This window comes from Mucilaginibacter endophyticus, assembly GCF_003351025.1.
Taxonomy (GTDB): domain Bacteria; phylum Bacteroidota; class Bacteroidia; order Sphingobacteriales; family Sphingobacteriaceae; genus Mucilaginibacter; species Mucilaginibacter endophyticus.
Genome location: NZ_QPCG01000003.1, coordinates 690,612 through 748,282, shown reverse-complemented (window position 1 = coordinate 748,282; position 57,671 = coordinate 690,612). Strand labels below are relative to the sequence as shown.

Annotated in this window: 50 protein-coding genes and 1 tRNA gene (1 of these 51 only partly in view); 27 read left to right on the top strand and 24 right to left on the bottom strand. The window is 42.8% G+C overall.

Annotated features, from left to right (window positions below):
• Positions 1-74: 74 nt before the first annotated feature.
• The 4 genes from DUL71_RS16430 to DUL71_RS16415 all read left to right on the top strand — a co-directional run bounded on the left by DUL71_RS16430 (position 75) and on the right by DUL71_RS16415 (position 3,518).
• Positions 75-148, top strand: a tRNA-Asn gene (locus tag DUL71_RS16430).
• A 492-nt stretch (positions 149-640) separates the two neighbouring features.
• Entirely contained in the window at positions 641-2,176 is a 1,536-nt protein-coding gene (locus tag DUL71_RS16425; protein WP_114939109.1) for a tyrosinase family protein, read from the top strand.
• 47 nt (positions 2,177-2,223) lie between these two features.
• Complete coding sequence (locus tag DUL71_RS16420) at positions 2,224-2,919, top strand: copper chaperone (RefSeq protein WP_161964451.1); 696 nt, start codon at positions 2,224-2,226, stop codon at positions 2,917-2,919.
• Positions 2,920-2,990: 71 nt separating this feature from the next.
• Positions 2,991-3,518, top strand: coding sequence for a hypothetical protein (locus tag DUL71_RS16415; RefSeq protein WP_114939107.1), 528 nt, complete (start codon positions 2,991-2,993; stop codon positions 3,516-3,518).
• Positions 3,519-3,580: 62 nt separating this feature from the next.
• On the opposite strand, the gene DUL71_RS16410 is transcribed toward DUL71_RS16415, so the two are convergent.
• The 4 genes from DUL71_RS16410 to DUL71_RS16395 all read right to left on the bottom strand — a co-directional run bounded on the left by DUL71_RS16410 (position 3,581) and on the right by DUL71_RS16395 (position 7,120).
• Positions 3,581-4,786 carry an acyltransferase family protein gene (locus tag DUL71_RS16410; protein ID WP_208645574.1) on the bottom strand — a complete coding sequence of 402 codons (1,206 nt, stop codon included), beginning with the start codon at positions 4,784-4,786 and terminating at the stop codon, positions 3,581-3,583.
• Positions 4,787-4,881: 95 nt separating this feature from the next.
• Complete coding sequence (locus tag DUL71_RS16405; RefSeq protein WP_208645573.1) at positions 4,882-6,129, bottom strand: RNA polymerase sigma factor; 1,248 nt, start codon at positions 6,127-6,129, stop codon at positions 4,882-4,884.
• 3 nt (positions 6,130-6,132) lie between these two features.
• The gene (locus DUL71_RS16400) at positions 6,133-6,480 is read right to left on the bottom strand and encodes a YciI family protein (protein WP_114939106.1); all 348 of its coding nucleotides are present in this window, start codon (positions 6,478-6,480) and stop codon (positions 6,133-6,135) included.
• 22 nt (positions 6,481-6,502) lie between these two features.
• Positions 6,503-7,120 carry an FMN-dependent NADH-azoreductase gene (locus DUL71_RS16395; RefSeq protein WP_114939105.1) on the bottom strand — a complete coding sequence of 206 codons (618 nt, stop codon included), beginning with the start codon at positions 7,118-7,120 and terminating at the stop codon, positions 6,503-6,505.
• A gap of 337 nt (positions 7,121-7,457) precedes the next feature.
• On the opposite strand from DUL71_RS16395, the gene DUL71_RS16390 reads away from it, so the two are divergent.
• Positions 7,458-7,913, top strand: coding sequence for an SRPBCC domain-containing protein (locus DUL71_RS16390; RefSeq protein ID WP_114939104.1), 456 nt, complete (start codon positions 7,458-7,460; stop codon positions 7,911-7,913).
• Positions 7,914-7,965: 52 nt separating this feature from the next.
• On the opposite strand, the gene DUL71_RS16385 is transcribed toward DUL71_RS16390, so the two are convergent.
• A complete protein-coding gene (locus DUL71_RS16385; RefSeq protein WP_114939103.1) occupies positions 7,966-8,370 on the bottom strand; it encodes an ester cyclase in 405 nt (134 codons plus the stop codon).
• 248 nt (positions 8,371-8,618) lie between these two features.
• Between DUL71_RS16385 and DUL71_RS16380 the strand changes: the two genes are divergently transcribed.
• The 5 genes from DUL71_RS16380 to DUL71_RS16360 all read left to right on the top strand — a co-directional run bounded on the left by DUL71_RS16380 (position 8,619) and on the right by DUL71_RS16360 (position 12,828).
• Entirely contained in the window at positions 8,619-9,296 is a 678-nt protein-coding gene (locus DUL71_RS16380; RefSeq protein ID WP_208645572.1) for a MarC family protein, read from the top strand.
• A gap of 99 nt (positions 9,297-9,395) precedes the next feature.
• A complete protein-coding gene (locus tag DUL71_RS16375; RefSeq protein ID WP_114939102.1) occupies positions 9,396-10,598 on the top strand; it encodes a PQQ-dependent sugar dehydrogenase in 1,203 nt (400 codons plus the stop codon).
• A gap of 201 nt (positions 10,599-10,799) precedes the next feature.
• On the top strand, positions 10,800-11,360 hold the full coding sequence (locus tag DUL71_RS16370) for a TetR/AcrR family transcriptional regulator (protein WP_114939101.1): 561 nt from the start codon (positions 10,800-10,802) through the stop codon (positions 11,358-11,360).
• 116 nt (positions 11,361-11,476) lie between these two features.
• Positions 11,477-12,349 carry an alpha/beta fold hydrolase gene (locus DUL71_RS16365; protein ID WP_114939100.1) on the top strand — a complete coding sequence of 291 codons (873 nt, stop codon included), beginning with the start codon at positions 11,477-11,479 and terminating at the stop codon, positions 12,347-12,349.
• Positions 12,350-12,429: 80 nt separating this feature from the next.
• On the top strand, positions 12,430-12,828 hold the full coding sequence (locus DUL71_RS16360; protein WP_114939099.1) for a nucleoside deaminase: 399 nt from the start codon (positions 12,430-12,432) through the stop codon (positions 12,826-12,828).
• A 10-nt stretch (positions 12,829-12,838) separates the two neighbouring features.
• On the opposite strand, the gene DUL71_RS16355 is transcribed toward DUL71_RS16360, so the two are convergent.
• Together DUL71_RS16355 and DUL71_RS16350 are read right to left on the bottom strand one after the other, a co-directional pair.
• Positions 12,839-13,762 (bottom strand): S1C family serine protease, encoded by a 924-nt coding sequence (locus tag DUL71_RS16355; RefSeq protein WP_114939098.1) that lies wholly within the window; start codon positions 13,760-13,762, stop codon positions 12,839-12,841.
• Between the two features lie 229 nt (positions 13,763-13,991).
• A complete protein-coding gene (locus tag DUL71_RS16350) occupies positions 13,992-15,176 on the bottom strand; it encodes an alginate lyase family protein (protein ID WP_161964450.1) in 1,185 nt (394 codons plus the stop codon).
• Between the two features lie 392 nt (positions 15,177-15,568).
• Here DUL71_RS16350 and DUL71_RS16345 point away from each other — a divergent pair, with 392 nt between their 5' ends.
• Entirely contained in the window at positions 15,569-15,757 is a 189-nt protein-coding gene (locus DUL71_RS16345) for a hypothetical protein (protein WP_114939096.1), read from the top strand.
• A 77-nt stretch (positions 15,758-15,834) separates the two neighbouring features.
• On the opposite strand, the gene DUL71_RS16340 is transcribed toward DUL71_RS16345, so the two are convergent.
• From DUL71_RS16340 to DUL71_RS16320, 5 genes are read right to left on the bottom strand one after another with little or no spacing between them, the layout of a single operon-like run.
• Positions 15,835-17,841, bottom strand: coding sequence for a KGGVGR-motif variant AAA ATPase (locus DUL71_RS16340; RefSeq protein ID WP_114939095.1), 2,007 nt, complete (start codon positions 17,839-17,841; stop codon positions 15,835-15,837).
• Positions 17,842-17,850: 9 nt separating this feature from the next.
• Positions 17,851-18,513 carry a toll/interleukin-1 receptor domain-containing protein gene (locus DUL71_RS16335; protein WP_114939094.1) on the bottom strand — a complete coding sequence of 221 codons (663 nt, stop codon included), beginning with the start codon at positions 18,511-18,513 and terminating at the stop codon, positions 17,851-17,853.
• Between the two features lie 31 nt (positions 18,514-18,544).
• Entirely contained in the window at positions 18,545-19,819 is a 1,275-nt protein-coding gene (locus tag DUL71_RS16330) for a toll/interleukin-1 receptor domain-containing protein (RefSeq protein ID WP_114939093.1), read from the bottom strand.
• 52 nt (positions 19,820-19,871) lie between these two features.
• On the bottom strand, positions 19,872-20,420 hold the full coding sequence (locus DUL71_RS16325; RefSeq protein WP_154402411.1) for a hypothetical protein: 549 nt from the start codon (positions 20,418-20,420) through the stop codon (positions 19,872-19,874).
• 10 nt (positions 20,421-20,430) lie between these two features.
• Positions 20,431-21,591, bottom strand: a complete 1,161-nt coding sequence (locus DUL71_RS16320; protein ID WP_114939091.1) for a patatin-like phospholipase family protein — start codon at positions 21,589-21,591, stop codon at positions 20,431-20,433.
• Positions 21,592-21,986: 395 nt separating this feature from the next.
• Between DUL71_RS16320 and DUL71_RS16315 the strand changes: the two genes are divergently transcribed.
• The 5 genes from DUL71_RS16315 to DUL71_RS16295 all read left to right on the top strand — a co-directional run bounded on the left by DUL71_RS16315 (position 21,987) and on the right by DUL71_RS16295 (position 30,152).
• Entirely contained in the window at positions 21,987-22,559 is a 573-nt protein-coding gene (locus tag DUL71_RS16315; RefSeq protein ID WP_114939090.1) for an RNA polymerase sigma-70 factor, read from the top strand.
• 78 nt (positions 22,560-22,637) lie between these two features.
• Positions 22,638-23,792 (top strand): FecR family protein, encoded by a 1,155-nt coding sequence (locus DUL71_RS16310; RefSeq protein ID WP_114939089.1) that lies wholly within the window; start codon positions 22,638-22,640, stop codon positions 23,790-23,792.
• 247 nt (positions 23,793-24,039) lie between these two features.
• Positions 24,040-27,447, top strand: a complete 3,408-nt coding sequence (locus DUL71_RS16305; RefSeq protein ID WP_161964449.1) for a TonB-dependent receptor — start codon at positions 24,040-24,042, stop codon at positions 27,445-27,447.
• A gap of 24 nt (positions 27,448-27,471) precedes the next feature.
• Complete coding sequence (locus tag DUL71_RS16300) at positions 27,472-29,226, top strand: RagB/SusD family nutrient uptake outer membrane protein (RefSeq protein WP_114939209.1); 1,755 nt, start codon at positions 27,472-27,474, stop codon at positions 29,224-29,226.
• 23 nt (positions 29,227-29,249) lie between these two features.
• Entirely contained in the window at positions 29,250-30,152 is a 903-nt protein-coding gene (locus tag DUL71_RS16295) for a metallophosphoesterase family protein (RefSeq protein ID WP_114939087.1), read from the top strand.
• A 314-nt stretch (positions 30,153-30,466) separates the two neighbouring features.
• Here DUL71_RS16295 and DUL71_RS16290 read toward each other — a convergent pair whose 3' ends face one another.
• Positions 30,467-31,132, bottom strand: a complete 666-nt coding sequence (locus DUL71_RS16290; protein WP_114939086.1) for a DNA alkylation repair protein — start codon at positions 31,130-31,132, stop codon at positions 30,467-30,469.
• A 104-nt stretch (positions 31,133-31,236) separates the two neighbouring features.
• Here DUL71_RS16290 and DUL71_RS16285 point away from each other — a divergent pair, with 104 nt between their 5' ends.
• The 6 genes from DUL71_RS16285 (at position 31,237) to DUL71_RS16260 (ending at position 36,797) form a co-directional block, all read left to right on the top strand.
• The gene (locus tag DUL71_RS16285; RefSeq protein ID WP_114939085.1) at positions 31,237-31,614 is read left to right on the top strand and encodes a BlaI/MecI/CopY family transcriptional regulator; all 378 of its coding nucleotides are present in this window, start codon (positions 31,237-31,239) and stop codon (positions 31,612-31,614) included.
• Positions 31,607-33,118: a M56 family metallopeptidase gene (locus DUL71_RS16280; protein ID WP_114939084.1), complete on the top strand. Its 1,512-nt coding sequence runs from the start codon at positions 31,607-31,609 to the stop codon at positions 33,116-33,118. Before DUL71_RS16285 ends, DUL71_RS16280 begins: the two co-directional genes overlap by 8 nt.
• A 214-nt stretch (positions 33,119-33,332) precedes the next feature.
• The gene (locus tag DUL71_RS16275) at positions 33,333-33,728 is read left to right on the top strand and encodes a DoxX family protein (RefSeq protein WP_114939083.1); all 396 of its coding nucleotides are present in this window, start codon (positions 33,333-33,335) and stop codon (positions 33,726-33,728) included.
• Between the two features lie 221 nt (positions 33,729-33,949).
• Complete coding sequence (locus tag DUL71_RS16270) at positions 33,950-35,197, top strand: dipeptidase (RefSeq protein WP_114939082.1); 1,248 nt, start codon at positions 33,950-33,952, stop codon at positions 35,195-35,197.
• A gap of 129 nt (positions 35,198-35,326) precedes the next feature.
• Positions 35,327-36,445 carry a Gfo/Idh/MocA family protein gene (locus DUL71_RS16265; protein ID WP_114939081.1) on the top strand — a complete coding sequence of 373 codons (1,119 nt, stop codon included), beginning with the start codon at positions 35,327-35,329 and terminating at the stop codon, positions 36,443-36,445.
• 82 nt (positions 36,446-36,527) lie between these two features.
• Complete coding sequence (locus DUL71_RS16260) at positions 36,528-36,797, top strand: DUF4342 domain-containing protein (protein WP_114939080.1); 270 nt, start codon at positions 36,528-36,530, stop codon at positions 36,795-36,797.
• Positions 36,798-36,851: 54 nt separating this feature from the next.
• Here the strand turns inward: DUL71_RS16260 and DUL71_RS16255 are convergent, their stop codons facing one another.
• Both DUL71_RS16255 and DUL71_RS16250 read right to left on the bottom strand, forming a co-directional pair.
• Entirely contained in the window at positions 36,852-37,739 is an 888-nt protein-coding gene (locus tag DUL71_RS16255) for a dienelactone hydrolase family protein (protein ID WP_114939079.1), read from the bottom strand.
• A 173-nt stretch (positions 37,740-37,912) separates the two neighbouring features.
• On the bottom strand, positions 37,913-38,593 hold the full coding sequence (locus DUL71_RS16250) for a YoaK family protein (protein ID WP_114939078.1): 681 nt from the start codon (positions 38,591-38,593) through the stop codon (positions 37,913-37,915).
• A 706-nt stretch (positions 38,594-39,299) separates the two neighbouring features.
• On the opposite strand from DUL71_RS16250, the gene DUL71_RS16245 reads away from it, so the two are divergent.
• The 5 genes from DUL71_RS16245 (at position 39,300) to DUL71_RS16225 (ending at position 46,941) form a co-directional block, all read left to right on the top strand.
• Complete coding sequence (locus DUL71_RS16245) at positions 39,300-39,851, top strand: discoidin domain-containing protein (RefSeq protein WP_114939077.1); 552 nt, start codon at positions 39,300-39,302, stop codon at positions 39,849-39,851.
• Positions 39,852-39,902: 51 nt separating this feature from the next.
• Positions 39,903-43,061, top strand: coding sequence for a SusC/RagA family TonB-linked outer membrane protein (locus DUL71_RS16240; RefSeq protein WP_244228776.1), 3,159 nt, complete (start codon positions 39,903-39,905; stop codon positions 43,059-43,061).
• A gap of 20 nt (positions 43,062-43,081) precedes the next feature.
• A complete protein-coding gene (locus tag DUL71_RS16235) occupies positions 43,082-44,899 on the top strand; it encodes a RagB/SusD family nutrient uptake outer membrane protein (RefSeq protein ID WP_114939075.1) in 1,818 nt (605 codons plus the stop codon).
• Between the two features lie 69 nt (positions 44,900-44,968).
• On the top strand, positions 44,969-45,922 hold the full coding sequence (locus DUL71_RS16230) for a hypothetical protein (protein ID WP_114939074.1): 954 nt from the start codon (positions 44,969-44,971) through the stop codon (positions 45,920-45,922).
• Positions 45,923-45,936: 14 nt separating this feature from the next.
• Positions 45,937-46,941 carry a basic secretory protein-like protein gene (locus DUL71_RS16225; RefSeq protein ID WP_114939073.1) on the top strand — a complete coding sequence of 335 codons (1,005 nt, stop codon included), beginning with the start codon at positions 45,937-45,939 and terminating at the stop codon, positions 46,939-46,941.
• Between the two features lie 175 nt (positions 46,942-47,116).
• Here DUL71_RS16225 and DUL71_RS16220 read toward each other — a convergent pair whose 3' ends face one another.
• The 9 genes from DUL71_RS16220 to DUL71_RS16180 all read right to left on the bottom strand — a co-directional run.
• Positions 47,117-48,463 carry an alkaline phosphatase family protein gene (locus DUL71_RS16220; RefSeq protein WP_114939072.1) on the bottom strand — a complete coding sequence of 449 codons (1,347 nt, stop codon included), beginning with the start codon at positions 48,461-48,463 and terminating at the stop codon, positions 47,117-47,119.
• Positions 48,464-48,597: 134 nt separating this feature from the next.
• Complete coding sequence (locus DUL71_RS16215; protein WP_114939071.1) at positions 48,598-50,136, bottom strand: RagB/SusD family nutrient uptake outer membrane protein; 1,539 nt, start codon at positions 50,134-50,136, stop codon at positions 48,598-48,600.
• A gap of 26 nt (positions 50,137-50,162) precedes the next feature.
• Entirely contained in the window at positions 50,163-53,513 is a 3,351-nt protein-coding gene (locus tag DUL71_RS16210; RefSeq protein ID WP_244228775.1) for a SusC/RagA family TonB-linked outer membrane protein, read from the bottom strand.
• 121 nt (positions 53,514-53,634) lie between these two features.
• Positions 53,635-54,576, bottom strand: a complete 942-nt coding sequence (locus DUL71_RS16205) for a FecR family protein (protein WP_114939070.1) — start codon at positions 54,574-54,576, stop codon at positions 53,635-53,637.
• Positions 54,577-54,649: 73 nt separating this feature from the next.
• A complete protein-coding gene (locus DUL71_RS16200; RefSeq protein WP_114939069.1) occupies positions 54,650-55,249 on the bottom strand; it encodes an RNA polymerase sigma factor in 600 nt (199 codons plus the stop codon).
• A 458-nt stretch (positions 55,250-55,707) separates the two neighbouring features.
• Positions 55,708-56,310, bottom strand: coding sequence for a DUF1684 domain-containing protein (locus tag DUL71_RS16195; protein WP_114939068.1), 603 nt, complete (start codon positions 56,308-56,310; stop codon positions 55,708-55,710).
• Between the two features lie 314 nt (positions 56,311-56,624).
• Positions 56,625-57,026: a nuclear transport factor 2 family protein gene (locus DUL71_RS16190; protein WP_208645571.1), complete on the bottom strand. Its 402-nt coding sequence runs from the start codon at positions 57,024-57,026 to the stop codon at positions 56,625-56,627.
• 14 nt (positions 57,027-57,040) lie between these two features.
• Positions 57,041-57,580 (bottom strand): carboxymuconolactone decarboxylase family protein, encoded by a 540-nt coding sequence (locus DUL71_RS16185; protein ID WP_114939067.1) that lies wholly within the window; start codon positions 57,578-57,580, stop codon positions 57,041-57,043.
• 20 nt (positions 57,581-57,600) lie between these two features.
• A protein-coding gene (locus DUL71_RS16180; RefSeq protein ID WP_114939066.1) for a DUF417 family protein crosses the window boundary here: on the bottom strand, positions 57,601-57,671 show its 3' end. Its footprint extends 502 nt past the window's final position; the window shows 71 of its 573 coding nt (coding positions 503-573); its start codon lies off the right edge, out of view; the stop codon is at positions 57,601-57,603.

Below are 57,671 nucleotides of genomic sequence, written 5' to 3'. Positions count from 1 at the left end.
CCGATAACAAATTGAATAAAATTGTGAAATATCAATGAAAATTATACTTTTGCAAACTCCAAACCGGACAACACTCCTGAGTAGCTCAGCCGGTTAGAGCATCTGACTGTTAATCAGAGGGTCGCTGGTTCGAGCCCAGCCTCAGGAGCCGTCAAGCCCCGCATGTCCGCGGGGCTTTTTTTATGCTTTAAATTTTTAGCGTGATGTGTGATATGTGGGCCGAACTTAAAGGAATCGGCATTGTTTCAGCTTTTTAAATAGATCATTATAGGGCAATAATGCGATGAAAAAAACGACGGTTATCGACACGTGAACAGCTATTGAAAAAGATTTGTAAAAAATATTTTATTATTCAATAAATATATACATTTACACCGTAAACCTCATAATGACCTACCTGTGAGTGTTTTATATCTAAACTGTTGGTTTCGCGGCGGCGTTTGGTATACTTTTATTTACCAATTGCTTTATCTCTCTTTTACCGTTAACATCTACCAAACCAATAAAACCTTGAACTCTCTGCCGTCACGCGCTTAAAATTTTCGCATCTCAATGTACAGGGAAATGCCGGTGCGGCAAGTGTCGTTTGTTCTTTTTATGCCGTTAAACAACCCATGCTACCAATAAACCTAAATAAATTATGGCAACCTACACCAGAAAGAATGCCTGGAACCAAAACGGGACATTCAGTAATTCCGACCTTTTATGGTACGCCAAGGGCGTACGCGCGATGCAGGCACGCGCGTTAAATGATCAAGCCAGCTGGTGGTTTTTCGCCGCTATTCACAACGAATATCTGAGCGGACAAACCACTTTTCCCGGATGGGCTTATATTTCGGCTCCGCCAGCGGTACCCACAAGCCCTTTGCCTTCTCAAAGTATTAGGGACAAGTTCTGGAATCAGTGTCAGCACCAAAGCTGGTATTTTGAGCCCTGGCACCGTGGCTATCTGATAGCTATTGAAGCGCAAATCCGCGCCATTGTGATCGGTTTGGGAGGCCCGAACGATTGGTCGTTGCCTTATTGGAATTATTTCGGTCCGGGTAACCAGTATAAGATCCCACCCGCTTTCACTCAGCTAACCTTGCCCGATGGTAGCCCGAACCCCCTCTTTGTAAAAGCCCGGTACGGTCCGCGGAATAATGGCGATATATATATCCCTCTTCCTCCGGTATCCCAGGATTGCCAGCGGAATACCATTTATACTGGTAGCAATGCTGTTACACCCAATCCTGGCTATGGTGGCCCGTCAACAGGTTTCTCAAATGCCGGAAGCGTAAGTGGCAACCTGGAGAACAATCCCCATAATATGGTACATACCTATATCGGCGGTTCTATTACCAGTACAGATTACGGCCTGATGTCGGATCCGGGAACAGCTGCGCTCGATCCTATTTTTTACTTACATCATTGTAATATTGATAGGATGTGGGCTTCATGGAATGCGGCAGGTAATGCTAATCCCACCAGTACCAATTGGCTGAAAGGCCCAGCTGCCACCGGTGGACGGAAGTTTGTTATGCCTATGCCTTCTTCACGTGCTGGCTGGGTTTATACTCCTAATGATATGAAAAGTCTGAGCCAGCTCAACTATGTTTACGACAATCTGTCGACTGGTATTACCAAGCAATTGGTTGGCAGTCTGGCTCAAAGATTGACTAAATTAGGCGTGAATTTAATTCAAACTCAACCTCAACCAGATGAAAATATGGATATGGGAGGCAATTCAGAAATGGTTGGTGCCAACGAAGGGGCGCTGACATTAAAAAATTCAGGTGCACGTACGGCTGTGCGATTCCAGAAGGAAGCCTGGGCTAAGGTACCAAAGAGTTTAATGAACGCGTCGGTAACCAAGGTGCCGGATCACGTTTATCTGCAACTTGAAAACGTGAAGGGAAAGATGGATTCGAACGTACTGGCAGTTTCGGTTAACCATAAACTTGCAGGGCACGTCTCTCTTTTCGGCTTGCGAAAGGCGTCGTCGAACGATGGGCATCATGGGGGCGCGGGGCTTACGTTTATACTTGATATCACTAACCTGGTAGATGAACTGCATCTCAATAATGCGCTCGATGCCGATTCTCTCGACGTAACGATTTCGCCGGATAACGATATCCCTAACGACGAAGAAATTACCGTTGGCCGGGTTAGTCTGCACCGCCAGCCGCAGTCATGACAGCGGCCGAAAGATCTCGAAGGTCAGTAAGTTTACTGATCTTTGTTTTGAGTGCAACGTGCTGGGGGCTATTGTTGGTGAAACCCGCCGCCGTTAAACATTGTTTTGTTACGGGTGGTGAACTATCACGTACATCATTAGAAATATTGCTGTTAACTAACCCCATTTCGCCTATGTTGGCGGGATGGGGCTTAATGGTTTTGGCCATGATGCTGCCAAAGTTGATCATTCCGATACAGTACACTTGTGAAAGAAGTTTTAAGAATCGTCGTTTTAGGGCAGCATCATTGTTTGTTCTTGGTTACATGGGTGTATGGATGGTGGTTGGCGCGCTGATGATTGGCGGAATACTGGGCTTAACCCTGTTCATGCCAGGATCGTATACCCCTGCAATAGTGGTCGGCATTATAGCCGCGATCTGGCAATTTTCGCCGGTGAAACAACAGTGCTTAAACCGTGGGCATAATCATAAGGCGTTGGCCGCGTTTGGCCGTGCAGCTGACTATGATTCGGTTTTATTTGGCTTTGAGCATGCAGTGTGGTGTGTAGGTTCCAATTGGGTATTGATGTTGTTCCCGGTGCTGCTGCCGGGGGGCAATAATTTTGTGATGCTGGCCGTCACCTTGCTTATGCTCAGTGAGCACATGGAGGCTCCCCGAACACCACGCTGGCGGATTAACCTGAGCAGTAAACTCATCCGTATCCTATTTGCGCAAACAAGTATACGATTGGCCCGCTCTTAAATTTGTTTTTTGAAATAGATTCTTATACTCAATGATTCCTTGATTGTACATTTGTAAAAAGGAGGCATTCAATGGAGTTTGATACTATCTATGGATATATAAAAATTGATAGGGATTATAGCAAATCGGTTGACTTCATAAAAAGCTTAGGAAAAGATGAAAGTTACCCTTTCGTTAACACCAATATGTTCAGTTTTGGAGATTATGAAATTCCCTATTTTTATGAGAACCCAATTTTTGGCTTTGCAGCAACATATAAGAATTTCGGGTATGATTTATCGGATTGGAATGATTTTATATTAAAAATTGAAAATATTCTGAGGAACATTGACTTTGATAATGCTCAATTTCATGTATTTAGCTCAATAGGCGATTTTACGCTGTTCTGGAGAAAAAGAGGCTCTTCGCTTCTCGGAGAAGAAAATGACAGGAAATATATAGCAAAATATAGTTTGACTAAAACTCCTGAATGGTATTTTGGCTTTGGAAGAAGGAGTCCGTTTACCGGATATACGAATCCGAACAAAATAGATCCTTATGAGGATTTAAGAAATGATCCGGATTTTGGTTTTGTTTACCCTGTACCTAAGGTATCTTAAAGCTGTTTGGGTTTTTCGTAATGAGATTTGGCAGTATTAAGTAAATCTGATCCCCTTCGAGGTTAAATTTTAATGTATATCCCCCGTTTGTACATTAAGTACAGTATCAGCCATAGTAAAAGCAGTGTTAAAGCCCCGCTGATGAGTGTAGCATAGGCTACTCCGAAAACCTGGTCGTAATGCGCCCCGAGATGTATGTAAAGATTGTCTGTTATGTATTGACGTATGCCTCCGTCTGACATGACGTATGCAGCGATGGAGTTCATGCCGATTACTTTGAGGAAGAATAATGGTTTTTTGTATTCCTTTAAATCAACGGTGAAGTAAAGCAAAGAGAGGAAGCAAAAACAGATCCCTCCGCTGAAAATTGCCCAGGCGGGAGTCCAGATTCTTTTTACTATTGGGTTGAGGTTTGTAAGGTGGAGCAGAATTCCGAAGGCAATGAGACTGACGCCGGTAATGATGAGCGATTTCAGTTTTGTGCCACTTTGAGCATTATTCATTAAAACCCCACCAGCTAAAAGCCCGAGGATCATGGTGCCTAAAGTTGGAATAAAGCTCAGTGTGGAATATCCGCCATCATTATACAGGAAGGGTGAACTGCGCGGAAACAAATTAAGGAACCAACGGTCGAAAGCCCATGCAAGGTTGGTGTTTTTGTTCCAGTGCGCCGCGAACCCATGCAGGTTATGTTCCCATGTTGGACTTACGCCTGCAGACGGATAGTTAAAACCCGGGCCCGGCAATGGGTAAAGTGCAAAAGCAAGCCAGCAGCCCAATAATATAACGATGAGTGCCCCGATTTGTATTCTGCGGGAACAAGAACCTAATATGACAAGAAAAGTATAGCCGAGACCTATCTGGGTTAAGGTATCTTCAAAAGTAAAATAGGTTTGATGTTTACCTAACGATCTTAAAAAGATACCGAGCACAATCAGGATCAGCGACCGTTTAATGGCATGGGTAAGGAGAGCGGTATTGGTAGCTCCTTTATTTTTCCTGGAGGCCAGGGAGAAAGGAAGCACCACGCCCACCAAAAAAGTAAAGGAGGGCTGGATCATATCGTGAAGGCTCAGCCAGGTCCAGGCTACGTGCGACTGGTTGAAAGCGAGGATTGCCCAAAAACGGTTACCCGGTAGCAAACCCGATACATCCTGAAAGGCAAGAACTTCTCCCATCATCAGCAACATCACTAAACCCCGGTAAACATCAACCGAAGCAATTCGGCCTGCTGGAAGGGCAGGAGCAGCCCCTGTACTTTTTTTCATAATTGGCGCTTGAAATATTCCTTTCAAGGTATCAATCTTTTAACAGTTCTGCAAATACCGTTGGGCGGGAACTGGCCAGTAGCTCGTTAAAGCCGCTACTCCGGATGCTTCAATCTCAACTGCTGTATCTCTTTTTGAAGAGTTTTCTTTTCGGCTGATGACTTTGTTAAAAGGATAGCTTTGTCATAGTGGGTGATGGCCTGAGCAGGATCGGTAGCTGCATACAGATATCCCAGTAATTCATGATAGTAGCTATTTTCAGTCAGCTTTAGCTTTTCAGCTTCGGTAATTGCCGATGCGTGCCCGTTTACTTTGGCCAAAGCAAAAATTCTGTTAAGTAGTGCTACGGGCGAGCGCTCTATCATAATAAGCTGATTGTACAATTGCAAAATATGTTGCCACTTGTTGGTATCGGAAAGTGTGGTATGCCAATAAGCTATAGCTGCTTCCAGGTGATATTTTGATGTCTCGTTGCCATTGCAGGCTTCAACCAGGTAATAATTACCTTTTTCAGTTAGTGCTTTGTCCCAAAGTTTTCTGTCCTGTTGCTCGTAAACAATGGTCTCACCTTTGCTATTTACACGGGCATCAAGCCGCGAACTTTGAAAACAAAACAAGGCAAGCAAGGCATTTGCCTGTGGGGTGTTGGTGAGGGCGTTTTCTGTTAATAGCAATGTTAATCGGATGGCTTCAAGGCAAAGCTCTTTTTGTACCTGCTTATAGCTTGTTTTAGAAAAATACCCTTCGTTAAATAACAGGTACAGTGTTTTTAACACAGTATCCATACGCCCCATTATTTCATGTTGGGTGAGTACGCTAATCTGAAAATTATCCCGCCTGAGATCGTCACGGGAGCGTTGTAGTCGTTTTTTTATGGTTTCTGCTTTAGCTAAAAAGGCATTGGCTATTGTTTCCACACTGAAACCGCAAAGCACCTGAAGCGCAAGGCAGATCTGCGCTTCAGGTGAAATACCCGGGTTACATACAGCAAATATCATAGCGAGCTGACTGTCTGAAATATGCTGATGCGAAAACTCAAAATCATGCACTCCATCATCATGATCATCGGGGTTGGTCCCTTTCTGATGATTTTCAACCACATTTAGATGTTTGAGGCAATCCCTTGCCTTGTTTTTAGCTACCGTATAGAGCCAGGCCACCGGGTTTTCGGGTATACCGTTAACTGCCCAGTTTGCTGAGGCTATAGCAAAAGTATCGCTCACAATGTCTTCAGCTATTTCAATGTGCTTTAGGCCAAAACGGCGATATAAAACCGCTGTCATTTTGGAATACTCTAACCTGAACAGGTTAGGCAAAAGCTCATGTTTAGCGCCGGCACTCATTTGTTAACGCTCATGGTTATATAGCTTAACAACTTCGCGCACTTCAATGCTGCCACCAATTTTATATATCGGGTTGGCTTTGGCCAGCTCCACGGCCTCATCAAGGGTTTCTGTTTTGATGATCACGTAGCCGCTGATGAATTCCTTGATCTCGGTGTAAGGGCCGTCGGTTATGGCAGTGCGATTATTTACTACCGTGGCGTTTGTGGCCGATAGCGAATTTCCTTTATCTACCAGTTTATTTTGCGCGGCTATGCTGGCCAGCCAGTTTGTTCTTTCCTGAATTTGTTCGGGTGTAGGCTGCGCGTCAGCGTGTTTACTCATCCGGAATATCAATGCAAACTCTTTCATGGTATCATTTTATAAATAAGGTTTAACTCACAGTAGCTGCATTTTGAATATCATTACAAACCAGGTCATAATCAACCGTAAAATCGGGTGCCGCGGTTCCCTCAATAATGAGCGGAATAATGGTCTCTATGCCCATGTAGTTCAAAATGGTTTGAAGATAATTAACGATGTAATCTTTTACCGGGTCAAATCCGCTATTGGTATAATTGCCTCCTGCTGTAATGGCAAGGTAAACAACTTTGTCTTTCAATAACCCAATCCTGCTGCCATCTTGCTGATAGGCTATAGTATGGCCAAATCGCACAATCTGATCAATATAGGCCTTTAAAGCGGCGTGTATGCCAAAATTATACATCGGCGCTCCTAAAACGATGATATCAGCTGCTTTTATTTCGTGGAGCACCGTGTCCGAATAACTTAATTTTTGATTCTCATCATCGCTTCTCTCTGCTTCATTTTTAAATAATGCTGAAATATGCAGGCCATCCAGATAAGGGAGTTCGGCGGCCAATAAATCACGTTCGGCAATCTTACATTCTTTATGCTGATTACAAAGTTGTTTGATAATGGCGCGTGCAAGCTTAACGCTGTGACCATGTTCGCCCTTGGGGCTGGAAATAATGTGCAGTATATTTTTCATCGACAAGTTTTTAGCCACATGACGACTAACAACCTTTAATGGGGACAATGTGATGGAGATACGAGTGAGAAAATTTTTAGGTGATAGGTTTGGGCTAATAATTAATAGTAGTTTGCTATTTAGGGCTGATTTTAAAGAAGAAGAAAAAAAATTAAGGAAAAATTGCGTAACTCGTAAGTTACCTATATCTTTATGTAACTTATGAGTTACCTATTATTGAAAGGTTATTTGATACGCGCCTGTTTTATATCCGGAATAACAACAGGGGAGTCGACGGGCTCTGAATATGAGATCGAAAGCCAATAAATAATCAATTATTCAACTAAAAGATCAAAAAATGACAACAACAGATTTTAGCACAACCTTATTGGTAAATCAAACACCTGAAGAAGTTTTTGATGCCATAAAAAACGTTCGCGGATGGTGGTCGGGATTGTATGCCGAAAGCTTTGAAGGCGAATCAGACAAACTTGGCGATGAGTTTTCTTTTTTTGCCGGAGATGGCGCGCACTATACTAGACATAAACTTGTTGAACTGGTTCCCTCCAAAAAAATAACATGGTTGGTAACAGATAGTAAATTAACCTTTGTACCCAACCAAACGGAATGGACCGGCACAAAACTATCTTTTGACATTTCGGCCGAAGGAGATGCCACAAAAATTGTATTTACGCATATGGGCCTGGTTCCGGAATTTGAATGTTATAACGATTGTGCACCAGCCTGGACACAATATGTTCAGCAGCAATTACCAAATTGGATAGCTACAGCCACTGCGACTAAAGCGGTATAGGCAGGCAACAATGTCTGATGCTTTTGGTAGCCGGGGCTGCGAAAATATAATGTTATTTGCGCAATTGCTCCGGCTCCAAATTGCCTACCTGTTTAGATAAACCTAAAAAATCAAAATAGTTCCAGCCTGAAGTGAGAACGCCGTCCTCAATTTTCGCGATTGTAACGCCGCTGAAATGTACATCTTTACCCGTTGCTGTATGTATCCCGGATACATTAACCAAGGCGGCAATTTCATCGCCCTCGGATATCATTTTTTCAATATCAAACCTAAGGTTTGAATATACTTTCCTGAAATCGTTATAAAAATCTTTGAAGATATTTGCCCCTGTAAATGTCTCGCCTACTCCGTGTACTTTAACATCGGGGTGCAGCATTTCGTCCATAACTGCCGGGTTGCTGTTATTCCATACTTCGGTAAACCAGCGGGTGATAAAATCTTTGTTTGTGTTGTTCATGGCTGTTGGTTTAAGTATTAATGAGAACGGATTTTTATAGGTATACTAATGTAAGTATTTAATTATCAAACTTTAATAATAAAAATTGTGAGTTTTAAATGCTAAACTTAAACGAGTAAATACTTGTTTGTTTCGGCTATTCTCAGCAGGTAATTCGCGTCTTTTAACACGGTATTGTCAATAATGAAGCATAAGGCGGGTAATGTGCTATTCTTGTTATATTTATATCGTTATCATATTGATTTTTCATGATGCCTGAGTTTTTCCATTCCTTTATACACCTGCTTTTTATAGGTATTATCGCGTTGTTTCCCGTTGTAAACCCTATAGGTTCGGCGTTGATAATCCTACCTTACTTTGCCCATCTTGATACTGCCGAAAAGCGAAAGGCCGTGAATAAAATTACGGTGTATGCTTTTTCTATTTGCACGGTTTCATTGTTTGCCGGACATTGGATCCTGGAATTGTTTGGGATTTCCATTCCGGTTATTCAGCTGGCAGGCGGGATCATGATCTGTAAAATGGGTTGGGAGTTTTTATCGTCGGATAAACAGGATAGCGATCCACAGGAAAGTCCGATTGATGGTGCAAAGCCGTCCGGGTATCATAATATAGAAGACAAGCTATTTTACCCCATCACATTCCCCATCACAACAGGGGCCGGTACAATTTCTGTATTGTTTACGCTTAGCGCGCACAGCGCCTCGCCCGACATGAAAGACTATTTCGTTAATACGGGCGCAATCCTGCTTTCCATCATTTTTATGTGCGTGCTCATCTATATATTTTACCTGAACACTAAAACGCTTGTCGCTTTTCTGGGTTCAAACGGCGAAAAAATATTTAACAGGATCACTTCATTTTTGATATTCTGCGTGGGGCTTCAGATTGCTTTTACCGGTATAAAGAGCTTATTCAAATTATAATTTGAATAGATTGTAAAAAAGCGCTTACCTGGCTTATATAACTCAGCAGAACTTTAACTTCGGAAATCTGTTTTAACTTGAAAACTATCACCAACCAATATGTCTATAACCAATAAATCGATTTTGCTAGCCGCCATGGGGCTTGGCACATTAATAGGCCGGGTAAACGCGCAGTCGTTGCCGCCTGTTGAAACACAAAAGGCTAACAGCGAATACAAACCTGCTTTTACCGGGCAAACCCGCATTGGCGGTATCCAAACCAAAACCAAGCTAAACGTTACTATAATTAATCATCAACTTAAATCACCATGGGCTTTACGTTGCTTGCCCGATGGCCGTTTCCTGATCACCGAAAAAGGTGGCACCATGCGGATCCTTAAAGCCGATGGCAGTTTTGATAAAAATATTGAAGGTTTGCCGGCCATAGCTGTTGGTGGCCAGGGCGGTTTACTGGATGTAAACTTTGATTCATCGTTTGCTAAAGACAGGACCTTATTTTGGACTTATTCCGAGCAGGTGGAAGGCGGCTTCCAGTTGGCTGTGGCTAAGGGAAAATTATCTGCCGACGACAGCAAACTTGAAAATGTACAGGTTATCTATCATGCCAAACCGGCTTATAACGGGCATTTGCAATTTGGCTCACGCGTGGTATTTGATAAACAAGGAAACCTGTTTGTGAGCACCGGCGAGCATGGTGCCGAAGATATCAGGATGAAAGCTCAGGATCTGGGTGCGGCAGTAGGAAAGGTAGTTCATATCACCCGCGATGGTAAAGCCGTTCCCGGCGGACCATTTGCAGGCAAAAGTGGTATACTGCCCGAGATTTATGCTTATGGTTTAAGAAACCCAGAAGGTATGACCACCAACCCGGTAACAGGCGAACTATGGGAGGCCGAATTTGGTCCGCGTGGTGGCGACGAGATTAATATCATCCGTGCCGGTAAAAACTATGGCTGGCCTGTGGTTACTTATGGTATTGAATATAGCGGTCAAAAGGTAGGGGATGGTATACAACAAAAAGAGGGTGTAACCCAACCGATTTACTATTGGGACCCAAGTATATCGCCATGCGGTATCACTTTTTATACGGGCAACCTGATCCCCGAATGGAAAAACAACCTGTTTGTAGGTGCGCTTGGTGGCTCACATATTGCCAGGCTGGTCATCAAAAATAATAAGGTAGTTGCTGAAGAGCGCCTGCTGAAAGACAAGAACGAACGCTGGCGTTCGCTGGTTACCGGTAAGGATGGTGCTTTATACGGCGTTACCGATAATGGCAATTTGTACAGGATAGGTAAGTAACTTGCTTCAAAATATCAATTGATAAAACGCCGGACGCCAATGCCCGGAGTTTTTATTGAAACAGCGTCGGTTTATGGTACTATTTACCGAATCTGTGGCATAAATCAGAGATGTTTTAATATTTATTTTTATTTTACCAAACGTTCGGTATATTTGAATCGTAATTAGAAACAAGGCACTGATACATCCAAATTTAAAAGCATGCGCACTCAAAAAGTTAACACCGAAAATGTAGACCTGAAGTTATTTGAAACATTCAGCGAGTTGGGGTACGATGGTGCATCAATGGAAGCCCTGGCAAAGGCTACCGGTTTAAAAAAGGCCAGCTTGTATCACCGTTTTCCTAATGGTAAAAAAGAAATGGCCAAACACGCCCTGGAAATTGTTGAGCAGTGGATTCTGCAACATATTGTAGCAGAATCAGCGAATAAAAATATACCGGCATCAGCAAGACTAAAAAAGATGATTGCTTCCGTTGATGAATTATATAACGGTGGCGCTAACAATTGCCTGCTCCGTACATTATCGATAGGTACAGATGCAGATGCCTTTAAGGAAAGCGTGACCAATTGCTTTAACCTGCTTGCTGATGGCTTTGCGGATGTGGCCGTTGAGTTAGGCGTGTTGCCGGATAAGGCTAGGCAAAATGCCAGGCTCATTAACCAAACTATTCAAGGCTCACTTGTGCTTACCGGGGCAACCGGCGATAAAAGCTACTTTAAAAACAGCCTTGAAAGAATCCCCGAATTATTAACAGCATAATTAAATAAACATAGCGCCGATACGCGTAAGGAATAGGAAATATTTTTTTATCTATATAAATTACCGAACGTTCGGTAAAATGAATCAAAATCAAACGAATACTAAAATTAAACATCATGAAAAATCAAACACAACATCACTTCATTAAGATCAATGGCGTGAACATTTTCTATCGCGAAGCCGGCCCAAAAGACGCACCTGTATTGGTATTACTGCACGGCTATCCAAGCTCATCGCACATGTACCGGAACCTGATCAATGATCTGTCTGACAAATACCACTTGATCGCGCCCGATTATCCCGGTTATGGCAGAAGCGAGCAGCCCCCAATTGCAGAGTTTGCTTATACTTTTGAAAACTTTGCCGCAATTGTTACCGAACTGCTGAGCCAGCTCCAGATCAGTAAATACAGCTTATACCTTATGGATTACGGTGCACCGGTTGGCTGGCGTATCGCCTCGGCTAATCCCGAACGTGTGGATACCCTCATTGTTCAAAATGGTTGTGCTTATGACGAAGGCCTGGAAACATTCTGGGACCCGATCAAAGCTTACTGGAAAGACCATAACGATAAAACAGCAGAAGCCACACTAAGGACTTTTCATGACGCTAACGGCCTGAAATGGCAATACACCCACGGCGAACCTGATACCAGTCTGATTAGCCCTGATAACTGGGAGATAGACCTACGTCACTTGGAAAGGCCCGAAAATGACCAGATCCAACTCGACTTGTTCTATGATTACCGCACCAATGTTGATTTATACCCTAAATGGCAGGAGTACCTGCGCACACAAAACCCCGAAATGTTGATCGTATACGGCAAAAACGATTATATATTCCCGGTAGCCGGCGCGGAGGCTTTCAAAAAAGATGTTAAAAATCTGGAATACCATTTATATGATGCAGGCCACTTCGCCCTGGAAAGTCATGGCAAAGAAATAGCCGAAATCATCAGGCAGTTCCTGGATAAAAAGACAGGCAAGTAAAAACTAATCCTGAAAAAAATAAAGCCTGCCATAAAAAATTGCTATGGCAGGCTTTATTTTTGACCACATATTTTATACTTATGAATGATCATGAACCATACATGCAACGCTGCCTTCAATTAGCAGAACAAGCCGCTGCCGAAGGCGAAAGCCCTGTAGGCTGCGTTATTGTTAAAGACGGCGTAATCATCGGCGAAGCTTTTGAACAGAGCCGTAAGCTAAAAGATATTACCCGCCATGCCGAAACATTAGCCGTTTTAAACGCTGTTAAAGATCACGGCAGTTGCGAAGGGGCCATTCTTTATTCGAACGTTGAGCCCTGTATCCTTTGTTCATACGTGATCAGGCATCACAAAATTAAGCAGGTAGTTTTCACCAATGCCTGCGGCGAATTAGGCGGAACCGGTCCCCGTTTTCCAATTTTAACTGCCGATGTAAAATCATGGGCAATGGCCCCTGAGGTTATTCAATATCCCTGATAATTTCCCATCAATTCTTTTGCACCGGTGTTATCCTGAACTCGGTTTTATAGTTGCTCCGAAGGATGCCGATGTATTGAAATTGCCCTATCTTATCTTCAGTAAGCATTTTAAACAGATTGTCCGACGTTTCGACGGGTTGGCTGTTGAATGAATAGATAATATCTCCACTCAGGATACCTGCTTTATCAGCAGGGCTTCCCGCGGCAACTTCTGAAACAAACAACGCCTGTTTATTTGATACCTCATGAATTGCACGGAGTTTGGGTACAAGATCAATCTGCTGCATAACCACGCCCAGGTAAGCCCTTTTCACCTTGCCAAACCTGATAAGCTGATTGGCGATATCCTTGGCCGTGTTAATGCTGATAGCAAAACAGATCCCCTGAGCGCCTCTGATCACCGCTGTATTTACACCTACTACCTCACCATCTCCGTTTACTAATGGTCCGCCGGAATTTCCGGGGTTTAACGCGGCATCCGTCTGGATCATGCTGTCCATCAACCTACCACCCTGACCTTCCAGCGTTCTCCCCAGGGCGCTAACCACACCTGCCGTTACCGTATGCTGAAATCCTAATGGATTGCCGATAGCAATCACCAGCTGGCCGATCTGCAATTGATCGGCATCGCCAAATTTTACCGGGGTAAACTCGGCTCCATTAATCTTGAGAATGGCTAAATCCGTGTCCTGGTCTTCGCCAATAAGTTCTGCCGGGTGAGTTGTACCGTCATGCATTTTTACGGTAATCTTTTTGGCGCTATGTATCACATGGCTGTTGGTAAAAAGATACCCGTCCGAAGAAAATAAGAAGCCCGATCCCGTTCCGGTAGCCTGCTCCTTTCCGTTTACATTACTGAAAATTTCAATTTTTACAACCGCTGTCTTTACCTTGTCGACAGCGTTAATAATTGTAGCTGAATAGCTATCCATAATAATCCTTTCAAAAAGCCCGCCTCAAATTGCATTCCCTCTTTAAAAAGGTTATCAATAGTCGTTCGTTTTACGTCCTTTTGTCTGTTTACTGCTCAGCATCTGGTTATTATGGCAGTTTACCATTTAATAGAATGGAGCTATTGGCGAAAAACAAAACCGCCCGGTTATGGCTGATGCCATTAACCGGGGCGGCTTGTAAAATATAATTAATTAGGATAGTGCTTTGTTAAAAAGTAGTTGGCACGTTGTTATGGGTGTAGTTTGTCCAGCAAAGGAAACCGATATCGCCGTTAGGCAAACCATTGCTGTCGCATACGTAATTGCTGGCAATATAACTGGTTTCGGTAGTACCATAATGACGGTTAGCTACCTCTATACCCGGCCAGATTGGATTGTTAACATTACCATTAGGTGAGCATGGTGGTGATACGGTGCCGTGCATCAGCTTATACTGGTAATTAAACCCGGTTAACAAACGGCTGCTGCTGGCCGAATAGATAGACAAATCGCCCTGGATCCCCGCAATATTGGCTGCATAGCTTAAACCGGTAAGAGAGTACTGGTAATGCACATAATCGTTATGGGAGCCGCAGATCTCACCATTCATGGAGCCGTCAGAAGCAATTACATTTGGCAAAACGGTTTTTACCGCGGTAATACCGTTCTGATATACAGTCTGGCTGTCTTCAAAGATACCGATAGCCATTTTAGCATAACCTGCAGATACATTCCAGTTGTTGTTGAAGTTAGGCACGTTATTGATGTAATTATCTTTCATGTTGTTCAGAAAGTTTACAAACTGGGTGTTTTCGGCAGTGGTCCAGCCGCCGCCAACGCCGCTGGCCGGGATGTAATATTTGATGATTTCGGCAGCTGCAGCAAAAGTAGGTGCGGCCCATGAAGCCTCAAGTGAAGCCTGGTTAGGCTGCGAGCCGGTTACGCTAAAGTTTTGGAAGCTATTGGCCCACCCATCAAGAATTTGTTTTACCGTTGTGGCGTAAGCTGCGGTGCCGGTTTTAGCCCAACGCAGGGCAAGGGCATAGCTTAGCAAGGCATCACCTTTAAAGGCAATTTCGTCAGGAGTGGTAACGCCGCCCGCTACCTGTACCGTGGCTTTATAGGCACCACTTGGGCTGTGGTTATTGCAATAGTTAAGCACAAACTGATAAGCGGCCAACCGGTTAGCATCATTTGAATTGGCCTGTTGGGCAACATAATCAAGGGTTTGCTGTGTGTTCAGGATACCCGGATGGATAAAGCCGGTGGCCTGGGTTTTTAACATAGGTTTAACAGCGGCATCATCTTGCGTTGCAGGCGAAACCTGTTTTTTGGTGCAATAGGTAAAAAATAAGGCCACGAAAAGTGCCAGGCCCAATAGGGTTGCAAAGGTAGTTTTTGGTTTGTTGTTCATAAATTGGCTTTTTAGTTTACAATTGTTTACCCGGTACGGAGCCATAAAACAAGCCGTTTACGGGCTGTCGGGTCCGGCTTTTTTCTGCTTAGCATTCGGTCTTATTGTTGTATCTGGCGATACCGGATAATTGGTTTGATAAAAGCAAATCTATTGTAAACTATTGATTAAAAGCAAGATATAAAACTTTCGATACGCTTTGTCCACAAAGGTACTTTTTGTTGATGGTGCCGTTTTAACAGAAAAAAAACTTATTTTTTTTTTGCATGATACGGTTTATGCACGTAATAAACAGGCAGTTGAGGCTGATAGACGGTCGTAATAGCCGACGAAAAGCTATTGTATTTTCCTTTGAGAGATCGTAGCCGGTTGCTTCGATTTTAAAAAAGGTAATGCCATTACTGAAAAAGGTACCGCCGACCGGGTTGCCTCTGGACGCCATTTTATTGCCAATCCTTGATTTGGTTTACCGTTTTCAGAACCGCTACGAATTAAAGGCCTATGACCGCGATAATTTATACGGAGGTGACGCCCGTTGTTATATCGACTATCCTGTTTACGAGGAGAGGCTTAGCGCATAACTCCTTATTAAATAACAAAGGCCGCTGGTTGAAGCGGCCAAGAGATTTAATGCAATCAAGACGAGTATGATTGGGCTTTATTTAGGCGTTCTTGTAAAAGTAATGTATGCGGCTAAAGTAAAAGGGTTACCGCCGGCATGACCAATTCTGTCTAATGTTATCTTGTAATTATATTTACTATCGGAAAACACACAAGGCGAGCCGGAAGAGATATTATATGGTTTGGAAGCGGTGCAAACTGCCGAACCAATCATGTCGCAAACCTCAATTTTTACAATCTTTCCGTTTTTGTCGATATCTCTAACTATTACTTTATAGTTTTCAAATTGAAGATAAAATCCTTCTTTTGCCCATCCCCAAGAAGAATAGGCATCCTTCACCACGTCCTTATTACTCGCTATTGATTGATTTACTTCTACAGCCTTTTGAAGTTCTTGCGTTGGACTTTCCGCTGTTTTAAGTATTGGATCTTGATCGATGATTTCTTGCTTTTTTATTTCATAATTAACCGAATCCCTTTTTAAATTTAATTGTATGGTTTTATCTTTAGTCCTACTGATAGAATCCTTTAGATTGTTGATTTTCTTATCGAAAGTATCTATTTGAGCTGCTCTATTTTGCGTGGCTTTTGATATATTTTTATCAATGTTTTTCAAGATGTTGGTAGATGAGCTTATAATTTGTTGATTTTTTTTGATCTGAATGCAAAGGTTGTTTAAGGAATCTTTTAAACGCGCTATGTTTGAGTCATCGTATTTGTTTTCGTAGTTTGCCAGTTTACATATTGCAGAATATTTTGAATTGCCGTTATAACTATTTATAAGTGTCAAAGAGTCTAAAAATAATCTGTTGTATTGTTTTGCCTGTCTTTTATCGACATAAAACATCCAAAAGGAAAAAGTTGCTGCTATGAGCGTTGCAACCAGTAGTACAGTTAGGACACGTTTTGTGATTTTTTCCTTTTTTTGTTCCGCTTCTTTAGTTAATAATGTTTCACTGGTTTCATTTAAAGCTATCTTTAACTTTTCTTTTTCTTTTTCAATTATGCTTAATTTCGCCCGCAAATCATTTGGCGGAAAAGCTTGTTCTCCTTTAGCGACCTTAATATAATTATCCCTGCTGCCGTTTAGGCTTTCTATCATTGTAAAGTTATTCGCAAGAATTGCGGTTACAGTTTCAATGACAAATCCGATGCTTCCAGGTTCCGTCGTTCCCTCTTCCAATACAGCTATTTTTTCACCATAGGCATATTTTGCTTTATAGGGAATTTTTATTTGTTCAATCAGCTGGCTTATTGAAAATAGATAGTTTTTCGTTTCCTGGGAATATGGTAGCCAAGGTATTACTGGTGTTAATTCATCATCAATAATCTGAAGCCATTCTTGTTTGCTAACAGGATCTAAATCGTCAAAGCGTGTCGGAATAAAAAGCTGTGTTAATCCTTGCCGCGTATAAGGAATATCGAAATGCTTTTTCAAGGATCTTTTGGCAACATTAGTCACTCCTTTTAAGCTCTGTTCGTTTGGAGTGAATAATAATATCAAGATGTCCGGCATCTGTATTGTACATACTCCTCCACTTTCGGTAAGCCCGGTTCTGCTGTCAATTAAGATATAGTCATAGTGATCAAAAACCCAATAGGTTCTGATTTGTTCAAGAAAAAAACCACCATCTTTGGTGTCATAAAAATCAGAATAACTAAATCTTCTAACTTTATCAATATAGTCATCGCTTTTTTGCCCTGAAGTGATAAGCTTTAGTTCGCCGGAAGCGTCAATTCTGTGGGTGAGATCGATCTGATACTCTTCCCAATTGATGTCTTTATATGTGAATTTTTCGTCCTCAGCCCGGCTGAGTAAAATATCTATTACGCCTTTTTTTTTCTTTATTCTTTCTAATTCTATCTCCTCCTTTTTCCTGTCGTAAAAAAAATGTTCGAGGCCCGGCGCTTCAAGGTCCCAATCCACAATTAATACCTTTTTTCCCCATTTTGCTAATAATACAGCAATATTAGCCATGGACATAGACCTTCCAACTCCGCCCTTGTAGGAGTAAAAGGTAATCACTTTACCTATATTTGGCATATGAGTATTTTAGAGTTGAATTCCTCGGCTCAATAGGGTTCTGTCGAGCGTTAATTTATTGTAAATGTTAACGTTATCTTTTACTTCAGTCCACCATTTCTCAGATAGCCATTTATCTTCCCAGGCAGGAGGTTCATTAATGACTTCTCCTATTGTGGCAGCAACGGATTGAATTTTTTCTTGAAATTCAAGATATTCTGGGCTCCTGATAAACAAATCTGGATTTCTGTCATATTTGATATAATTAGGTATTTCCAAATCGCTAATCAAAGGATGTTGAAGATTAGTTTTTTGATAAAGAATTGGAAAGATAAATGTGTTTTGAAGCTTCCCGGCCGATGTTTCACGCCTAAGTTTCATAAAACAAAATTCTCTTAAACACCATTCGGAATCATATAAATATGGGTTCGATAGAATAACCACCATACATTTTGACTTTGCCAAATTTTCCCTGAGCTCGCGTTCATATTGATCTCCAATTTTTATTTCATTTACATCAAGAAAATATGTTGGCGCCTTCCCAATTTCAGCAGTTAAATTGTGGAGGAGTGGAATCAAAAACACCTTTGTTATCCAGTCCTGTCTTATTAAAAGTGAATATTTCTCCATATCACTATAACCGAACTTGTAATCTCTTTTGTAAGAAATAAAAATATCGTATTTGTATTCCATAGTATTTGAATCAATCCAATTACAGAAAATGTTAGTAGTTTTTGAATGCTTTTAAAACCAGTTGCTTATCCCCTTCACTTGCTTCCATTTTATCTAAAACCAACTTTGCTTGTTTATAGGTCGATTCATGTGATTTGATTTCAGTCGGAGCCATATCTACCGCTTGCTGATACATCTCACCAGCTTCTTTGAATTGTTTTTTTATTAAAAAAGCCTCGGCAACAGTAGCTGTCTGCCAGTAATCTCCCGGTACAACCTTGCTGCCTACTATTTCTTGAATCTTATCTGCAATTTCAGTTGCCTTATCAAATTCACCCAGAAATATACTTTTTGAAGCTGCGTTAATGCCGGTATAGTAATCGTCTGGCGATCTTTCAAAAGCTTGTAAATAATAATTACGAGACTGCTGTAAATCAGTTATATCTTTTGATAAATTATACTTATCCATCCAGGTTCGGCCATATATACCTAATGTTTCCGGATCAAGGTTATTCAAAGCGTAAAGCAAGCCCAATATGTCCATAGCGTCATCAAGGTCATCGCCTTTTCCTCTGCGCGCTAACGCCAGTGCTTTTAGTTGCTTGGGTCTTATAGCTTTTGAAAAGTCTTTTTCAATCTTTTCGAGCATATCGATTGCTTCATCCTCTTTACCTAATTTTATCAACCCTTCGGCTGCTTTGCACGAGAGCGAGGCTGTAGTTTTCCACGGTAGACCGCTCTCATTAAATAGTTGGATTAATTTTTCGGGTCTTTTGTTTCTTATGGCGGCAGTGATTTTTGCAGAAGCTATTCCCGATTCTTCATCTTGCTCCCAGGCAAAATGCACCGCTTCATCACTTAAAGGTTTTTTTAACAGCGCATGAACAAGTCGCAGAAGATCTCCTCCGTTAGGGCCATCCGGATACTCGGTGAAATCTAAAAATAGTTTGGTATTGGCAAAAACAGGAAGTGATGCTCTATCTATTTTTATGGGCACAAAGCAAAAACTTTTGTCATTCGTTGCCATGGATATCATCACGTCATATTCGTTTCTTACCCATTCAGAATCCTTAGCCGAATTAGACCAGATTAAAATACCTGCTTGACTTTGCTGCAACCCGTCTTCCAAAGTCCTGGCCAAAGAATCCCCTGGTTTTAAAACATATTGATCAAGAAAAACCTTAAAGCCAAGTTCAGTTAATATATCATACAAATTCAGTACCCAGCCACGATTAACAGACCGGTACGAAAGAAATACGTGCCATGATTTTTTTCCATCCAAAACTGGTGGGACGGGGGCGTGTTTTAACCACTCTTGAGGAATCATTTTTTTTAATTTAATAGTTAACAGTAATCTCTAATTTCAATTTTGTCAGCCTTCATATCTCATCAATCCTAATCACTTCCACATCCGCATTCATTTCCCGGGCCTTTTCAACCATGTGTTGGGTACCTCCTTTATCGTCACCTCCCTGTCCGTCCCATAAAGCAATAAGGTTCATATTTTCACCACTATTTTTTAAGGCATCATTCAGCATCCATAAGTTGGCCTGCTCCCATATGGTTAAATTATTATCTTCATTTGCTGCCAATACCAGGGATGGCAAGGCTTGTAGCAAATGATCAAACCGTTCATCCCAGGCTTGCCCTGCAAATGATACTGATGCCTTTTTAAATTCGGCAGGGGGGAGTGCCAGGTATACTGTTGAGGGTATACCAAGTTCAATACATAATTCATGAAAAATGATATCGCCCCCGCAGGCACCACCAGCTATGCCCATAAAATTTGCATTGGCATTATTGATGGCTTCCGATATTTTGTTTTTTATTTTTATCCGGACATTGTGCTCTTTATATGCCGGGAACCTTTCTTTTGGGCGACCGGCTTTGTCAATCATATGTCCCGTAAATAGAATGTAATGCGTCATTTAAATCGGTTTACTCTTCTAAAAAGGGGCCGAAGTGTGTCTTGACAGATACTTGCTTTTGCCCCACCGTTTTTCCTATTGCTTTTAATGTACCAATATTTTTTACCGAATCCATTTGCCGGATATTGTCTGAATCAATGTCGCCAAATCCCAAATCAGTCAACCCCTGTGTACTCAAATCGGCATTGTAACGCATATATCTGAAATGGCAGTTTGTATCGGTAGTATCATCAATAATGTTTCCGGCGCTATCCATTGGTATCATATCATGTAATTCTCTGTCTACAGGAGCACCAAAAACACAGCGGCCAACCGTGCGGCAATTGATATCCTGATCAACCTGCATGGCATACATTAAGTTGCCCGGCAATTCTTTTAAGGTATCTAACAGGTTACTATAAATCCCTTCTGTTGGCGCCGAGCCTGTACCAACTGATACGATCATCAGTTTATCTTCGCCGGTTTCCCAGTTTAATCTATAGGCGGGCTGAGTTGCCATTCTGTATAACAAAAATGCAGGGTTATTGTAAGGTGTTACGCCACCGTCTACAAATACAAATGTTTTATCAGGATTTTTAGGGTCCCATTGGAGAGTTTCCGGCCTGAAGTAAGCCGGGGCCGCGGTGCTTGCCCGCACCAATTGATAAAGAGGTATTTTTAAATTACAGTCAGGTCTGGACCGGTCATTGTATTTTGCAAAAGGATTGTTACTGATAGGCCATGGCGAATCGGTAGATCTGTTCATGGTTACTACAAGTAATAACGTTTTAAACGCTTCATTTTCCAGGCCTATATCATGCGAACCAAAAGTTTGCTTAAGTTGATCAAGCAGAGGGCCATCGTTGTAAAAATATTTTACTTTATTTAAAAGAAAGGCTTTATCAAACATGGCCTCGCCTTTGTCTTCATAAAACTTCATCAATTGATTTACAGACATACCAAGAGATAAGCCTGCTGCAATTATTGCACCAGTACTTGTCCCGCCTATGTAGTCAAAATAATCCGACAAACGGAAGGTGTCATCCTTTTTTAATTCTGTTTTTAATTGCTGTTCCATTTCGGCCAAAATGCCCAACGTAAGTACACCGCGGATGCCGCCGCCATCTAAGGCAAGTATCTTGCGCTTTTTATTTGTTCCGTACCTGTTTTGAAGATGTCCCCAGTTTGCCATAACAAGTTGTTTAGGTTAATTTTTTTAATAAAATCAATGATATATTAATCTAATATGTAATATATTTAAGAGCAGTGTGTGTTAATTAGGTTTGTTTATAATTATCTAATTTATAAATACTTATGTTTTATTTTGTTCTAAGTTACTTAGGCGGATTGGAAAATTCAATAGGTGTTTTCACGGTATTTAATATTTCTTGATTTGGGTAAAATGAGAATAGTATCTTAAGAATAGTATTAAAAAAAGAGGCTTCAATTATCCTTTGAATACGTAATGGGTAATAGCAGTAGAAGTGCTCGCCGGGAGCCTTCTTTAATCCCCATTAACATAAATGTTTTTAATTGCTTACCGCATTTAACAGTAAGGTAATATCGCTATATTTACTTTGCACTGAAATGGCGGCGTTACAATCCCTTACCGATCCCGAACTGATTTCCTTACTAAAAGAAGGCCGGGAAGACGCTTTTACCGAAATTTATCTGAGATATTGGAAGCTTTTGTACAATAATGCTAATAGTGTACTCGGTAATGAGGAACTGGCCAAAGATATTGTTCAAAACGTTTTTATCAGCATCTGGCAGCGACGTACCGACGTGGAGATCCAGAATTTAAAGGCTTACCTTCAACAGGCCGTACGTTTCGCGGTGTTTAAATCAATCAGAGAGCAAAAAGTAAATGATGCCTTTTACGAACGACTTGCCCAGGTTACCGTAGAGATCATTCATGATAATCCCCTATTGTATAAAGAGCAGCAAGCGCTATTAAACAGGCTGATCAATACCCTGCCATTGGATTGCAGGGAGGCTTACCATTTGAGCCGGGAAGAAAATTTAACCTACAAACAGATTGCCTTTCAGCTAGGCATCTCCGAAAAAACAGTAGAAAAACGGTTATCTAAATCTTTAAACCACATCCGCAATGGTTTAACTGTGAGCACCTGCGTAGCTGTTATCATGCACTGCGTTTAGCAGATTCAATCTTTTTTCAAAAAAAACATTTTTACCGTAGGGTGTCCACCTGTTTTTGGTACTTAAGATCAAAGCAGCATGGAAAAGCCCATTTTTTTTGAACTCATAGATAAATATATAGCAGGGAAAGCAACAGCCCAGGAGCAGTCCTTGTTAGAAGAATATTATGAAAGGTTATCGGAGGGTGCCTCATCATCTCTCACTTCCGAACAAGAACAGGCCTTGCAACAATTGATGCTGCAGAATATCAGGTTGAAGATGAATGAGGAGATTTCTGGAACCCCGGTTAGGCATATTTCCTATTTTACACGATACATCGCAGCGGCCGCGGTAATCCTGGTAGTATTAAGCATCGGGACCTACTTTTATTTAAAGCCCTCCAGACCGACTGCTGCACAGTTAAGTGCAGTTAAAAGCGATGTTGCTCCCGGCGATAGTAAGGCTATACTTACTCTTTCAAACGGCAGCCAAATCACGCTTAACAATGCACAAAACGGCAACCTGGCACAACAAGGAGCTACAACAGTGCATAAGGCGGGTAACGGGCTCATTTCTTACCTGATGGGTGATAACATCAATCAGCAAACCGAAACCGGTGATAAAACTCCTGAATATAATACCATTACAACGCCACGCGGCGGCGAATACAAAGTCATCCTGCCGGACGGAACCCAGGTATGGCTTAACGCTGCTTCATCTATCCGTTTCCCTGTCGTTTTTTCGGGTAACCAACGAAATGTGGAAACTACCGGCGAGGTTTATTTTGAAGTTACCAAGGATAAACATAAACCGTTTACAGTTACTACTGGCAAGCAAACCATTACTGTTTTGGGTACCCATTTTAACGTGATGGCCTATCCCGAAGAAGCCCATATTGTAACCACGTTGCTTGAAGGATCGGTGGAAATTACCGATGGAACCAACACTAAATTTTTAAGGCCACATCAGCAGGCTATATCCGGTGAGGATATTATTGTTACAGATGCTAATGAAGATGAAGCTGTAAACTGGAAAAATGGGATAACCTCTTTTTCAGATGCCGATATCAAAACCATTATGCGCATGGTATCCAGATGGTACGATGTGGATGTAGAATACCAGGGGCAGCCCTCAGGTCGGTTGTTTACCGGGTCTATCTCCAGGAAATCAAACCTGTCCGAACTGTTAAGAATATTAACCCTTACCCATATCCGCTTTACGTTGGAAGGTAAGCGGCTTATCGTAAAACAATAGCTAAACTAATCTTTAACCACTAATGAATTGATATGGAGAAATAAAAAACCTTCAGGGAACTCATAAAAAAGCCGGAAGTGCTGGAACACTGCCGGCGGATGCTGGGTTCACCTCTCGCCGAAGCGAAAAAAAATCTTGTGACAGACATTTATGTATTAAACCCAAACAAAACAAAAGTATGAATTTTTATACGCACCCATGTCTTCTGCGTGATAATCGAAGACAATTAGTCAAAATTTTCATGATCATGAAAATCACGATATTTTTAATATTTCTATTTTGTCTTAATGCATCGGCCAGTACCTATGCGCAAAATATAAATCTATCGGAAAAGAATACCTCGGTTCAAAAAGTTATCGCCAAAATCAAAAGACAAAGCGGTTTTGCATTCTGGTATGAGAGTAAGCTGCTTAAACATGCGGGTACGGTAAGTGTAAACCTCCAAAACGGGACAATTCAGCAGGCGTTGGATATTGTTTTAAAAGATCTGGGCCTGGTTTATACCATCACCGATAATACTATTGTGATAGATGAGAAACCGGCATCGGCAACCACTTTACCCTGGGCTCAAACCATCACCGGTAAAGTAACGGATGATAAAGGACAGCCATTGCCGGGTGTTAATGTCAGCATTAAAGGCACTTCAAAACATACCGCAACAGATGCTAATGGCTTATACCGGGTTATTGCAGAAAGCAACGAGGTAATAGTTTTTACTTTTGTGGGCTTCAAGAAAAAGGAAGTAGTTGTTAATGGGCAGCAGGAAGTTAATGTTGCACTGGAAATGGATCAATCCAAGCTGAATGACGTAGTTGTTGTAGGTTACGGTAGCCAGAAAAAAGTAAACCTTACCGGGGCCGTAAGTACAGTGAGCGGAAGTGTTTTGGAAGACAGGCCAATACCAAATGTTGGGCGCGGTTTACAAGGCCAGTTAGCAGGATTGAATGTTATTTCATCTGATGGGCAACCGGGAAGGAGCACTACTTTCAACATCCGCGGGTTTACATCAATTAACGGAGGGACTCCTTTGGTATTGGTGGATGGTGTTACTACTGATATCAGTAATATCAATCCCGATGATGTGGCCAGTGCTACGGTGCTGAAAGACGCGTCTGCATCTGCCGTTTATGGTTCAAGGGCATCATTTGGCGTTATCCTGATCACTACTAAAAGCGGTTCAAAACAAAGTAATGGTAAAGCAAAGGTAAGCTACAGTAATAACGTAGCCGTTCATAAAATCACCAACTTGCCCGATATTGTTACCGATCCGGCAACTGTGATCGATTTTAAAAACCAGGCGTACTCAGCCTACTATGGCGTCAATTTGTATAATACCGCCGCGGTTGATTACGCGCAGCAGCGTTCAAAAAATCCAAGTTTGCCTGCAGTTATAGTTGACCCTACTAACCCTAATGTTTACGATTATTTTGGTGCTACCAACTGGTTTAATGAACTCTATAAACCTAATAACGTAAGTCAAACCCATAATTTAAGTGTGAGCGGTGGCAGCGACAGGATCACCTATTATGTTTCGGCAGATTATAACAGACAAAATGGTGTGTTCCGTTACAACCCCGATCACTATGACCGGATCAATATGCGGGCTAAACTTGATTTTAAGGTTACCGAATGGATGCATATTTATACCAATACAGCCTATAACCGTACGGTTTATAATTACCCGTCATTATGGACATCAGACTGGACTTCAGGCGATCTGTATCACCAGATCGGTCGCTCCAATTCATTGTCTGTTCCGAGGAATCCTGATGGCTCTTACACTTCTGATGGTACATATCTTGGCTTTTTGCAAGGCGGCGGCAGGGGAAATACCGTTACCAATCAGCCACAAAATACCATTGGTTTTACCACATCATGGTTTAATAATACCTGGCGGGTTAAGGGCGATTATACTTTCCGGTCGACTAATAATTACAACCAGGCGTACCATGTGGCTTTGCCTTACGAAACCGGCCCAAATCAACCAATATCTTATGCCGGCCATAGCGATGCTTCCGCTTATTCGGACGATAATTCATACCAGGCTGTTAACATATACACCGAGTATGAAAAGAATTTTGGCAAGCATTACTTTAAGGGAATGGTTGGTTATAACCAGGAGCTGAATAAATACAACTACTTCTCGGCGCAGAACAATGACTTGATCAGCGATCAGGTTGGTTATCTTGACGTAACTACCGGTGCAACACCTTCTGTTCACGGTAATGGCTATCAGTGGGCGGTGAGGGGTATCTTTTCGCGCCTGAATTATTCATATGATAACAAATATCTTTTGGAGTTAGATGGCCGCTACGATGGTTCATCACGTTTCCCGGTTAATGATCATTATGCTTTCTTCCCATCTGCATCTGCAGGCTGGCGGGTATCTGAAGAGCCGTTTTTTAAAGGGCTGCGAGGAGTAGTTAACAACCTGAAATTGCGCGCTTCTTATGGTTCATTGGGTAATGATCAAAGCTTGGGCAATTATGATTTTATCTCAACACTAAGTTCAGGTAAGATCGGCAATATATTAGGAGGCTCGCAGCCAACAGCTGTTTACCCTGCTACCCTTGTTTCACCGGCTTTGACATGGGAAAAGGTTTACAGTAAAAATGCCGGAATTGATATTACCCTTTTCGGTAAACTGAATGCAACGTTTGACTGGTATCAGCGCGATACCAAGAACATGATCACCAAAGGTTTTCAGCTTCCGGCGGTATTAGGGGCCACGCAACCTCAGGAAAACGCAGCCGATCTGCGTACACAAGGCTGGGAGTTAAACCTGACTTATAATGACCAGTTTTTGTTAGCCGGCAAACCTTTTGTCTTCGGTTTACGTGCAAATGTATGGGATTCGCAAACGGAAATTACCCGCTATAATAACCCTAATAAATTCTGGTTTGGCGGCGATTACTACGTAGGGCAGCATGTTGGCGATATTATGGGTTTAACCACCCTGGGGATCTTCCAGACAGATGCCGCGGCTAAAGCAGCACCAGACCAATCAAAATTACAAGGCTATTATGCCTGGAACAAAGCAGGGGAGCTTCAATATGCCGACCTGAACCATGACGGTAAAATTGATTATGGCGATGGCACCATAGGGAATCCGGGCGACGCGCATGTGATCGGTAACACCACACCACGTTACAACTTTGGTTTTGGCGGCAATTTTTCGTGGAATAATTTCGACTTCAGTATTTATTTCCAGGGTGTAGGCAAGCAGTCGTTCTGGCCTGGTACCAGCGGTTATTACTGGAGCAGCTTTTTCTCGCCATGGGATAATGTTTACAAAAACATTGTGGGCAATACCTGGACACCTCAAAACCCTAATGCCTTTTACCCAAGCCTGAAAGGCTGGCGTGCGGGCGATGCAGGGCAATGGATCGATCTTGCTGTACCACAAACCAGGTATACTTATAGCGCGGCTTATATCCGTCTTAAAAACCTCACGGTAGGCTATTCATTTAATCTGCCTGTATTTAAAAAGATAGGGGTTGACCGTTTAAGGCTGTATTTCAGCGGCGAAGACCTTTGGGAAACAGACAAACTACCGCAAGGGTTCGACCCCGAAGGATTAAGCGGCAATTGGGGGGCCGGTAAAGTATATCCTTTCCAACGCGGCTATTCGTTCGGTATTAACGCTAAATTTTAATGCATCATGTTTTTCCTCATTAAAATGAAAAATATTCAAATCATCATATTGTTTGTAATGATAAGCTGCTTATCATTAACATCCTGTCAAAAAGATAATTTTTTAAGCAGGTACCCGGTATCCAGCTTAACACAACAAAACTTTTTTGCCAATGCCAATGACCTTAATACCTACTGTAATGGTTTGTACTCTTACCTGCCGGGTATCGGTACCATTGCATTAGGCGATCAGCAAAGCGATAATTACGAAAATAACCCTTTTAATAAAGTTGTAGCTGGTCAGCTTCCTTTGCCTACCAGCGCAAGCCAGGCCGGCTGGACCTGGACTTACCTTCGCCAGGTAAATTACTTTTTGCAGAATTATCAGAAAGCCAATGCTTCTGAAGCAGTAAAAAGCCATTATGTTGGGGTAGCCCGTTTTTTCAGGGCCTGGTTTTATTTTGATATGGTAAAGCGCTTTGGCGACGTGCCATGGTACGGCGCAACCATTTTACCAAATGACAATGGCGAATTATACAAAGGCAGGGACCCACGTAAACTGGTAATGGATTCGGTAATGGCCGATCTGAGCTTTGCCGCCGCACATATTAACCCAACTGGCCCTTCAGGCACCATTACCAAATGGGCTGCCCTGGCATTGCAGGCCCGCGTAGGCTTGCATGAAGGTACTTTCAGAAAATATCACGGTATAGACGGCGGGCAGTCATTTTTACAAACTGCTAATGATGCGGCGCTTGCCGTTATGAAAAGTGGTACTTTTAAATTGTACAGTACCGGTAGCCCTGATAAGGATTACCTGAACCTGTTTTTGTTTTATGCGCCTACCGATCCGCAGAATACCGAGGTGATGCTTGGCTACTATTACAGCAATACCCTGCACGTTACTACACCGCTTGACGGTAATATGAGGGCTTATGGTTTAAGCCTTACCAAAAGCTTGTTAAATACTTACCTCACTAAAAACGGAACGCCTTATACGTCTACCGCAGGTTATGCCACACAGATGATCAAAGACGAGTTCACCAATCGTGATCCACGGATGGCGCAAACCGTTTTACCGCCTACGGTAACTTATGGCGATTTGAAAGGCGCAAGGATCCTGGGCCCGGCGCCAACCGGATACCAGCAAATCAAATATTATGACCCGGCTACACCTACGTATAATACTAATTATAACGCGGGTATTGTGTTCCGTTATGCGGAAATGCTGCTGATCTACGCCGAATCAAAAGCAGAACTTGCAGCTGCAGGAACAGGCAGCTTTAGCCAAAGCGATCTGGATATGTCTGTAAACCTGCTGCGCGATAGGGTAGGCATGCCGCATTTAACTATGGCTGCAACTGTTGATCCTGTGCTGGCGGCCACTTACCCTAATGTATCGGGCTCATTGCAAAGCGTATTGCTGGAGATCCGCAGGGAGCGCCGTGTGGAACTGGCTTGTGAAAATTTCCGCTACGATGATTTGATGCGCTGGAAAAGCGGGGCATTACTGGCGCAAACCTTTACCGGTATGTACTTCCCTGGCCTGGGCAGCTATGATATTGATGGCGACGGACAGCCAGACGTAAGCCTGGTAACAGCCAAGCCCGCTACTACGCTGCCTAACGTATCATACTTTGTGGTGGGTAAGGATATTTATTTGAGTAATGGTAACAGCGGTAACGTGGTAGTTAACCCTACGTTGGTTAAAACTTTTACCGATCCTAAAAACTATTATTTCCCGCTTCCAACTACGGAGTTATTGCTCAATAAAAACTTAACCCAAAACCCGGGCTGGTAAAACCACCCTCAGCATAATTTGATATGAAAAGAAGAGAGATTTTAAAAGGCGCGGGGATCCTGGCAGCAGCGGGATTGGTTACACGCGGTAACAGCGTTGCAAACGCCGCCGAAAATATAAAGGCAAAACCGGTATTAAAAGTCGCCCACATTACCGATGTGCATATCAGGCCCGACCTTGATGCCCCTCAGAAATTTAAAAAATGCCTGGAAACCATTAAGGCTGAAAAGGTAGACTTCTTCCTGAATGGCGGCGATTCCATTTTTGATGCATCTTATGATAACGTAAAACGTGAACGTGTTACCGAATTATGGAGCATATGGGATGATTGCATGACAAGCCTGAAAGGATACGAAGTGCATAGCTGCATTGGAAACCATGATAACTGGTGGGCAGCACCGGATCATGCTGATGCCATGTACGGAAAAGATTACGTTGTGAAACGGTTGGGAATTCCTAACAGGTATTACAGTTTCAGCAAATCGGGCTGGCATTTCATTATTTTGGATGGTAACAATCCATCCATTACAGTGGATGATGAGCAGTTTAATTGGTTAAAAAAGGAGCTGGAACAATTACCCGCAAATACACCGGTGTTGCTGATGTCGCATTACCCGATATTGGGCGTAACCCCATACTGGGAAGGTGGCATGCACTCTGATTATAAAAAGCTAAAAGCCTTGTTCTATCAGCATCGCGATAAGGTAAAGGTATGTTTAAGCGGCCACAACCACCTGCTGGATACGGCTTCCTATAACGGCACTCAATATTTTTGCAATGGCGCCATGAGCGGTTTCTGGTGGGGTAAAGGCGATGAAAAATCTGCCGGAGAAGGTTATTATGAAGAAACTCCGCCGGGTTATGCGATTTTGGAGCTATACCAGGATGGTAGTGTTAAAAATGTTTATAAGCCGCATCCGTTTTAAAGATAGGTTATAAGCATGTTTATTTTTAAGGTGTGTATATCCGAAAGGGTCTACACACTTTTTTTAATGTTCTTTTTAAGAAATCGTTTAAAAACAAGTGAATGTTATTTCCAGATAGATGTTAGACTTCATTGCCGTTGGTTTTAACCAACGGAACAAAAAGTGCTTAAGAGGGCTTCAGCCCAAATCCGCTTGTTAATTTAGGCTAAAGCCATGACTTTGAAGTTTTTTACCGTCGGTTAAAACCGACGGCAATGAATATCTTGAATTTAAGCGAGTTTTATGTGAAAGCTTCGGTATTGTAGAATGCCGGTTTAGCCCTGACGTTTAACCATCTCGTTGATCCAGATTGGGGCAAAGGGCGATGTACAGCCTTTTGACACAGGATAATCACGATAGATTCCAAGGCGCTCTCCGATATTGATAGCGCGCTCGCGATAAACAGGATGGTTGATCCCAATTTGTGCCAGGGCCGAATTCATAGTCCATAGCACCTCGGGTGCGGCTTTGGGCATTTCTTTTTCGAGCCTGTCAAGGACAGCCGGGATATCAAGGCCTTCGGGGCTTCTCGCTATTCGTCCGCTGGTAAGGCTCCAGCCCAGTCGTAAAGTCATCGGGTCAACAGAAAGCAGCCATGTTTCACGCAATTTTTCGCGTTCAGGATATTCTTTAATAACATAGGCATACAGCCAGTCGATAACCTGTGTAAACCGCTCCGACCTTACCATACTGTCCAACTCCTCGGTTGACAGCAGTTTGGGTATAATAATCAGGGTTGACAATAAACGGGCTTCAACATTGCCGGTTTCCCATAATGCTTTAGCCAGTTGATGATCGCTTTTGATCGTGTCCGCTACTTTCCTGATATCGCCAAGCTTTACACCAAACTGATTATCATGAGCCCCGTTCTTTTTATTGTGAAGCCGCATTTTTTCGTTTCCGAGTGATTCAAGTTTAATGAGGATTTCGGCAGTAGTCATATCGCAGGGTTTTGATTATCCGAAAATAAGTATTTCAACAAGATATTTTGAATTGTGATTTTTTTATTCTACAATTGTAGAGTATATTCTAATCATGTAGAGTTATGGTAAAATTGACAACTGCTGAAGAGCAATTAATGGATATTATTTGGGAGAGAAACGAAGTATTTATGAAAGATATCATTGATACTTATCCGGATCCTAAACCCGCGACAACTACCATTGCCACTTTATTAAAGAGAATGCAGAATAAAGAATTTGTTGGCTACCGCCTGATGGGAAATTCGAGACAGTATTTCCCGTTGGTGAAAAAAGCCGATTATTTTTCTACCCACGTAAAAGGGCTGATCAGGAATTTTTTTGGAAATTCTTCTATGCAGTTTGCATCCTTTTTTACCAAAGAAGCCAATCTTACCGACACCGAGCTTGAGGATCTGAAAAGAATAATTGACGAACAACTTAAACGAAAAAAAAATGATTAACAGCTTAATCAGTTTCAGCCTGTGTTCGGGCTTGTTGCTGGTCATTTACCAGTTGCTGCTAAAAAATAAAACGCTGTACACGTTTAACAGGTATTATCTGCTGTTTAGCGTATTGTTTTCATTAGCTGTACCTTTTATCGGAATAAAAAGTAGTAGCCCTGTGATCGATATGCTAAAACCAGTTAAAGCTACCGTTGTAACCAAACCTGTAAATGTCTTTTTAATATTTGAGAACCAACAGGCTACAACATCTAATCATGAGGTTGCTCCTGCTAAGCAGCGCGTTAGTTATTGGCAATATAGTTTGTTGGGCTTGTATATCGTGGGTGTATTGGTATTGCTATTCCGGTTTGGCTATAACCTGTACGCCATTAATGTAGCCATCAGAAACGGTGATCATTTACCTTATAAGGGAGGAAAATTGATACTCGTGCAGAATGGCAAGTCGCCATTTACTTTTCTGAATAACATTTTCCTGAACAAGCACGATTATTATAATCAGCAAATTGATGGAGCAATTCTTGAGCACGAGTTAACTCACGCGAGGGAACTGCACTCTGTTGATATCATATTGATTGAGTTATTGCAGGTGTTTTGCTGGTTTAATCCTTTTATTCCTTTTTATAGGAAAAGTATCGAATTAAACCATGAGTTTATTGCCGATGCCGCCGCAATCAGCAACACTACAGATATAAGTGACTATCAGTATTTATTGCTTAATACAGCAAATGTTTCCACGGGATTAAGTATCACGAGCCAATTCAATTATCTAACCATAAAAAAACGTTTAATTATGATGACCAGATCCACATCTGCAATTAATGCTATTTGGGCAAAAATTGCTACCGTTCCCCTATTTATTGCGGCGTTTTTGTTGTTTTGCTCTAAAACAGATGCGTTTACTCATTCGGTTTTAAAGAAGAATATTAAACCAAAAACAGAAAAGATATCAGTAGATACTCCTATATCAAGACACTATTCAAAATCATTTATTGCGAGTGATTATCCGTATACAACCACGGGTGCTTCGGATAATATGATAAAGGAATATCAACAGATCGTCAATAAACACATTGACGCTCCGGATAATTATGTAAAGCATCCGTCGAGAATTACGGCGGCGGAAAGGTCACAGCTGGAAACAATATTTAAAAGCATGAGCCGTACACAACAAGAACAGCAAATAGTAGGTTTTACCTATCCCGGCGAGCCGTTAAAAGCCAAAAGTCCGAGTCAGGCCGATCTGGATCTTTGGAAAAACTCGCGCACGTCTGGCATATGGATAGACGGCAAAAAGGTTGACAACTCCAAATTGAATAATTATAAACCGTCTGACTTTGGCTTAGCTATACCTTCCCGTTTATTAAAAAATGCGGTTAATTATAAAAAGTACAGGTACGAGATAGGTTTATTCACAGTAGGCTATTATGAAAAGCTTTATAAGGAACAAATGGATAATTTATATACCAGCCAAATGTTTATCAAAATTAATAAGGTGAAGTAAGCGAGGTTATTTCAGTTATAATCATACAATTTCTAAAGTCTTATCGGGAAACCTGTGAGGCTTTTTTTTGCTGCCAGGTATTATCAATTAATATACTCAGGTTCAGGATTGTCCGGCCTGCGGTTTAGTTTGTCCGCCTCGTACCGAAAGCACTTAGGTTTTGGCTGTTTTTGACGCAATTTTGAGTCATCAAACAAATCAAACACTAAATATCATGACAACTAAAAAAGTAAAAACAATCTATTGGATAGGAGCAGCATTAACTTCATTATGGTTTGCAGCAAGCGGTTTTGGCGAACTTACCAAAAATCAATTTGTATGGGACATTACCTTAAAATTGGGTTACCCTCCACACTTTATTTATATCCTTGGTGTTGCTAAACTTACAGGCGTAGCAGTACTTTTAACACCAAACAAGTTCCTTAGGTTAAAAGAATGGGTATTTGCAGGCATCTTTTTCGATATCATCTTTGCCTTTTTATCTAAACTTGCTGTTCTTAATTTCGCTGCTACTGCGGATGCCATCGTAGCATTCATAATGGTATCAGTAACATACATTATGTTCCGTAAACTGTATCACGCAACATATGTAAAACCAGCCATTGCATAAGCGGGTATTAAGCTATTTGTAACATCAGGCTATCAATATTTATCAGGAGGCTATCCAAAAAGGGTAGCCTCTTTTTTTGTAATAACGCGCTGGGTTTCTGTTTTACATCAGGCAATCTACAGGCTTGGTCGGTGAAAAGCAGCCGAACGCCGATTGTTCCGGCGGGCATATGATTGGTAGGTTATATTTGAATAATTCAACTTATAGTAAACATTAATATCATGATAAAACCTCAGTCTTCATGGTCACGCCGAAGCTTCATTACCGCTCTCGCCGGAACAGGCGCCGCAATAATGTTAAACCCGTTAGCAATCTGGGCCATTGATGAGATAGATCCAAGGGTGGCGGCAATTGTAGCCGCTACAATAGGCATCGATACGCATAATCATATCGATATTCCCCTTGTTACTGCCGAAGTGCCCGGCCCTGATATTGATCTCGCCGGCGAGATGAAGAAGTCGGGACTATCTGCAATCTGTATGACCTTCGCGCTTGATTATCAAAAGCTGACTAACGCGGGTGAAGCCTATGAGCGGTTTTTGAATGGGCTTGCTGCCATGGATCAGCAGCTGAAAAATAACGGGATAAAACGGGCATTAAATCTGGCCGATCTTCGTAAAGCCCACGAGCAGCATCAGCCTACAGTTATTCAATCGATAGAGGGCGGTCACTTCCTGGAAGGAAAGTTAGACAGGCTTGGTATAGCCTATGACAGAGGATTGAGGCATCTCGGCTTACTTCATGATAATGACGCATCGGTGCCATTGGGCGATGTTTACACCAATGCCCCACGCTGGGGTGGGCTAACTCAATTTGGTGCGGATATTATAAGGGAATGTAATCGGTTGGGTATTTTGATTGATCTGGCGCATGCTAATGGCGAAACCATCGCTGCCGCGCTTAAGCTGGCCGCAAGTCCGGTTATTGTTTCGCATACCGGTTTGGATACACAGCTTGGCGGCAATCCCAATATGGCTCAGATGATGCGCCCGAGACTGATCAGTAAGGAGCAGGCTAAAATTATTGCAGATGCCGGGGGCGTAATTGGCGTATGGACACATTTAGCTGATAGCCCCCTGGAGTATGCTCAAAATATTCGTGCTTTGGTTGATGTTATCGGCGTTGACCACGTTTGCATTGGTACCGATACTAAGTTAACCCCATCTTACAGAAGTGCGGGCGGATTTGGCCCGCGGCCAAATAATCCTGGTCCGCCGCCCGGTGGCGCTCCGGATGATCGTCATGATAAACGGCCCGGCGATGATGGTCGCAAAGGCCCGGGAGGCGGTCAAAATAAAGGGAGGGTAGGCGAGCGTACCAACGAAGCCTGGCCGGATCAAAAAGCAGGCTTTTATTATACTGTGGTTGACGCTATGTTAAAAACAGGTTTTACGGCAGATGAGATCGGTAAAATAGGGGGCGGCAATTTTTGCCGTGTGTTTGATGCTGCTACATCTGGCCGTCATTGATGTTTGTAAATACGCTTACAGATTATAATTCAGTATGATAGGATTATAGCACATCTTAGTAAAAATCAGATTACTTGTAGGTTTGTTTTTTGGAATTATGTAATTTGTCGTAAACCAAAAAACATACCTATGAATTCTCGTCGTGATTTTTTACAGAAATTGGGTTTGTCGGCCCTGGCCCTTCAGCTTGCACCCTTATCAAATTGGGCTGCTGAAACAAAAACTATTGAACCGGCTTATGATGGCCCAATGTTACGTGTAGCTATTTTAGGGCTTGGAGGATACGGTGGTATGGTTGCCGAAGCCATGCGGTCATGTACCAAAGCTAAATTCGTAGGCCTGATTAGCGGCACGCCCTCAAAAATAAAAACATGGCAGGCTAAGTACGGTATTCCCGAAAAAAACTGCTACAACTATCAGAATTTCGATAATATCAAAAATAACCCTGATATCGATGCCGTGTATGTAATTACGCCTAATGGCCTGCACCGTGATTTTGTATTACGGGTAGCTGCTGCCGGCAAACATGCAATATGTGAAAAGCCGATGGCTGTTAATGCAAAAGAAGGACAGGAAATGGTTGATGCCTGCAAAAAAGCCAACGTAAAACTGCTGGTTGGTTACCGCATGCATTTTGAACCTAAAACGCTGGAGGTGATCAGGATGAGGCAAAGTGGCGAGTTTGGAAAGATAAGGTTTTTTCAGGGGCAATGCGGTTTCACCATCGGCGATCCTACCCAGTGGCGGTTAAATAAACAATTGGCCGGAGGAGGATCCATGATGGATATTGGTATTTATGCCATCAATGGCTCGCGTTATATGATAGGCGAAGAACCTATATGGGTTACCGCGCAGGAAACCAAGACAGATCCTGTGAAATTTAAGGAAGGGGTTGACGAAACCATCCAGTTCCAGTTTGGTTTCCCGAGCGGAGCGGTGGCTTCCTGTCTATCTACCTATAACATGAACAACCTCGACCGCTTTTTCCTGGATGGCGATAAAGGCTTCGCCGAGATGCAGCCATCTACAGGTTATGGGCCTATCAGAGGGCGTACTCATTTAGGCGAGCTTAATCAGCCGGTAACAACCCATCAAACGGTTCAAATGGATGAGATGGCCGAGATCATATTTAACAATAAAAAGCCTGTAGTGCCTGTGGATGGAGAAGAAGCTGTAAAAGACCTTAAACTTATTGATGCTATTTACCAGGCAGTTAAAACCGGAAAAAAGGTTGAAGTAAGCATCTAAAGGCTTGCCTGTATTGTCATATTTGGCAAAACCTGTAACAACGTAATAATATGCTCATCTAAATTATAAACTTATCAAAAACATGAGCACAAAAGAAACATTCTCAATTAACGGCGAGGCGTTATTGGGAAAGATAAAAGAAATAATTGCCGAAGGTAAAGCCAGCAGGATTACCATTTCGAATAAAGAAGGTAAAGAGTTAATGACCTTTCCGCTTAGTGTAGGCCTTTTTGGGATGATACTGGCACCTGTATTTGCCGCCGTGGGTACCCTGGCCGCATTGGTTACAGAATGTACTATAACCGTTGAACGGGAAGAGGAAGACAAAGAAGAAGAAGCCCCAAAAGAATAGGGAATCTTTCATTTTATCGAACAATAAAAATGGCCGGATATCCGGCCATTTTTATTAGCTTAAATTTTCTTTAAAAAAATCGATGGTACGTTTCCAGGCTAACTCTGCCGCAGCTTTGTCATAGCGGGGAGTAGTGTTATTATGAAAACCGTGATTGGCATTTTCATAAATAAAAGCCTGGTATTTTTTGCCGTTTTCTTTTAACGCTTTTTCATATGCAGGCCAGCCTTCGGTGATGCGGGTATCCAGCGCCGCGTAATGCAATAACAACGGCGCTTTAATTTTAGGAACATCTTCAGCGGCGGGCTGGCTTCCGTAAAACGGAACAGCTGCTGCCAGATCGGGGATGCGAACGGCCATCATATTGGCAATGCCTCCGCCATAGCAAAAGCCTACAACGCCTACCTTGCCGTTACAGTCCTTATGGTTTTTAAGATATTCGTACGCGGCTATAAAATCTTCTTCCATTTGGCCTTTATCCCGTTTGGCCTGCATGGTACGGCCTTCGTCGTCATTACCGGGGTAGCCACCAAGGGGCGAAAGCGCGTCGGGCGCAAGGGTGATAAACCCTGCAAGGGCAGCTATTCGCGCTGTATCTTCAATATAAGGGTTAAGCCCCCGGTTTTCGTGAACTACTATAATACCCCCAAGTTTTTGCTTTGCATCGGCAGGCTCGGATAATAATCCTTTAATGGTTCCGCCTCCTTTAGGCGAAGGATAATTGATATAGCCTGACTTTAAGCGGGGATCGTCCGGTTTAACCTGCGCAGTTGTTTGATAATCGGGCATCAGGAAACTCATGAGCGAGGGCACTGTTAAGCCACCTACCGCATAAATAGATAGTTTTTGCATAAAGGCACGCCTGTCAAGGCGGTTATGCGCGTAATCATCATACAGGTCAAACACTTCCTGTTTGATGTCTTCTTTATTGATTTGGGTCATAATTGATGAAGGCTGTACTCAAATTTAACTGTTAGGGCTTGCTTTAGTTGTAACAGTGTCGTTACCAGTAATGTTTTGCGTTTTGATTGCCGGAGTACACGCACTGTACATATTTCATTTCTTTCACAGATGACGCCAATGGGGTTCATTAATGAAAGATCAAACGAAGTAATTTATTGCAAATTACTTCCTGCTTGCCGTGCTGTACTTAAATAACATATAACCAATAATAATCCCGGGGCGATAAGCACGTAAAGTCCAAAATTCTTTGCCAGAAGCGCGCCAATCAAACAACCGGTTAAGAACCCCGTTATGGTGATACCTTGTTTTTTTATACTTTCAGCACTGGCTATATTTTTAAATGAAGAGAATAACAGGCTTCCAAGATCAAGCGAGGCCTGGGTAACATTTCCGGTCATCATAGTTGTAGGGCCATAGGTTTCTTTGGCATAAAGTTTACCAAATGCATTTTGAAGCCCCATGGCAAATACTGTCATCATTGCTGTAAGGTGTATGCCCCATTCGGCGAAGGAATAGAATTTTACAAATAAGGCGAAAATTCCGCTTACCAGGAGCAGGACCCCTTCAATAAATAACAGCCTATACCTTTTGCCCGGTTCAGACCCTATTTGTCCGCCTGTTATTACCGCGGCGACAAAAAAAGGGAAAGACAGTAATTTGATCCATGCCCGTGGATTGGTACCATTTATGATCTGGTAAGCGAACACAATAAAATTGCCTGTAACATGTGCTGAAAATATAGAACCGGCGGCAACAAACGTAACGGTATCGCAAAAGCCTGCTACTGCGCTTAGTATGATAGTTACGTACCAAATGCTATTTGAATTTTCCATGATATTATTTCGACGGTGATTATAACGACTAAAACCGTATAGCGGCCGTTAGGCAAAATACTCAATATTCCTCTCCGAAATGAATAATCAGGACTTAGAATTGAATTTGATACCACAGAACCCTTTACTTATTATTCAAAGTTGTTGGCTATGAGCTTTGTTGCCGGGACGTTCGCGCTGATTATGGTTGTTAATGTCGTTTTATTTAAATGATTTATTAAAAAAAATTTGATAAAACGTTTTATTAGTGTTATTATTTTATTAGTTTTACTGTTGATGAAGAATGTGTTGCATATCACTCATTTTTTATAGTTGATAAATCGTTTTATCAATCGCATATTAAAATAGCAACTGTTTTCATCACTAAACTTAACCATCGTCACCCAATGAAAGCAATTTTGAAATACAGGTATCTGTTTTAATTTTCACGCAAATTTCTATTGTAATATTATGCCCTTTATCATCAGGAAAAATTACTGATAAGGCATCGCCATGGCATATTTTTACAATAGCTTAGGTCGCAACCGACCTTCTTTTCTTTCCTCTGGAGTATTTATTCTTTAACCATAAAGAATAACCAAAAAATACTTTGCCAAAAGCGAATAGGGATTTTTATTGTCTTTATTTTATGATAAGTATTTTTTATAACAGCTTATTAATTAATAATATATATGTTTCAAATTTCTAACCTACAATCAATCAATCTATGAATGTTTTAAAACTAACCAGGCGGGCATTGGCAATGCTTTGCTTAGCCCTTGTTTTTTGTTCGGGTTGCAAAAAGGAAAAGCAGCGTACTTACGCCTTATTACCTCCCGATCCGGAAGATGTAACTGCCCAGGGCGCACTTTCTGTAAATATTGAAAATACAGGAGGGCCTTCGGCAACCGAAGGGTCAATAAGGGTAACCGACGGCCTGCTCGATACTAAATTCCTGATCTTTACTTACAAGCCTACTTTTTTTATCCAGCTTAAATTCAAACAGCCGCAGCACATCACCAGCTATACCCTTACCTCGGCTAATGATGCTCCGGAACGTGACCCCAAAAGCTGGACACTTTCAGGCTCCAATGATGGCGCTGCCTGGACGGATCTGGATACGCAAACCAATCAAACCTTCGCTTCCCGCGGTCTAACCAAAAACTATGCGTTTGACAACACCAAAACATACACTTACTACAAGCTTGGCATAACAGCTAACGGTGGGAGTGCATTGTTCCAGTTAGCCGAGTGGCGGGTAACCAATGTGCCTTTGTAGGTACCGGCCCATAATCAATCAAAATACTTTTCAATCATCAAATAAGAAACTATGTCAAAAAATCGACTCTTAAAAGTATTTCTTGCAAGCTTAAAGAATAACAAACTTATGTATATCGCTTTGGTGTGCATGGCCTTTGTTATGAACGTACGGGCGCAGGAAACCCACCAGGCAATACCTGTAACCGGTACGGTTAAGGATGAATTTAACATAACACTGCCCGGTGTAACTGTACGTAACCTTAAAACTAAAACAGGCTCAGTTACTAATGATAAAGGCCGCTTCAGTATCCAGGCCAGCCGCGGCGATTCAATAGCCGTTAGCTTTATCGGTTTCAGGACTTTTACCTTTGCCGTTAAGGATGAGATCAATTTTAATATCACTCTGCAGGCAGCAGCTAACAGCTTAAATGAGGTTGCTATTGTAGGCTACGGTCAGCAGAAAAAGATCAGTGTAGTAGGCGCGCAATCAACGGTTAACCTGGAAGATATCAAGCAGCCGGTTGCTAACCTGAGCGCCACACTGGCCGGCCGTATCAGCGGTCTGGTTGGCGTACAGCGTTCTGGTCTTCCGGGTCAAAACGGCGCCGATCTCTGGATTCGTGGTATCTCCACCTTTAACTCACAAAACAGCGCGGCACCGCTTATCGTTATTGATGGTGTTCAGGGCAGGGACATTGATAACCTGGATGCCGAGGATATTTCATCATTCACCGTTTTGAAAGATGCTTCGGCCACAGCGGTTTACGGTGTTGCCGGTGCAAACGGTGTAATTATCGTAAATACTAAAAAAGGTGGTGCAGGTAAACCTAACCTGATGTTCAATTACAATGAAGGTATCACCTCATTTACCAAGCGTCCAGAGCTAACAGACGGTGTAACTTACATGATGCTCCGGAACGAGGCGCGTTTAGCCAGCGGCCAAAGCAAGGAGTATAGCAATAACTATATCAACTCAACTATTAAAAACGAGGATCCTTACCTGTATCCTAATGTGGATTGGATGAAAGAGTTATATGGTAAAACCGCGTATAACAGGAGAGCCAATTTCAGCGCGCGTGGTGGCACCGATAACTCAACATATTATATTTCGGGTGCTTATTATGATGAGCAAAGTTTGCTGAAAACAGATCCGTCACAGAGCTATGATGCAAGCACCAGCTTTAAACGTTACAACTTTACATCAAACGTAACTACCAACTGGACAAGCACTACCAAATTTGACCTTGGTGTACAAGGTAATATCTCCAACACCAATTATCCGGCGGTTAACCTTGATCACCCTTATCAAAGCGTTCAGGATATTTTTAGCGCGGTAATGCAAACCAACCCGGTACTGTACCCTAAAATTTACCCGGGTAATCTTGTGCCAGGTGTAAGTAACCAGGGCGCGCAGGAAAACCCATGGGACCTTGCTACTCAAAGAGGTTATACCAACCTGTTCAGTAACCAGATCTATACCAACGCGAGGCTTACCCAGGATTTGAAGTTTTTAACTCCCGGCCTTTCAATTTCGGCTTTATACTCTTTCGACGTTAACAACTCGCATGGCATCAGCAGGTACCGCAACCGTAACCTGTATTTAATTAACCGTGCCGACCCTTACGATGATAATGGTGATATCAATTTGAACATCATCAGGAGCGATGGATCTGATAACTTATCATATCGCCGTTATAACGATGGTAACCGCCAGTTTTACACCGAGGCATCAATCAACTACGATCATACCTTCAGTAAAGATCACCACATTACAGCATTAGCGCTTTTTAACCAGCGTGAAATTACCCAGCAGTTTGCTGATGATGTTACCTCGTCATTACCATACCGCAACCAGGGTTTGGTAGGCCGTACAACGTACTCATACCGCGACAAATATTTTGGCGAGGTTAACTTTGGTTACAACGGTTCTGAAAACTTCGCGCCAAGCAAAAAATTCGGTTTCTTCCCGTCATTTGGTGTGGGCTGGGTTTTATCAAACGAAAAGTTTTATGAACCAATTAAGCAGGTATTTGACTATTTCAAAATTCGTTACTCGGATGGTGTTGTGGGTGATGGTGGTAATGGCGGTCGTCGTTTTGGTTACCTTACCCTTGTTAAAACAGGCGATAACGACAACGGGTACACCTTTGGCGATGGCGGTGCAAGTCATCAAATAGGGGGTACCTATATTACCAGCTACGGTACCGATGTACAATGGGCACGTTCGCACAAACAAGATCTTGGTATCGAGTTCTACGCGCTTAAATCGGCTTTATCAGTAACTGTAGATTTATTCCACGAGCGCAGGAGCGGCGTATTCCTGCAAAGGGGATCGTTACCTGCAATTGTAGGCCTTAACAGCAACCCGCTGGGTAACTTTGGTATCATAACCAACAAAGGTATTGATGCTACCGTTCAGCTTAACCCAACTAAAATAGGTGCCTTTACCCTTGATGTGCGAGGTACCTTTACTTACAACCGCGATAAGGTGATTGAGGATGATAGTCCAATCCAGCCTTATGCATATATGAATACCAGGGGAGTAAACTATCTTTCAACGTTTGGTTACGTGGCTACAGGCCTTTTCCAAAATCAGCAGGAAATTGATAGCGCTCCTAACCAGTCAAACTACTTTGGTACTGTTCGTCCCGGCGATATCAAGTACAAAGACCTCAACGGCGACGGCAAAATTGATGAAAACGACCGTACCCGCATTGGCAACGGCGATGTCCCTACAACTACCTATGGTTTGGGCTTTAACCTTCAATACAAACACTTCTACTTTGGTTTATTCTTCCAGGGTGTTGCCGGTGCTGACAGGCTGCTGAATGGCGATGGTATTATTCCGTTTAACAATAGTACAGGCCCCGAGCGTAGTAACTTATTCGCGGTAGCAGAAGACCGCTGGACACCTGAAAACCCAAATCCTAACGCGTTTTATCCTCGTTTGGCTTACGGTAACAGCACCAACAAAAATAACTCGGCAGCATCAACCTGGTGGGTTAAGGATATCAGCTTTATACGTTTAAAAACTGCCGATTTTGGCTATAATCTGCCTAAAGGCACATTGAAGAGCATCGGCCTTAAAAACGCAAGGATTTATCTGCAAGGCTTTAACCTGTTGTACTGGAGCCCTTTCAAATTATGGGATCCGGAACTTAACACCACCAATGGTACGGCTTATCCAAACGTAAGAACTGCAACACTTGGCGTACAAGCTAATTTTTAATTAAAAACGGAATTACAGAGATGAAAAAAATTAAATATATAGGTTTGGGTTTGCTTATGTTAAGCATGGGCTCATGTAAAAAGTATCTTAACCAGGTGCCGGATGACGTGATAACGGTTGATAAGATCTTTGCTTCAAGAACCAATACCGAAAGCTTTTTGGCTAATGTTTACCACTCATTACCCAATGAGTTATCGCAACGTTATAACGGTACTGATAATTCTGGCCCGTGGACTGCTTCTTCTGACGAGGCAAAATACAACTGGGATTTTAACTATAGTAACAACATGAACAGCAGCACCTGGAAAAAGACGGATGCTGATGTTGGTTTTTATTGGAATAACTATTACAAAGCCATAAGGAATGCAACGTTCTTTATGCAGAATATTGATAACGCCAATTCGAAGGAAATCCAGGCTTCTGATAAAAAAGTATATAAAGCCGAAGCACGTGGTTTACGCGCTTTATATTATTTCTTTTTATTGCGTACCTACGGGCCGGTGCCCCTTATTGGCGATAAAATACTGGACATTAACGCCCCGGTATCAGATTTGCGCCTGCCGAGAGCTACTTTTGACCAGGGCATTGATTTTGTAGTATCGGAACTTGACGCCGCATACCAGGATGTGCCCGTTACAACTGCCGAGCAGGAACTTGGACGTATTACCAAAGGTATTTGCAAAGCTTACAAGGTGGAGGCATTGTTGTTAAAAGCAAGTGCGTTGTATAATGGTAATACCGATTTCGCTTCGTTAAAAAATGCCGATGGTACCCAGCTGATAAGCCAAACCTATGATGTGGCTAAATGGGCTGCCGTAGCTACCGCAGCTAAGGATTTTATCAGCGAGTTTGTGCCTGGTACCTATGATCTTTATACCGAAACTGATGCTGATCCGTTTATGGCGGCGTATAAATCATGTCGTAATGTAATGACCACCGATTGGAATAAAGAATGGATCTTTGCCCGGTCAAGAAGTGGTAACTACTCGCAGTATGACCGTACGCCTAAACATGTGGGAGCCCCTTATACTGATTCAGGTTACCAGGGCGCAGGCGCGTTAGGCGCAACACAAACCATGGTTGATGCTTATTTAATGGCCAACGGCCTGCCGATAAACGATCCTCAATCAGGTTATGTAGCAACAGGCTTTTCTGATTTTAAAGCTCCTTTTGATACTAAATTAAGAAGCACTTACAACGCTTGGGTAAATCGCGAGCCACGCTTTTATGTAGGTATTACTTACAATAACAGCCTTTGGTTGAACCAGCAAAACGGCAGCGAGATTGTGACTAATTTTTTCTATAATGGTAACTCAGGCAGATCACAAAGTACTTCCGACGTATCGCCAACTGGTTACGTAGTACGTAAAAACGTTGCCAATAATGGCAATGGTCGTGGTGCGTTATTATTACGTTTAGCCCATATTTACCTTGATTACGTTGAGGCGCTGAATGAATCGGATCCGTCAAATGCTGATATCGTAAAATACCTGAACCTGATCCGTAAACGTGCAGGTGTGCCTCAGTACGGTAGTGGTACAGGTGCAATTGCCGTACCATCAGGACAAGCGGCCATGAAAGATGCTATCCGCAGCGAACGCCGCATCGAGTTGGCCTTTGAGAATACCCGTTACTTTGATACCCGCAGGTGGAAAATTGCCGAAAATACCGATGCCGGTAATTTCTACGGTATGGATATGAGCAAAAGCGATAATGGCTTTTATAATAAAACGCTGTTAGAGACCCGTGTTTTCAGGAAAGAAAGAGATTATCTGTTCCCGATTCCTTATAACGAGGTATTGAAAAATAATAACATGGTTCAAAACCCAGGCTGGTAATCCGGTTTTTTATTGATATTATTGAATCAGGCCCCGCGTTAAGCGGGGCTTTTTTAGAAATCTGCCAAAATGAAAAAAACAGTTTATTTAATGTGCCTGCTGGGTGTAGCGGTAACCGGTTGCAGTCAGAAAACAACCACGCATACCAAGCAGCCTGTTGTTAATGCCGATGTTCCGGCGCCTGCTGCCACCTGGAAAGAGCACTGGTTTGAACATGCGCAAACACTTAACCGGGTATATTATGATACCAGTGTTGTAGTATATTATGATGCCGATGTGAAATCATCTGTTATCTGGCCTAAAACTTATATGGCGCAGGCCTGGAACTATACAAAAAAAACTTACGGAAACTTTGGCGCGGACTCTCGCCTATATGCGGTGTTTCATGCCGGTAAATATTCCGGTGGTCACCCCTCAACCTATATGGACGACAGTCATGATTATCACAACGTAACCGATTGTGGTTCATCCGATCCCAATGCCTGGACATCGGGGGTGGGTAACGATATCGACCTTTCAACCCACGAAATCGGTCACATTGTTGAAGGTGCCGCAAAAGGAGTACACGGTTCGCCTGCTTTTGGTATCTGGCATGACAGCAAGTGGATGGAAATTTACCAGTACGATGTTTACCTTGGCCTTGGTCGTGATGATGATGCCGCACGCTGGAAAAATATGAAGCTGACTACTACCGATGATTTTCCACGGGCGGGTACCCACTGGTTCAAAGATTGGTTTTATCCCATTTATACCCAACACGGGCAAACCAAAGCCTTAAACAATTTCTTTGTGCTGCTTGCCAAATATTTCCCTAAGCAAAATTTTAACAACGGAAAACAAAGCTACCCCGAATACTCACGGGATTTAAATATGGGCGAGTTTATCCATTTCTGGAGCGGCGCTGCTGGTGCGGATCTGAAGCAGCTTGCATTGAGTGCCTTCGGTGATAAAGATGAGCACGGAAACGATTGGGTTAAACAGCTTGAAAAGGCCCGTACAGATTTTCCGGGTGTTACTTACTAATACAAAACTTAAAAATGATCAGGAAAAAACTATTATTCCTTGCTCTTTTATGCGCTGCAGGCACCTGCTTCGCGCAGGACAAGGAGAAAGAAAAAGACTTGCAAGAATATCATTTAAACCTGCCCGCTGATAGCAGTGTTTTAGATGCAAAATCGAAAGAAAAGCTTACAAAAGCTTTCTACAAAATTTACCCCGACTTTGCCCGGGCCAATAGCTATCACACCAAAAAGCATCTATCAGTTACTTTTTCCGATAGTCCTGCAATTACTGCCGGAGACGGAAAAATGGAGATCAGTACGGCTGTAGTTAAAGATCTATCTGAAAAGAAATTGGAGAAAGCTATGGAAGCAGCGCTGGCAAAAAACTGGGTGTCGGCAGATACCATTAAAAAGAAAGGTTTTCAGTTGGTTTTCATCAACAAAAATCAACACATTGATCCGGCTGTACAGCAAAGTCTCATCGATACTTATTTTGAGATTTTTCCGGTATTGATCAAAACCTTCAATAAAAAAACAACCAAAAGCGTGGTGTTTGTAACCGATACTGCTTATGGTGGCGTAGCAGAGGCCAGTGGCAACCGCATCCTTTTCAGCACCAAATACCTTAAAGCCCATCCAACCGATATTGACGTGGTAACACATGAAACCATGCACCTTGTACAGGGCTACGGTTACAGCGCCGGGCCGGTTTGGTTAACGGAAGGTATTGCCGATTACGTAAGGTATAAGTATGGCGTTGATAACGTGGGGTCAAAATGGTATTTACCTGCTTTTAACAGCAAGCAAAGTTATACCAACAGTTACCGCATCACCGCCCGCTTTTTTGTTTGGCTCGAAAAAAATGTTAAACCGGGCTTAATTGCGGATCTGGATGTACTGTTGCGTGCCCATCAATACAATGATCAATCATGGGTAACCTTAACCGGGAAAAACCTTGACACGCTTTGGGAAGCTTACAGCCAAAACCCTGCTGTGGAGTTAACTTACAGCGATAAAGCGAAACTTAAAAAGGGAGCGTAGTAAAAGCGGAAATCAAATCCCTCCACCACACCATCATTGCGAGGCACGAAGCAATCCCCGATTGGCAGAGCGGTTATGCAAATCCCCTGTACAGTTCGCGATTGCTTCGTGCCTCGCAATGACGGGGTGGTGAGGATTGCTTCGTACCTTACAGCAATGACGTTGTAATTGGTATCTATTTTTTCACCTGTTTCAATATCCCCGGGTAAAGTACCCCATCAATATCTGTAAGCTGCAGATCAAGCAAAGAAGCAACCATTGGGGCTATATCTTCCAGTCCCATCTGGTGAATGATCTTTTGATTATTGATGCCTGCGCCAAAAGCTAAAAATCCGGTTTCTATTTCTTTAAAATCGGGGAAGTGGCCGTGAGTACCACCGCTGCCGCTGCGTAATGAGTTCCCATCCGTAGCATTGTTAAATGATACCCCCGGAATAGCTGCTAATGCAAGCGATACTTGCGGATCGGCACCTAATTCATCCAATTGTTTGCGTTCAATTATTCTGAAAAGTTTTCTTTGAGGTGCAGGAGCTTGCTCAAGAAGCGTTCGCACCTGTTTCAGCACTTTTTGGTCGTTGTTTTTTACGTACAGAAAAGTTGTTCCGCCCTGTTGAAAAAACTGGGCTTTCCAGTCGCCGTTTTGCAGGTTTTTGCCAACCAGCCCGGCGCCTGCCAGCCACACGTTAGGGGCAAGCTGTGTGTGGATGTTCACGAAACCATGATCGCCCACGATAAGGAAAGCGGTACTATCTTTAATGCCCGCGCGTTCGGTAGCTTCAATAATGCTGCCTATGTTACGGTCGATATTAGCAACGGCTTTGCGAACGGTTGGCCCCATACGTCCTTCTGCATGGGCATAATGGTCAACGCAAACCAGGTGAACGGTTATTAAATTAGGTTTATGTTTTTCGATAAGATACGAGGCCATGCGCGCCAGGTTATCATCGGTACTTAAGTGGCCATCCAGATCACGGTTGTACAATTTGCCGGTGGCGTTTTGTTCCAGTTCTTCAAACAAGCCCGCCGGTGTAGCATACTTACGAAACGGGCTTAGCGGATCGGGGAGTTTAGTATCACGCGCCGCATCGGGCATGTTATAATCAACAGGAGCATGTACAGATACCGGCCAAAGTACCGAAGCTGTTGTCAACCCTTTTTTATGAGCGGCTTCCCAGAGTGTTTCGGTTTTTATACGGCGGGCATCGGTATAGCCTAATTCACCTATCTGATCGGCGGTTTCAAAAGGCGTATTGTAAAACACGCCGTGTTTTGCCGGATATTTGCCGGTAATAATGGTGGTATGCGATGGGTAAGTAACGGTTGGCATATCGCCGCGTACACCATCGGCATAAACACCATTGGCAGCAATTTCCATTAGGTTAATAGCGCCCCAGCTTGGGTCTTTATAAAACTCGGGCCTGAAGCCGTCAATGCTGATCATGACCACGTATTTAGGCTTTTGCGCCCACACGGTGCACGTACCTGCCAAAATAAAAAGCAGGGTTTTAAAAAATATCTTCATAAATGATTTTCTAAGAGAATAATAATTGTAGATACGCATAATTGCGTCTCCCGCTTTGTCAGGTTTTTAGCTGCTTGATTTGCATACGGGAGACGCAATTATGCATCTCTACATGGAATTGAAATGATTATTGATTAATAACCAGGGTTTTGCACCATCTTTCCCGGGTTAAGATCAACCTCGGGTTGCGGTATCGGGAACAGTAATTTATTGGCGGTTACGGTATAAGCATCTGGCGAAAGGTATGAAACCTGTTGCTTTAATTTAGCGCCAAACGCGTTCATCACCTCAATAGCTTTACCTGAGCGGGTAAGGTCATGCCAGCGGTGGTTTTCAAAGGCTAACTCAACCCGGCGTTCGTGTAAAATTACATCACAAAGAGAAGCCTGATCGGTAGCGGTTGTAGCGGCTAAACCTGCGCGAGCGCGTACAGTGTTTAATTCGGTTAAAGGTGATTTGCCTTGTTCGTTTTTAGCTTCGGCCAACAACAGCAAAGCATCGGCATAACGGTATATCGGGAAATTATCATTTGAGCCGGTGTTGAAATTTAGGCCATGTTCATACTTTTTAATGTATGGTACTCCAATTTTACCGGCGGCAGGCACATAACCAATCACACTTTTTTTAGCCGAGTAAACAAACAGGTCGCTGGCGTTATAAGCGCCCTCAACAATGCCGATAGAGGCGTCAAGGCGTTTATCGCCCGGTTCGTAGGCGTTAATCAAATCCTGGGTTGGGGTGTTCCAACCGCCGGTGCTGCTGTTATTCACAGCCGTAACTGTGATAATGGATGTATTGGTGCTGCGCGGCAAAAAGTAAAACGAAATCACGTTAGGTGTTGAAGTTGCATCGAGACCTTCTAAGTACTGGATCTCAAACAACGATTCCTTGCTGTTTTTGTTGGTAGGTACAAACGCGTTTGCATAGTCGGCGTTAAGACCGTAACCCATACCGGCAAGTGTGGTAAGCAGGGTTTCGGCATCGGCCCATTTCTTTTGGGTTGTGTAAACATCTGCCAGCAACATCGTAGCAGAGCCTTTTGTGGCCTCACCCGTTTGCGGGAATTTGGCAGGCGCAGCAAGTTCGCTGATAGCATCTTTGGCATCAGCTATGATCTGGTTATAAACCTCGTCGGCAGTTGAACGGCCTAAAAACGCGTCGTCGGCTTTTTTAACTTCCTTCAAAAATAACGGCACACCTCCATAAAGCCTTACCAGTTTAAAGTAATACCAGGCACGTAAAAACTTAGCTTGACCATCGATAGGAGCTTTTGTAGCTGCATCAATAGTAGTTGAAGCCGCTAACCTTTCAATAACGATGTTAGTGCGCGATATGCCGGTATAGCAGTGCTGCCAAACGGCATTCGCGTAATCGTTGGTTGAAGTATTGGTAAAGTCGGATATATTTTCGCGATAGATATACGCGGTGCCCCGGTTACTTGGGTAGGGCTGATAGATGGTATTGTCCGACCGCATTTCGGAGGTGAAATAGTCATTCACCAAAACATCGCGCAGCGGAGCGTAAGCAGCTATTACGGCTTGTTTAAACTGATCGGCGGTGATGTAAAAGTTGGCCCCGGTATAGGAATCCTCGGGATTAAGATCGATATAATTTTTTTTACAGGCAGTTGCTGTAACGGCAAGCAAGGCAATCAGGATATATATCTTTTTCATGTTGATTTTAATTTATGGGGATCAAACTATTTGAATGTTGCCGAAAGGCCTAACGAGAATGTTCTTGGTATAGGGTAAGCGTTTTCGTCAACACCTATGCCCAGTGTAGGGTCAAGACCGGCAAAGTTTATCTCTGGGTTCATACCGCTGTAACCTGTAATAACAAAGGCCTGCTGTACCGAACCGTAAACCCTGATATTCCTGATCATCGACTTCTCTGGCATGTTGATACGATAGCCAAGGGAAATGTTTTTGGCAGTTAGGTATGATCCGTTTTCTACCCATTGCGAGTTAACCTGGCGGCCCATAGCGGTAGTGCCGGTTTTTGTACGCGGATAAATGCCTGAGCCCGGATCTTCAGGAGAGCGCCAGCGATCTGCAGCGGCAGCCAGCATCACCCTCGAACCATCAAGATTGGTTTGATAAGCCCATTTGGCAGCATTCAGGATCTGTCCGCCAACCGAAAAGGCCATACTGATATTCAGATCAAAGTTTTTGTAGCTGAAGTTGTTGGTGATGCCACCTGTAAACGTAGGGGTAGGATCGCCAATGAAGGTACGGTCGTTAACATCGTCAATAACACCATCGCCATTAATGTCTTTAACTTTGATAGTGCCCACATCAGATGCTTTACCATATTGGGCAGAATTTGCCAGGTCGTTAGCATCTTTATACAATCCCAGGAAAACAAAACCATAGAATTCGCCCAAATGATGACCTTCCTGCTGACGGAAATAATCGGACGAAACGGTATTGTTGCGACGAATATATCCTGGACTAACCAGATCTTTAATTATATTCCTGTCGAACGAAATATTAAAGCTGGTGTTCCATTTAAATTTGCCGGTAAGGTTAGTTAAGTTTACCGAAAACTCGTGCCCCCATAGCTCGAGCACGCCAACGTTATCTAATATGCTGGTAAAACCGGATGCCTTAGGGATAGGGCGTTGCATGATCAAACCATCGGAGATCTTGTGGTAATAATCGTAGGTAATGTTAAGCCTGTTATTAAATAGGGACAGGTCAAAACCAATATCAAATTGTTTGTTGCGCTCCCATCTTAACTCATCGTTTTGCAGGCGGTTGATGGTTTGCCCGGCAGCTAAGGCTCCGGCAAAAGCGTAATAGTATTTAGCGGTTGTTGCAAGCGCGTCGTAATTGCCAAAAAAGTTGTTACCGGTAACACCATAGCTGGCGCGTAGTTTTAAAAGATCAATGAACGTAAACCTGTTCATGAACTTTTCGTCGCTGATAACCCAGCCGGCTGATACCGATGGGAATGAACCATATTTTTGATTTTCACCAAAGCGGGAAGAGCCATCGCGGCGTACTGCGCCCTGCAACAGGTATTTGCCCTTGTAGTTATAGTTTACACGTGCAATGCCCGATAGCAAGGAGTATGCACTGTAACCGCCGCCAAAAGCCGAAATGCTTGTTGCCGCCGAAATATAAGGGATATCATCACTTGGGAAGCCTAAACCGGTAATTGAGTTATTGGTGCCGCTATATTTTTGTGCCGAATAACCTGCTAATACCTCCAGATTATGATCGCCAAAACTTTTGTGGTAATCTAAATTGGTTTCGGCGGTGTATGAACCGTTATCTGCATAGCTGCTTAAGCCTGTGGCCTGGCCAATGTTTGAAGCCACTACACCCGACTGGAAATACTGGCGCGACTCGCTGCCTTTATCAACAGCCACATTGGTTTTCAGGCTCAGGCCTTTTAAAAACTCATAGTTTAAATAGGCGTTGGCCAGTATGCGGGTAGTTTTATAATCATCGTTAGTAAGCTTAAACTGGGCCAGCGGATTAATGTATGCCACCATGCCCGGCGAGTAGGTATCGCGGTTATAGGTGCCATCGGCATTATAAGGTGATTTCAGCGGGCTGGCTTCAAAGATCCTTTCAAAAAGACCACCAACACCGTCGGTTGTTAAACGGTTGTTATGATCCAGACGATAGCTGGGCGCTACGCTGAAGCCTATTTTTAGCTTGTTGTTTGATAAAGTAAGGTCCTGGTTAATACGTAACGAAAACAGTTTGGTGCCTGTATTGATCAAAACACCCTGCTGTTCCTGGTAACCGGCGATAACCGTAGATGTTGATTTTTCGCGCGCGGTTTGGATAGTCAGGTCATAGTTTTGAATAGGCGCCGTGCGGGTTAACAGTTTAAACCAATCGGTACCTTTGCCGTACTGATTGGGATCCAGGTAATCGGCTGGGGTAGCAGTAGTGAAGCCCGGTTCATATTTGCGCGAATCGGCAAATTTTTCGTTCATGTATTGGGCAAAGCCATGAGCATCCATCATTTTAGGTACCCTGTTGCCGGGGATTTTCTGGATGCCATAGCTTGAGTTAAACTCAATTTTTGATTCGCCGGGTTTGGCGTGTTTGGTGGTAATAAGCACTACGCCGTTTGCCGCGCGCGAACCATATAGCGCCGTAGCCGATGCATCCTTTAAAATACTGTAGCTCTCAATTTCGGACGGGTTGATGTTATTGATACTGCCTGTAACCGGGATCCCGTCGATAACAAATAACGGCTGGTTGCTGGCATAAAACGATGCCGCGCCACGGATACGGAATTCGACACCCCGACCCGGTTGCCCACTGCTTTGCGCTATTTGTACACCGGCAGCTTTGCCCTGCAATTGCTGTGCGAATTGCATCACCGGCATATCCTGCAACTGGCTTGCATCAACCTGGCTAATGGAGCCTGAAATTTCGCGGGCGCGCTGCTTACCGTAACTCACCACTACTTCTTTAAGCATACTGCCGCCGGTCATGCTCAGGTTTAAAACCGAGGTTTGGTTGCCGGTTATGGTCACATTTTTTGATTCGAGCTTGTTATAGCCTATAAAAGTTACTTCAATGGTATAAGTGCCCTCTGGAATAGCGATGTTGTACATACCCAGTGAGTTACTGATATCTCCAAGGTTAGTGCCTGCTACCCTTACTGTCGCGCCGGGCAGGGCTTCGCCATGATCATCAGTTATTTTACCGGTTAATTTTCCCGAGGCTTGTTTAAACAGGGTGATGTTGCCTGCCTGTTCTTTAAACCCGATACCCTGGTTTTTAAAAATTACGGTTAAAATATCCTGCAACGGCTGATTGGTAAATTTTACCGGACTGGTATATTTATCATTAAGCTTAAGGTAGTCCTCGTCATAGGCAAAGGATACATTGGTTTTTTTCTCCAGTTTTTTGATTGCCGATGACAGGTCTTCCTTTCCGAAAGAGATATCAACGGGCGTACCCAGGGCCTGTGCCTTAAGCTCCCCGGCCTGCACGGATACCAGGCCTATAGTAACTGATATTGAAATTAGTAAAAATGTAATGCGCATAAACTGCCTCCATAACTGTGTATAGAAATTCATATTTTTGATGGCTTTGTAATGAGTGAAAATGTTGCTTAGCATTAGCAGGTAAGGGAGGGAAACCCTGTGCCCGCTTAAATTAATTAAGGCCGGCGCCGCTGTAACGGAGCCGGTTTTTTTGTTAATAGAGGGTTACCTCATGGCCCTCCTTTCTGAAATGCGTATTATGTAACTGGCTGATGGCTTTCAGCGTTTCATCAGGCGGTATATTTTGCTTTATGCGGATGGTAAAGCGATAACCTTTTGCCCGCGTGTTACCTGCATGAAGATTAATATTAAACAGGTTTTTATAAACAAGCGCCAACTCGTCAAAACCTGCCTGGTTAAGGCTGGTGTTGCCGTCTTTCCAGCTCTGGCTGTTTTCAATGTTAACCTGCTCATTACTGTAGGTATCTTTAGCAGGTAAATAAGTTAATTGCTGTCCCGGCGTTAATACTGATAGGGTTTTATCTCCACGGCTTACCGAAACCTTGCCCGTGGCTACTGCCACCTTGATAAACGGCATTTGTTTGTAGGCACTGATGTTAAAGGATGTACCCAACACTTGCACTTTTAAAACAGTGGCATTTACGCGGAAGGGTTTGGTTTCGTCATGCTTCACTTTAAAAAAAGCTTCACCCTCGTCAAGATATACCTGACGTAGTGTATCGTTGAAAGAAGCTGGTACCCGGATGCGGCTTGCTGCATTTACCCAGATCACCGAGCTATCGGGCAGCGTAATCTGCCTTACTTCGCCCGCATGGGTTTGAATGGTGGTAAATGTTTGGTTTTGCGGCTGTTTATTACGGATAACAAAATATGCAGCTAACGATAAACCGGATACAAGCAATACACTTGCTGCTATGCGGTAGACATACCACGAACGGTTGCGTTGCTGAGCTATGGCCGCTTTAATGCCCGCATGGATATTGTTTTTTATCCGTTCGCTTTCTTCCTGAGGTAATTGCTGGTTGCTTTCGTTTTGGTATGATTTATACCAGGCCTCAACAATAGCGTTTTCGGTTTCGTTGGCAGTACCTTTAAGGTAACGGCGTAACTGTTTTCTGAATTTATATATATCCATTCGCAGGTGTTTTCAGCTTATAGTCGCTAAAAAGGCCCGGAGGTACTTTTAATTCCAGTTAAGTTTATATTAATTATTTGTGAAGTAGTGCCGCTAAAACAGCTATATAGGTAACATGCTTTTCGGGATGTTTTTCGATGATGGTCTGCCTTAATCGCCTTAAAACTTCTGAAATATAGTTTTTTACGGTTTGCTCGGCGAGACCGAGCTGACCTGCTATTGCTTTTACAGATAGGTTTTCACTGCGCAACTGATAAACTTTTTGCAGCATTTCGGGCATGCTGTTAACGGCGTGTTCCAGGGTTCTTTCAAGTTCGAGGTAGTCGGTATGGCTTTCTATCGAATCTTCCAGATAGGTGACGCGTCTCAGGGCATCCTGCATCCGGATATCATTTGTTTTTTGGGAACGGAAATGTCCCATTACACTTAATCGTACGGCACTCAGTAAATAGTATTCAAGCGATAGCTGTACTTCCAGTACTTTACGCCGCTGCCATAATTTGATGAAAATCTCCTGTACTATATCCTGCGCAATGGCATCATCATTAAGCCGGGCATTTGCCGCCTGGTACAATTTTTCCCAATAGCGTTCAAACAACAAGTCGAAGGCAAGGCTATTGTCTTCTTTAATTTGCAGTAATAACGTTTTATCGGGCGAACTTTCCGTGAGCATTTCCGGCCAAAGTTATGCCGCCAATGTTAACTTAATTTTAAATCGGTTATCAGAAAACGATTTAGGAATGTTTTAGGCCTGTTATTAATAGAATAGTTTTTGAAAAAATAAACTGAATTGATCTATTCCTTTTTATTGTAGCATAGGCATCACGCTAATATGCGCCGTAGGCGCTACCTGTTTGTAGAAAAACATAACCGCCGTTTTTGCGCCGTAAGCGATGCTTATAATCAATGCGGAGCGGGTAGCCTCTACGAGGCAAAAAAATTATTATTATGGGGTACTACAAACTGGTATCCCCTACGGGGAATTAGCATAGGATAAAGTTGTATAAACGCATTATCTGATAAGAGCGGCCGCTTTAAAACCGGCCTAAAGACTTTACGAAGGAGAAGATGTTTCTATTTAATTCCGATATGATTGACTATCATGTCAATAGCAAAAAAGAAAAATTGCCATTAATGCCCCTTCCCAAAACTCTTCTCTCCAGCCTCGATTGCGAGGTCAATCTTATTTTCGTCGGGTGGTTTAGGGCATGAATAGCCGCTTGCAAACGCGCAATAAGGATTATAGGCCTTGTTGAAGTCGATGACTATTGAGCCGTTTTTAATGTCGCGTGTAGTGAGATCAATGTAGCGGCCACCGCCATAGGTTGTTGTACCATTGGTAGCATCGGTGAAGGGCAAAAACAGGTAATTGCTGAATGCCGGATTTTGCGAAAGCGCTATACTTTTGTAAATGGTTAACTGTATGGGTTTACCTTTCAGGGTGAAGGAAAGTAAAGCGTAACGTACATATTGTTTAGCTGTACCATCAAATGCCGGTATTATAAAGGGCGATTGATTAGTTAGTAGCTCCGCTTTGGCGGTAACCTGGTAGGTACTATCGGCATCATAAAATCTTAAATATTGCAGATCTTCCTGTTTCAGCGGCGAACGCGGATCTTTCAAAAAATCATCTTTATAATTTTGTCTGAAAGAGGCGACCTGTTCTTTGTGGCTTTGCGCGAAACTGCGCTGACCGGCGAAGAAGATAAGTAAAACGATGCTCAAATATTTCATATATACCGCAGGGATTTGGCTCAAAGTTAACTCAGAAACTTTATAAAAAATAGGAAATATTCATTGCTGTTGGTTTTAACCAACGGTTAGGAAGCTGAAATGTCCCGGCTTTAGCCCAATTATGCAAGCGGTTTTGGGCTGAAGCCCCCTTGTCACTATTCATTATTCAGTTGGTTAAAACCAACGGCAATGAAGGTTATTTTATCTGTAAATAATAACCATCAAGTTTAATAGCTTATTAGAACTGTTATAAAAAAAATCGCCACTACCTCGTTTCCCGATAATGACGATTTTCTTGTTGTATGTTAAACGGGTTAAATCACCCCTTCAATAAAAAACTTGTTGATGCCTTCCACATCGCTCAAATGAGTGGTTATCCGGCTGATCTTTTCATCAGTAATATCACAAACTATGGCTACGTATTCATCCAGGATCAGATCGCCGCGGCTGGCGGTGTTATGGAGCGACAACGCCACGCTGTCCAATCCGTACAAAATATGGTTAAGCTGAACCATTACCCCAAAATCACGTAATTGATTGGCTCGTTTTATTACAGCATCGGCACCAACTGCCGGCCCAGATAATAAGCTTGTTCCAGGCAGTGTCCAGGTAACATCATTGGTAAGGGCTGAGCGCATGAGTTCCCAATCGCGATTCTTTAAGCCGGTCAAAAACTTATTGGCCAATTGCTCTTTTACTTCTTCGGTAGTTTTCATGTGGTTGGAATGTTTTAGTTAATAGGATCGGCGGCAGGAAAATCTACAGGGATTTCGGTGTTGGCGAATACATAGTTAGTATAAACGCGTATGGTAATAAAGGCGATGAGATCCATTAAAGCAGCTTCGTCAAAGCCTGCAGCATAGAAGTCATTTAGTGAGGTTTCATCGGCTTTACCTTTATTTTCAACAATTGACTTGGCTAAGCCAACAATGGCGTTCAACTTGTCATCATCGGTATGGCCTCTTCTGATATCAAGGGTTTGCTCCTTAGTGAAACCGCGTTTTATGGCTAACATGCTATGTCCGGCTAAACAGTAGGCGCAGCCATTTATTTCGGATACAATAAGAGCAATAGCTTCTCTTTCTTTAGGGGTAAATACGCTTTTACCCATGTCATCTTCCATATCCATGAACATTTTAAGAGCAGGAGCAGAGTAGCCCATGGTGGCGTATAAATTAGGCACTTTGCCAACACGTTTTGTGAAAGTATCAAACATAACCTGCGATTCGGCACTTACCTGGTCGCGGGTGGGAACATTTATAGTTTTCATGATTATATTATGGTTTAAGATTATTTACCTGTTGTTTTACGTTTAAGATAAAGCTGGGCGGTTTCGCTCATGGTGACGATAGCGCCACCAA

Excerpts from the sequence above, each read along its gene's own strand:
- DUL71_RS16325 (WP_154402411.1), bottom strand. The coding sequence starts at position 20,420 with ATGACGCATTACATTCTATTTACGGGACATATGATTGACAAAGCCGGT.
- DUL71_RS16380 (WP_208645572.1), top strand. The coding sequence starts at position 8,619 with ATGATGCCTGAGTTTTTCCATTCCTTTATACACCTGCTTTTTATAGGT.
- DUL71_RS16195 (WP_114939068.1), bottom strand. The coding sequence starts at position 56,310 with ATGAAATATTTGAGCATCGTTTTACTTATCTTCTTCGCCGGTCAGCGC.
- DUL71_RS16230 (WP_114939074.1), top strand. The coding sequence starts at position 44,969 with ATGAAAAAAACAGTTTATTTAATGTGCCTGCTGGGTGTAGCGGTAACC.
- DUL71_RS16415 (WP_114939107.1), top strand. The coding sequence starts at position 2,991 with ATGGAGTTTGATACTATCTATGGATATATAAAAATTGATAGGGATTAT.
- DUL71_RS16305 (WP_161964449.1), top strand. The coding sequence starts at position 24,040 with ATGAAAATCACGATATTTTTAATATTTCTATTTTGTCTTAATGCATCG.
- DUL71_RS16375 (WP_114939102.1), top strand. The coding sequence starts at position 9,396 with ATGTCTATAACCAATAAATCGATTTTGCTAGCCGCCATGGGGCTTGGC.
- DUL71_RS16330 (WP_114939093.1), bottom strand. The coding sequence starts at position 19,819 with ATGATTCCTCAAGAGTGGTTAAAACACGCCCCCGTCCCACCAGTTTTG.
- DUL71_RS16295 (WP_114939087.1), top strand. The coding sequence starts at position 29,250 with ATGAAAAGAAGAGAGATTTTAAAAGGCGCGGGGATCCTGGCAGCAGCG.
- DUL71_RS16400 (WP_114939106.1), bottom strand. The coding sequence starts at position 6,480 with ATGAAAGAGTTTGCATTGATATTCCGGATGAGTAAACACGCTGACGCG.
- DUL71_RS16205 (WP_114939070.1), bottom strand. The coding sequence starts at position 54,576 with ATGGATATATATAAATTCAGAAAACAGTTACGCCGTTACCTTAAAGGT.
- DUL71_RS16210 (WP_244228775.1), bottom strand. The coding sequence starts at position 53,513 with ATGAATTTCTATACACAGTTATGGAGGCAGTTTATGCGCATTACATTT.
- DUL71_RS16345 (WP_114939096.1), top strand. The coding sequence starts at position 15,569 with ATGCCATTACTGAAAAAGGTACCGCCGACCGGGTTGCCTCTGGACGCC.
- DUL71_RS16240 (WP_244228776.1), top strand. The coding sequence starts at position 39,903 with ATGTCAAAAAATCGACTCTTAAAAGTATTTCTTGCAAGCTTAAAGAAT.
- DUL71_RS16215 (WP_114939071.1), bottom strand. The coding sequence starts at position 50,136 with ATGAAAAAGATATATATCCTGATTGCCTTGCTTGCCGTTACAGCAACT.
- DUL71_RS16395 (WP_114939105.1), bottom strand. The coding sequence starts at position 7,120 with ATGAAAAATATACTGCACATTATTTCCAGCCCCAAGGGCGAACATGGT.
- DUL71_RS16200 (WP_114939069.1), bottom strand. The coding sequence starts at position 55,249 with ATGCTCACGGAAAGTTCGCCCGATAAAACGTTATTACTGCAAATTAAA.
- DUL71_RS16270 (WP_114939082.1), top strand. The coding sequence starts at position 33,950 with ATGATAAAACCTCAGTCTTCATGGTCACGCCGAAGCTTCATTACCGCT.
- DUL71_RS16225 (WP_114939073.1), top strand. The coding sequence starts at position 45,937 with ATGATCAGGAAAAAACTATTATTCCTTGCTCTTTTATGCGCTGCAGGC.
- DUL71_RS16370 (WP_114939101.1), top strand. The coding sequence starts at position 10,800 with ATGCGCACTCAAAAAGTTAACACCGAAAATGTAGACCTGAAGTTATTT.
- DUL71_RS16355 (WP_114939098.1), bottom strand. The coding sequence starts at position 13,762 with ATGGATAGCTATTCAGCTACAATTATTAACGCTGTCGACAAGGTAAAG.
- DUL71_RS16390 (WP_114939104.1), top strand. The coding sequence starts at position 7,458 with ATGACAACAACAGATTTTAGCACAACCTTATTGGTAAATCAAACACCT.
- DUL71_RS16385 (WP_114939103.1), bottom strand. The coding sequence starts at position 8,370 with ATGAACAACACAAACAAAGATTTTATCACCCGCTGGTTTACCGAAGTA.
- DUL71_RS16410 (WP_208645574.1), bottom strand. The coding sequence starts at position 4,786 with ATGAAAAAAAGTACAGGGGCTGCTCCTGCCCTTCCAGCAGGCCGAATT.
- DUL71_RS16310 (WP_114939089.1), top strand. The coding sequence starts at position 22,638 with ATGGAAAAGCCCATTTTTTTTGAACTCATAGATAAATATATAGCAGGG.
- DUL71_RS16235 (WP_114939075.1), top strand. The coding sequence starts at position 43,082 with ATGAAAAAAATTAAATATATAGGTTTGGGTTTGCTTATGTTAAGCATG.
- DUL71_RS16350 (WP_161964450.1), bottom strand. The coding sequence starts at position 15,176 with ATGAACAACAAACCAAAAACTACCTTTGCAACCCTATTGGGCCTGGCA.
- DUL71_RS16190 (WP_208645571.1), bottom strand. The coding sequence starts at position 57,026 with ATGAAAACTACCGAAGAAGTAAAAGAGCAATTGGCCAATAAGTTTTTG.
- DUL71_RS16285 (WP_114939085.1), top strand. The coding sequence starts at position 31,237 with ATGGTAAAATTGACAACTGCTGAAGAGCAATTAATGGATATTATTTGG.
- DUL71_RS16245 (WP_114939077.1), top strand. The coding sequence starts at position 39,300 with ATGAATGTTTTAAAACTAACCAGGCGGGCATTGGCAATGCTTTGCTTA.
- DUL71_RS16335 (WP_114939094.1), bottom strand. The coding sequence starts at position 18,513 with ATGGAATACAAATACGATATTTTTATTTCTTACAAAAGAGATTACAAG.
- DUL71_RS16405 (WP_208645573.1), bottom strand. The coding sequence starts at position 6,129 with ATGAGTGCCGGCGCTAAACATGAGCTTTTGCCTAACCTGTTCAGGTTA.
- DUL71_RS16280 (WP_114939084.1), top strand. The coding sequence starts at position 31,607 with ATGATTAACAGCTTAATCAGTTTCAGCCTGTGTTCGGGCTTGTTGCTG.
- DUL71_RS16425 (WP_114939109.1), top strand. The coding sequence starts at position 641 with ATGGCAACCTACACCAGAAAGAATGCCTGGAACCAAAACGGGACATTC.
- DUL71_RS16365 (WP_114939100.1), top strand. The coding sequence starts at position 11,477 with ATGAAAAATCAAACACAACATCACTTCATTAAGATCAATGGCGTGAAC.
- DUL71_RS16290 (WP_114939086.1), bottom strand. The coding sequence starts at position 31,132 with ATGACTACTGCCGAAATCCTCATTAAACTTGAATCACTCGGAAACGAA.
- DUL71_RS16300 (WP_114939209.1), top strand. The coding sequence starts at position 27,472 with ATGAAAAATATTCAAATCATCATATTGTTTGTAATGATAAGCTGCTTA.
- DUL71_RS16265 (WP_114939081.1), top strand. The coding sequence starts at position 35,327 with ATGAATTCTCGTCGTGATTTTTTACAGAAATTGGGTTTGTCGGCCCTG.
- DUL71_RS16260 (WP_114939080.1), top strand. The coding sequence starts at position 36,528 with ATGAGCACAAAAGAAACATTCTCAATTAACGGCGAGGCGTTATTGGGA.
- DUL71_RS16255 (WP_114939079.1), bottom strand. The coding sequence starts at position 37,739 with ATGACCCAAATCAATAAAGAAGACATCAAACAGGAAGTGTTTGACCTG.
- DUL71_RS16360 (WP_114939099.1), top strand. The coding sequence starts at position 12,430 with ATGAATGATCATGAACCATACATGCAACGCTGCCTTCAATTAGCAGAA.
- DUL71_RS16340 (WP_114939095.1), bottom strand. The coding sequence starts at position 17,841 with ATGCCAAATATAGGTAAAGTGATTACCTTTTACTCCTACAAGGGCGGA.
- DUL71_RS16250 (WP_114939078.1), bottom strand. The coding sequence starts at position 38,593 with ATGGAAAATTCAAATAGCATTTGGTACGTAACTATCATACTAAGCGCA.
- DUL71_RS16275 (WP_114939083.1), top strand. The coding sequence starts at position 33,333 with ATGACAACTAAAAAAGTAAAAACAATCTATTGGATAGGAGCAGCATTA.
- DUL71_RS16315 (WP_114939090.1), top strand. The coding sequence starts at position 21,987 with ATGGCGGCGTTACAATCCCTTACCGATCCCGAACTGATTTCCTTACTA.
- DUL71_RS16320 (WP_114939091.1), bottom strand. The coding sequence starts at position 21,591 with ATGGCAAACTGGGGACATCTTCAAAACAGGTACGGAACAAATAAAAAG.
- DUL71_RS16220 (WP_114939072.1), bottom strand. The coding sequence starts at position 48,463 with ATGAAGATATTTTTTAAAACCCTGCTTTTTATTTTGGCAGGTACGTGC.
- DUL71_RS16185 (WP_114939067.1), bottom strand. The coding sequence starts at position 57,580 with ATGAAAACTATAAATGTTCCCACCCGCGACCAGGTAAGTGCCGAATCG.